58 protein-coding genes and 1 rRNA gene (1 of these 59 running past the window's edge) are annotated in these 57,671 nt (G+C 41.7%); 30 read left to right on the forward strand and 29 right to left on the reverse strand.

All coding sequences use genetic code 11. The annotated features are described in order from the left end of the window. The first annotated feature begins 4 nt into the window (after window positions 1-4). A 5S ribosomal RNA gene (rrf, locus tag FTT70_RS00005) occupies window positions 5-119 on the forward strand. A 161-nt stretch (window positions 120-280) separates the two neighbouring features. Here the strand turns inward: rrf and FTT70_RS00010 are convergent. The 5 genes from FTT70_RS00010 to rplM all read right to left on the reverse strand — a co-directional run bounded on the left by FTT70_RS00010 (window position 281) and on the right by rplM (window position 3,117). After that, window positions 281-931: a hypothetical protein gene (locus tag FTT70_RS00010; protein WP_180168151.1), complete on the reverse strand. Its 651-nt coding sequence runs from the start codon at window positions 929-931 to the stop codon at window positions 281-283. Window positions 932-947: 16 nt separating this feature from the next. After that, complete coding sequence (locus FTT70_RS00015; RefSeq protein ID WP_180168152.1) at window positions 948-1,376, reverse strand: ClpXP protease specificity-enhancing factor; 429 nt, start codon at window positions 1,374-1,376, stop codon at window positions 948-950. Between the two features lie 10 nt (window positions 1,377-1,386). Then, window positions 1,387-2,040: a glutathione S-transferase N-terminal domain-containing protein gene (locus tag FTT70_RS00020; RefSeq protein ID WP_096901581.1), complete on the reverse strand. Its 654-nt coding sequence runs from the start codon at window positions 2,038-2,040 to the stop codon at window positions 1,387-1,389. A 249-nt stretch (window positions 2,041-2,289) separates the two neighbouring features. Beyond that, window positions 2,290-2,676, reverse strand: a complete 387-nt coding sequence (gene rpsI / locus FTT70_RS00025) for a 30S ribosomal protein S9 (protein WP_004972483.1) — start codon at window positions 2,674-2,676, stop codon at window positions 2,290-2,292. Window positions 2,677-2,688: 12 nt separating this feature from the next. Continuing rightward, window positions 2,689-3,117 (reverse strand): 50S ribosomal protein L13, encoded by a 429-nt coding sequence (rplM, locus tag FTT70_RS00030; protein WP_004909012.1) that lies wholly within the window; start codon window positions 3,115-3,117, stop codon window positions 2,689-2,691. 265 nt (window positions 3,118-3,382) lie between these two features. On the opposite strand from rplM, the gene FTT70_RS00035 reads away from it, so the two are divergent. The 4 genes from FTT70_RS00035 to FTT70_RS00050 all read left to right on the forward strand — a co-directional run bounded on the left by FTT70_RS00035 (window position 3,383) and on the right by FTT70_RS00050 (window position 6,504). Next, complete coding sequence (locus FTT70_RS00035; RefSeq protein WP_004972480.1) at window positions 3,383-3,793, forward strand: hypothetical protein; 411 nt, start codon at window positions 3,383-3,385, stop codon at window positions 3,791-3,793. Between the two features lie 62 nt (window positions 3,794-3,855). Continuing rightward, complete coding sequence (gene pdxA / locus FTT70_RS00040) at window positions 3,856-4,824, forward strand: 4-hydroxythreonine-4-phosphate dehydrogenase PdxA (RefSeq protein WP_136144143.1); 969 nt, start codon at window positions 3,856-3,858, stop codon at window positions 4,822-4,824. A 19-nt stretch (window positions 4,825-4,843) separates the two neighbouring features. Beyond that, window positions 4,844-5,656 (forward strand): 16S rRNA (adenine(1518)-N(6)/adenine(1519)-N(6))-dimethyltransferase RsmA, encoded by an 813-nt coding sequence (gene rsmA / locus FTT70_RS00045; protein WP_004972477.1) that lies wholly within the window; start codon window positions 4,844-4,846, stop codon window positions 5,654-5,656. Beyond that, on the forward strand, window positions 5,656-6,504 hold the full coding sequence (locus FTT70_RS00050) for a symmetrical bis(5'-nucleosyl)-tetraphosphatase (protein WP_096901578.1): 849 nt from the start codon (window positions 5,656-5,658) through the stop codon (window positions 6,502-6,504). Before rsmA ends, FTT70_RS00050 begins: the two co-directional genes overlap by 1 nt. 83 nt (window positions 6,505-6,587) lie before the next feature. Here FTT70_RS00050 and FTT70_RS00055 read toward each other — a convergent pair whose 3' ends face one another. From FTT70_RS00055 to hflX, 6 genes are all read right to left on the reverse strand, one after another. After that, a complete protein-coding gene (locus tag FTT70_RS00055) occupies window positions 6,588-7,040 on the reverse strand; it encodes a DUF2147 domain-containing protein (RefSeq protein WP_004972473.1) in 453 nt (150 codons plus the stop codon). Between the two features lie 104 nt (window positions 7,041-7,144). Continuing rightward, entirely contained in the window at window positions 7,145-7,591 is a 447-nt protein-coding gene (locus tag FTT70_RS00060) for a DUF2147 domain-containing protein (RefSeq protein ID WP_004972472.1), read from the reverse strand. Between the two features lie 201 nt (window positions 7,592-7,792). Next, window positions 7,793-8,239, reverse strand: coding sequence for a DUF2147 domain-containing protein (locus FTT70_RS00065; protein ID WP_104853073.1), 447 nt, complete (start codon window positions 8,237-8,239; stop codon window positions 7,793-7,795). Window positions 8,240-8,325: 86 nt separating this feature from the next. Then, window positions 8,326-9,000 (reverse strand): LrgB family protein, encoded by a 675-nt coding sequence (locus tag FTT70_RS00070; protein ID WP_004972468.1) that lies wholly within the window; start codon window positions 8,998-9,000, stop codon window positions 8,326-8,328. 9 nt (window positions 9,001-9,009) lie between these two features. Continuing rightward, complete coding sequence (locus FTT70_RS00075; protein ID WP_004972466.1) at window positions 9,010-9,381, reverse strand: hypothetical protein; 372 nt, start codon at window positions 9,379-9,381, stop codon at window positions 9,010-9,012. A 35-nt stretch (window positions 9,382-9,416) separates the two neighbouring features. After that, on the reverse strand, window positions 9,417-10,757 hold the full coding sequence (gene hflX / locus FTT70_RS00080) for a ribosome rescue GTPase HflX (protein ID WP_180168153.1): 1,341 nt from the start codon (window positions 10,755-10,757) through the stop codon (window positions 9,417-9,419). A 292-nt stretch (window positions 10,758-11,049) separates the two neighbouring features. Here hflX and FTT70_RS00085 point away from each other — a divergent pair, with 292 nt between their 5' ends. Continuing rightward, window positions 11,050-11,868, forward strand: coding sequence for a 1-acyl-sn-glycerol-3-phosphate acyltransferase (locus FTT70_RS00085; protein ID WP_096901584.1), 819 nt, complete (start codon window positions 11,050-11,052; stop codon window positions 11,866-11,868). A 97-nt stretch (window positions 11,869-11,965) separates the two neighbouring features. On the opposite strand, the gene FTT70_RS00090 is transcribed toward FTT70_RS00085, so the two are convergent. After that, a complete protein-coding gene (locus FTT70_RS00090) occupies window positions 11,966-13,576 on the reverse strand; it encodes a phospholipase D family protein (RefSeq protein ID WP_257229333.1) in 1,611 nt (536 codons plus the stop codon). Between the two features lie 176 nt (window positions 13,577-13,752). On the opposite strand from FTT70_RS00090, the gene FTT70_RS00095 reads away from it, so the two are divergent. Further along, window positions 13,753-14,763 carry a metallophosphoesterase gene (locus FTT70_RS00095; RefSeq protein ID WP_004972462.1) on the forward strand — a complete coding sequence of 337 codons (1,011 nt, stop codon included), beginning with the start codon at window positions 13,753-13,755 and terminating at the stop codon, window positions 14,761-14,763. Window positions 14,764-14,829: 66 nt separating this feature from the next. Here FTT70_RS00095 and FTT70_RS00100 read toward each other — a convergent pair whose 3' ends face one another. Next, entirely contained in the window at window positions 14,830-16,143 is a 1,314-nt protein-coding gene (locus FTT70_RS00100) for an MFS transporter (protein WP_096901571.1), read from the reverse strand. A gap of 185 nt (window positions 16,144-16,328) precedes the next feature. Next, window positions 16,329-16,976: a hemolysin III family protein gene (locus tag FTT70_RS00105; RefSeq protein WP_004972459.1), complete on the reverse strand. Its 648-nt coding sequence runs from the start codon at window positions 16,974-16,976 to the stop codon at window positions 16,329-16,331. Between the two features lie 107 nt (window positions 16,977-17,083). On the opposite strand from FTT70_RS00105, the gene FTT70_RS00110 reads away from it, so the two are divergent. Continuing rightward, window positions 17,084-18,304, forward strand: coding sequence for an SAM-dependent methyltransferase (locus FTT70_RS00110; RefSeq protein WP_180168154.1), 1,221 nt, complete (start codon window positions 17,084-17,086; stop codon window positions 18,302-18,304). A 23-nt stretch (window positions 18,305-18,327) separates the two neighbouring features. After that, window positions 18,328-18,750, forward strand: a complete 423-nt coding sequence (locus FTT70_RS00115; protein ID WP_004972455.1) for a GNAT family N-acetyltransferase — start codon at window positions 18,328-18,330, stop codon at window positions 18,748-18,750. 112 nt (window positions 18,751-18,862) lie between these two features. Here FTT70_RS00115 and FTT70_RS00120 read toward each other — a convergent pair whose 3' ends face one another. The 4 genes from FTT70_RS00120 to FTT70_RS00135 all read right to left on the reverse strand — a co-directional run bounded on the left by FTT70_RS00120 (window position 18,863) and on the right by FTT70_RS00135 (window position 23,959). Then, complete coding sequence (locus FTT70_RS00120) at window positions 18,863-19,195, reverse strand: hypothetical protein (protein ID WP_004972453.1); 333 nt, start codon at window positions 19,193-19,195, stop codon at window positions 18,863-18,865. Between the two features lie 171 nt (window positions 19,196-19,366). After that, entirely contained in the window at window positions 19,367-21,502 is a 2,136-nt protein-coding gene (locus tag FTT70_RS00125; RefSeq protein ID WP_178319463.1) for a 3-hydroxyacyl-CoA dehydrogenase NAD-binding domain-containing protein, read from the reverse strand. 11 nt (window positions 21,503-21,513) lie between these two features. Further along, complete coding sequence (locus FTT70_RS00130; RefSeq protein ID WP_096901568.1) at window positions 21,514-22,719, reverse strand: acetyl-CoA C-acetyltransferase; 1,206 nt, start codon at window positions 22,717-22,719, stop codon at window positions 21,514-21,516. 229 nt (window positions 22,720-22,948) lie between these two features. Further along, window positions 22,949-23,959 carry an AraC family transcriptional regulator gene (locus FTT70_RS00135; protein ID WP_004972448.1) on the reverse strand — a complete coding sequence of 337 codons (1,011 nt, stop codon included), beginning with the start codon at window positions 23,957-23,959 and terminating at the stop codon, window positions 22,949-22,951. A 210-nt stretch (window positions 23,960-24,169) separates the two neighbouring features. Between FTT70_RS00135 and FTT70_RS00140 the strand changes: the two genes are divergently transcribed. From FTT70_RS00140 to FTT70_RS00155, 4 genes are all read left to right on the forward strand, one after another. Beyond that, entirely contained in the window at window positions 24,170-25,330 is a 1,161-nt protein-coding gene (locus FTT70_RS00140) for a CaiB/BaiF CoA-transferase family protein (RefSeq protein ID WP_180158996.1), read from the forward strand. A gap of 237 nt (window positions 25,331-25,567) precedes the next feature. Then, complete coding sequence (locus tag FTT70_RS00145; RefSeq protein ID WP_004972445.1) at window positions 25,568-27,211, forward strand: nitrite/sulfite reductase; 1,644 nt, start codon at window positions 25,568-25,570, stop codon at window positions 27,209-27,211. Then, entirely contained in the window at window positions 27,204-27,689 is a 486-nt protein-coding gene (locus tag FTT70_RS00150; protein WP_180006101.1) for a DUF934 domain-containing protein, read from the forward strand. The genes FTT70_RS00145 and FTT70_RS00150 overlap by 8 nt, the downstream gene beginning before the upstream one ends. A gap of 307 nt (window positions 27,690-27,996) precedes the next feature. Next, entirely contained in the window at window positions 27,997-28,983 is a 987-nt protein-coding gene (locus tag FTT70_RS00155) for a diaminopimelate dehydrogenase (protein ID WP_004972441.1), read from the forward strand. Window positions 28,984-29,114: 131 nt separating this feature from the next. On the opposite strand, the gene FTT70_RS00160 is transcribed toward FTT70_RS00155, so the two are convergent. Continuing rightward, window positions 29,115-30,290 (reverse strand): thiolase family protein, encoded by a 1,176-nt coding sequence (locus tag FTT70_RS00160; RefSeq protein WP_180168155.1) that lies wholly within the window; start codon window positions 30,288-30,290, stop codon window positions 29,115-29,117. Window positions 30,291-30,420: 130 nt separating this feature from the next. Next, window positions 30,421-30,939 carry a GspH/FimT family pseudopilin gene (locus tag FTT70_RS00165; RefSeq protein WP_180168156.1) on the reverse strand — a complete coding sequence of 173 codons (519 nt, stop codon included), beginning with the start codon at window positions 30,937-30,939 and terminating at the stop codon, window positions 30,421-30,423. A 375-nt stretch (window positions 30,940-31,314) separates the two neighbouring features. Between FTT70_RS00165 and omp38 the strand changes: the two genes are divergently transcribed. Next, window positions 31,315-32,340 (forward strand): outer membrane protein Omp38, encoded by a 1,026-nt coding sequence (omp38, locus tag FTT70_RS00170; protein ID WP_167845802.1) that lies wholly within the window; start codon window positions 31,315-31,317, stop codon window positions 32,338-32,340. 501 nt (window positions 32,341-32,841) lie between these two features. Here the strand turns inward: omp38 and FTT70_RS00175 are convergent. The 3 genes from FTT70_RS00175 to FTT70_RS00185 all read right to left on the reverse strand — a co-directional run bounded on the left by FTT70_RS00175 (window position 32,842) and on the right by FTT70_RS00185 (window position 36,775). Continuing rightward, the gene (locus tag FTT70_RS00175; protein WP_180168157.1) at window positions 32,842-34,305 is read right to left on the reverse strand and encodes an amino acid permease; all 1,464 of its coding nucleotides are present in this window, start codon (window positions 34,303-34,305) and stop codon (window positions 32,842-32,844) included. After that, entirely contained in the window at window positions 34,302-35,339 is a 1,038-nt protein-coding gene (locus tag FTT70_RS00180) for a methyltransferase (protein WP_104853089.1), read from the reverse strand. Before FTT70_RS00180 ends, FTT70_RS00175 begins: the two co-directional genes overlap by 4 nt. 65 nt (window positions 35,340-35,404) lie before the next feature. Continuing rightward, on the reverse strand, window positions 35,405-36,775 hold the full coding sequence (locus FTT70_RS00185; RefSeq protein ID WP_180168158.1) for a uracil-xanthine permease family protein: 1,371 nt from the start codon (window positions 36,773-36,775) through the stop codon (window positions 35,405-35,407). A gap of 172 nt (window positions 36,776-36,947) precedes the next feature. On the opposite strand from FTT70_RS00185, the gene typA reads away from it, so the two are divergent. Both typA and mscL read left to right on the forward strand, forming a co-directional pair. Next, window positions 36,948-38,786 (forward strand): translational GTPase TypA, encoded by a 1,839-nt coding sequence (gene typA, locus FTT70_RS00190; protein WP_104853091.1) that lies wholly within the window; start codon window positions 36,948-36,950, stop codon window positions 38,784-38,786. A 199-nt stretch (window positions 38,787-38,985) separates the two neighbouring features. Then, window positions 38,986-39,420 carry a large conductance mechanosensitive channel protein MscL gene (gene mscL / locus FTT70_RS00195; RefSeq protein ID WP_004972423.1) on the forward strand — a complete coding sequence of 145 codons (435 nt, stop codon included), beginning with the start codon at window positions 38,986-38,988 and terminating at the stop codon, window positions 39,418-39,420. A gap of 91 nt (window positions 39,421-39,511) precedes the next feature. Here mscL and FTT70_RS00200 read toward each other — a convergent pair whose 3' ends face one another. After that, window positions 39,512-39,790, reverse strand: a complete 279-nt coding sequence (locus FTT70_RS00200; protein ID WP_004972420.1) for a peptidylprolyl isomerase — start codon at window positions 39,788-39,790, stop codon at window positions 39,512-39,514. Then, entirely contained in the window at window positions 39,787-40,647 is an 861-nt protein-coding gene (gene mutM / locus FTT70_RS00205; RefSeq protein ID WP_179995518.1) for a bifunctional DNA-formamidopyrimidine glycosylase/DNA-(apurinic or apyrimidinic site) lyase, read from the reverse strand. The genes FTT70_RS00200 and mutM overlap by 4 nt, the downstream gene beginning before the upstream one ends. Window positions 40,648-40,935: 288 nt before the next feature. Here mutM and FTT70_RS00210 point away from each other — a divergent pair, with 288 nt between their 5' ends. Together FTT70_RS00210 and FTT70_RS00215 are read left to right on the forward strand one after the other, a co-directional pair. Next, entirely contained in the window at window positions 40,936-42,072 is a 1,137-nt protein-coding gene (locus FTT70_RS00210) for an NADH:flavin oxidoreductase/NADH oxidase (RefSeq protein WP_179994319.1), read from the forward strand. Between the two features lie 124 nt (window positions 42,073-42,196). Further along, window positions 42,197-43,129, forward strand: coding sequence for an AEC family transporter (locus FTT70_RS00215; RefSeq protein ID WP_180168159.1), 933 nt, complete (start codon window positions 42,197-42,199; stop codon window positions 43,127-43,129). A gap of 102 nt (window positions 43,130-43,231) precedes the next feature. Here FTT70_RS00215 and FTT70_RS00220 read toward each other — a convergent pair whose 3' ends face one another. Further along, window positions 43,232-44,038 (reverse strand): tetratricopeptide repeat protein, encoded by an 807-nt coding sequence (locus tag FTT70_RS00220; protein ID WP_180168279.1) that lies wholly within the window; start codon window positions 44,036-44,038, stop codon window positions 43,232-43,234. A gap of 190 nt (window positions 44,039-44,228) precedes the next feature. Further along, the gene (locus FTT70_RS00225; protein WP_004972410.1) at window positions 44,229-44,951 is read right to left on the reverse strand and encodes a folate-binding protein YgfZ; all 723 of its coding nucleotides are present in this window, start codon (window positions 44,949-44,951) and stop codon (window positions 44,229-44,231) included. 256 nt (window positions 44,952-45,207) lie between these two features. Here FTT70_RS00225 and acnD point away from each other — a divergent pair, with 256 nt between their 5' ends. The 12 genes from acnD to FTT70_RS00285 all read left to right on the forward strand — a co-directional run bounded on the left by acnD (window position 45,208) and on the right by FTT70_RS00285 (window position 55,868). Continuing rightward, entirely contained in the window at window positions 45,208-47,814 is a 2,607-nt protein-coding gene (gene acnD, locus FTT70_RS00230; protein WP_180168160.1) for a Fe/S-dependent 2-methylisocitrate dehydratase AcnD, read from the forward strand. 250 nt (window positions 47,815-48,064) lie between these two features. Next, window positions 48,065-48,208, forward strand: a complete 144-nt coding sequence (locus FTT70_RS00235; RefSeq protein WP_096901556.1) for a hypothetical protein — start codon at window positions 48,065-48,067, stop codon at window positions 48,206-48,208. A gap of 107 nt (window positions 48,209-48,315) precedes the next feature. Continuing rightward, window positions 48,316-48,888, forward strand: coding sequence for a DUF4126 domain-containing protein (locus FTT70_RS00240; RefSeq protein WP_180168161.1), 573 nt, complete (start codon window positions 48,316-48,318; stop codon window positions 48,886-48,888). Window positions 48,889-49,451: 563 nt separating this feature from the next. Then, a complete protein-coding gene (locus tag FTT70_RS00245) occupies window positions 49,452-49,703 on the forward strand; it encodes a DUF6868 family protein (RefSeq protein ID WP_004972400.1) in 252 nt (83 codons plus the stop codon). A gap of 119 nt (window positions 49,704-49,822) precedes the next feature. Continuing rightward, window positions 49,823-50,536, forward strand: coding sequence for an SIMPL domain-containing protein (locus tag FTT70_RS00250; protein WP_179993673.1), 714 nt, complete (start codon window positions 49,823-49,825; stop codon window positions 50,534-50,536). 179 nt (window positions 50,537-50,715) lie between these two features. After that, window positions 50,716-51,381 carry an RluA family pseudouridine synthase gene (locus FTT70_RS00255; protein WP_179989200.1) on the forward strand — a complete coding sequence of 222 codons (666 nt, stop codon included), beginning with the start codon at window positions 50,716-50,718 and terminating at the stop codon, window positions 51,379-51,381. A gap of 280 nt (window positions 51,382-51,661) precedes the next feature. After that, window positions 51,662-52,612, forward strand: a complete 951-nt coding sequence (locus FTT70_RS00260; protein ID WP_180168162.1) for a DUF5660 family protein — start codon at window positions 51,662-51,664, stop codon at window positions 52,610-52,612. 166 nt (window positions 52,613-52,778) lie between these two features. Then, entirely contained in the window at window positions 52,779-53,156 is a 378-nt protein-coding gene (locus tag FTT70_RS00265) for a ribonuclease E inhibitor RraB (RefSeq protein ID WP_167845808.1), read from the forward strand. A gap of 115 nt (window positions 53,157-53,271) precedes the next feature. Further along, the gene (locus FTT70_RS00270) at window positions 53,272-53,637 is read left to right on the forward strand and encodes a DUF488 domain-containing protein (protein WP_167845809.1); all 366 of its coding nucleotides are present in this window, start codon (window positions 53,272-53,274) and stop codon (window positions 53,635-53,637) included. 93 nt (window positions 53,638-53,730) lie between these two features. Then, window positions 53,731-54,072 carry a zinc ribbon domain-containing protein YjdM gene (locus tag FTT70_RS00275; RefSeq protein ID WP_004972388.1) on the forward strand — a complete coding sequence of 114 codons (342 nt, stop codon included), beginning with the start codon at window positions 53,731-53,733 and terminating at the stop codon, window positions 54,070-54,072. A 240-nt stretch (window positions 54,073-54,312) separates the two neighbouring features. Continuing rightward, complete coding sequence (locus FTT70_RS00280; RefSeq protein ID WP_004972386.1) at window positions 54,313-54,654, forward strand: YegP family protein; 342 nt, start codon at window positions 54,313-54,315, stop codon at window positions 54,652-54,654. A 146-nt stretch (window positions 54,655-54,800) separates the two neighbouring features. Then, a complete protein-coding gene (locus tag FTT70_RS00285; protein ID WP_180079612.1) occupies window positions 54,801-55,868 on the forward strand; it encodes a DUF1176 domain-containing protein in 1,068 nt (355 codons plus the stop codon). Between the two features lie 331 nt (window positions 55,869-56,199). On the opposite strand, the gene FTT70_RS00290 is transcribed toward FTT70_RS00285, so the two are convergent. Continuing rightward, window positions 56,200-57,135: a tRNA-dihydrouridine synthase gene (locus tag FTT70_RS00290; RefSeq protein ID WP_026438289.1), complete on the reverse strand. Its 936-nt coding sequence runs from the start codon at window positions 57,133-57,135 to the stop codon at window positions 56,200-56,202. Window positions 57,136-57,451: 316 nt separating this feature from the next. Further along, window positions 57,452-57,671: the 3' portion of an inner membrane protein YpjD gene (locus tag FTT70_RS00295; protein ID WP_180168163.1), read on the reverse strand. 590 nt of this gene lie beyond the right edge of the window; the window shows 220 of its 810 coding nt (coding positions 591-810); its start codon lies beyond the right edge, outside the window; it ends in the stop codon at window positions 57,452-57,454.

Here is a 57,671-nt window from a genome sequence, read left to right on the forward strand (position 1 = left end):
TTGTGCTGGCGACCATAGCAAGAGTGAACCACCTGATCCCTTCCCGAACTCAGAAGTGAAACCTCTTCGCGCTGATGGTAGTGTGGGGTTACCCATGTGAGAGTAAGTCATCGCCAGCTCATTATTCTAAACACCCTCAACTAGCGTTGGGGGTGTTTTTTATGCGGGAAAGAAAATAAAGTTAGAAAAATAAAATTATAAAAAGAAAGGAAACATAAAAGTGAAGGCAAAATAAAACCATCTGAGGATGGTTTTATTAGGGCTTAGAGAGAAGATTGATTTAAGCGAATAATTGAGTAACGGAACACCATAGAATTGCTAAAATCGCAATCGCAACGATAGGTTCTAGTACTTTAGACCAAGTGGGTACAATTGCTTCTACAGGCTCAATATTTTGATGATCATCGTGGGTATGTTGTTGTACCATTTGATTAAACTCCTTCATTGATGTCTCTAATGATAGCTCTTCTTGAGGAATTGGTTTAGAACCTTTTAACTCTATTAGATCGTTTGTTGACCAAACCCAATCATCCGCTTGACCAGATAAATGTTCAATTTGACCTAGCAATAATTCACCTAGACCTTTATTGCCAAAATTACCGGTTTGATCCAATTGCTTGAGCTCTGTGAGTTGTAAGGCTAAGACTTCACTAATATTCTGTTCAAGCTCAGTTTTGGAGAGAGGTGACTGATTGTGTGGAGATGTGGTGAGTCGACGTGCAATTTCCTGAATATATAATTCATCTTGATGATCAATTTCTTGATAAAGTTTTTGGTTGTCTTCTCGCCACAGACTGACCAGTTTGCCTAAGCTCAGCGCATTGATTTCTTGAATATATTGGTCGCGATCAACAGCATTATATTGTTTCAAAAGCGAGGGCTTTTGAAGTTTAATCTGCGCTGCAAAATATTGTACTAAATCAAAAGCCATTCACTACTCCATTGTTTTAATCTAATAATCTAAGGCTTGGTTTTTTCTTAGTTTGTTCGGTTTTTTCTTCAGTCTTTGATTCTAAAGCATCTTGATCATTTTGGATATGTGCATACTCACTTGGATCAAAGAATAAGCCTTGTCCATTCTCTCTTGCATAGATACCTACGACGGCATTCATAGGTACATATAAGTCGCGTGATACGCCACCAAAGCGTGCAGAGAAGGTGATTGCATCATTGCTCATGTGTAAGGCATGCACTGCATGTGGAATGATATTTAGGACAATCTGACCATCCTGAATAAATTGTTCAGGAACAAGCGTATTCGGCTGTGTAGCATCGACCAATAAATGTGGTGTGAGTTGGTTATCACAAATCCATTCATAAATTGCGCGGGCTAAATAAGGACGGGTTGGACTTAAATTGATTTCAGATTCAGACATAATATGCTCTTTAAGTATGAATTAAAAATTCTTGATAGCGATTTTTTTCTTGCAAAGTCATTGCTTGAGTGAAGGCAGGGCGTGAAAAAATCCGCTGACAATACAGGAAAATTGGACGACAGTGTTGTTGAGGTAATTCTATGCCCATGGCTTTTAGCCGTATAAATAAGGATGCCAGCATGCAATCTAAAATACTGAAATTTTCTGACATGAAATAAGGATAATGCTGAAATAATGGTGTCAGTGAAATGAGTGTATCACGTAATTTTTTTTGTGCAGCGCGCTGTGTTGTGTAATCTAAGCTATCAGGATGACGTAGCATCTGATCGGCAAGTTTGAACCAGTCTTGTTCAAAGCGCCAAATATATTGTCTTTGTTCTGCACGTGGCATAGGTGCATCTGCATAGAGTTTATTTTGTCGATAACGATCATCCAGATATTCGGAAATAATCGCAGTATTAAAGAGTTTTAAATCGTTTTCTAGCAGCATTGGAAGTTGATTATACGGATTCAGGCTTGCAAGATCTTCATCTTCATAATCGACCAAAATCAGTTGATATTTGATTTGTTTTTCGGCCAGAACGTAACGAATCCAATGTGAGCGAAAGTCGTCCGCATGACTGTAGAGGGTAATGCCTTGTAAGGGTGCGTTCTCGACTGACATAATCCGAAATAAAACCAAATGAATAGAATAGGATACTAAACTTAGCCACTAAAATCACCCAGCAAAGCTGATAAAAGTGTATGAGATATTTGTTGATTGGTTTTCAATTTTTGGACTGTATTGAATTTTGATTTTTGGTGTATGTGAATCCGAATTGTTTATCTGGCTTAAAATGCTCAGCTCGTTGATTTGCATAAAAAAAGCCTTGGAAAATTCAAGGCTTTTTTTGTATCCGATTCGGTAAACGAATTAACGTTTAGAGAATTGTGGACGTTTACGAGCTTTACGTAAACCAAGTTTCTTACGTTCAACTTCACGAGCATCACGAGTAACGAAACCAGCTTGACGAAGAGCAGGTTTTAAAGTGTCGTCAGATGCGATCAATGCACGAGTAATACCGTGACGGATTGCACCAGCTTGACCACCAATACCACCACCAGCAACAGTGATGTAAAGGTCATATTTTTCAGTAGCTTCAAGAAGCTCTAATGGTTGACGTACGATCATACGAGCAGTTTCACGACCGAAATATTGCTCAAGAGTACGGTTGTTAATTACGAGTTTACCTGTACCAGCTGATAAGAAAACACGTGCAGTTGCGGTCTTACGGCGACCTGTACCATAGTTAGTAGCCATGTGCTGTATCCCTTAGATGTCCAAAACTTGTGGCTGTTGAGCTGTGTGAGGATGCTCAGCACCAGCGTACACTTTCATTTTCTTGATCATAGCATAACCAAGAGGACCTTTTGGCAACATGCCTTTTACAGCGCGTTGGAAGATTTCTTCTGGTTTGTGAGCAACTAATTTCTCGAAATTAGTTTCACGGATACCACCAGGGAAACCAGTGTGGCGATAGTATTTCTTGTCAAGTGATTTGTTACCAGTCACTTGAACTTGCTCAGCATTGATGACAACGATGTAGTCGCCAGTGTCAACGTGAGGAGTATAAGAAGTTTTGTGCTTACCGCGTAAACGACGAGCGATTTCTGTCGCAAGGCGACCTAGAGTTTTGCCAGAAGCATCAACAACGTACCAGTCGTGCTGAACTTCAGCTGGCTTAGCGCTGAGAGTTTTCATTAAACCACTACCTATTATAGTTGGTTTGGACTATGGAAGCTGTCCAAACAAAAAGGAGTCCGAATTCTACCTGAGAATGGGTAGAACTACAATGGAAAAGTCACATTTTAAGCGCTATATTTTATCAAGTTTGGTTATAAAAGCAAAATCACCTCTAGCGACCATTTCACGACAGTAAAAATCAGGTATTGATCTTCTTTATCTAGTGCTGTTTTAGCTTTTTCTGTATGGTCGCAGCTAATAATAATGATGAGGACGGATCACTATGTCTGATGATTTAGAACGCGTCGCTACAACGACAAAAGCATTAACGACAGAAGCATTAAAGCCGAAACCAAATAAACTGCTAAAATTTATAGCAGGTTTTTTCATCACATTAATTGCTCTGTATGAACTGGCATTTTTGTTGGTAGGTGCAGCTTATGGTACTGATGTATTTGCTTTTATCTTAATCTATTCTGTATTTATGCACATCACCTTGCTCCCTTTTATGCTATATGGCATCGGTGGCTTCATCATGTTGAGTCTATCTGATCAAAACTATCGAGCAGTCACTCAACAAGCGCCCAAAATACTATTTATAGGTTTGTTGTTATGTATGGTCGTGATTGGCATTTCGGAATGGGCGCATCAGATGGGCATCTTAGATAGCCGATTTAGATTAGATTGGAGATAAAACAATTTTGCTCAGGATGGCGCTATAATTCAGCTACACCTAGCTATAGTGGATGAAGCTGCATGCGCCCTTTATATGTCACCAGTGGTGAACCTGCAGGTATTGGACCTGATATTTGTCTAAGTCTGGCAGCTCGACAAGATGAGCGTCCAATTGTGGTATTGGCAGATCATCAATTATTACAACAACGCACCGAAATTCTAAAGCAACAAGTCGAATTGATTGAATATTCAGGTCAGCAACAGCCTGCAGCGCTTGGGCAGTTATATGTTGAGCATGTGCCTTTGGCTGTAGATGTTGAGTTGGGGCATTTAAATGCACAAAATGCAGCTTACGTTTTGGAGCAATTACGTCGCTCAGCTTCTTATGCAATGACAGGTAAGAGTGTGGGCGTGGCGACAGCACCCGTGCAAAAATCTATTATTAATGAAGCTGGTATTTCTTTTAGTGGGCACACTGAATATTATCAGGAGTTTGCAGGTGTTGCGCGTGTGGTGATGATGTTAGCCACCAAAACCTTACGCGTTGCCTTGGCGACCACGCATTTACCTTTACGTGCCGTGGCAGATGCCATTACCAAAACACGTTTAGAACAAGTAATTGATATTTTGCTGCACGATCTAAAAAGCAAGTTTAAAATTGAACATCCTAAAGTATTGGTCTGTGGTTTGAACCCACATGCGGGCGAAGATGGTTATTTAGGCATGGAAGAAATTGAGGTGATTAATCCTGTGCTGCAAAATTACCGTAATCGCGGTGAAAATCTCAGTTTAAGTTTACCTGCAGATACTTTATTTACCCCAGAAAATTTAAAAGATACCGATGCAGTTTTAGCGATGTATCACGATCAGGGTTTACCTGTGTTAAAATCTCAGGGCTTTGGTGAAGCAATCAATATTACTTTAGGCTTACCGTTTATTCGCACTTCAGTCGATCACGGCACAGCGCTCTCCCTCGCAGGTACGGGACTTGCGAAAAGTTCTAGCTTGCATGTTGCTGTCGATTTAGCGCTGGATTTAGCACGTTCATAATTTCAGCTTGGAAATCTTTATGTATCAAATTAATGCCCTAAACCCAAAAGATGAAGGGCATCAGGCTCGTAAACGCTTTGGTCAAAACTTTTTGCATGATCAACGCGTGATTGCCAAAATTGTCCGCTCAGTGAACCCACGTCCAGGCGATAATATTGTCGAGATTGGACCGGGTTTAGCGGCATTGACCTCACCTTTAATTGGTGAGTGTGATGCTTTGACTGTAGTGGAATTAGACCGTGATTTGGCCGCAGGCTTACCAGGACGTGTGCCACATCCTGAGCGTTTAACTATTGTAGAAAGTGACGCGCTGAAATATGACTTTACCGAGTTATTTCAGGAAGGGCGCCCGCTACGTGTGGTTGGAAACTTGCCGTATAACATTTCGACGCCGCTTTTGTTTCATCTCTTAGAGTTTGGTGACAAAGTTAAAGACATGCACTTTATGCTGCAAAAAGAAGTGGTAGATCGTATCACGGCTGAACCGAATACCAAAGAATATGGGCGTTTATCGGTGATGATGCAGTATTACTGTAAGCCAACGTTCTTGTTTGAAGTACCGCCTGGCGCATTTAATCCACCGCCTAAAGTGACTTCTGCAGTATTCCGTTTAGAGCCTTATGTGACTAAACCGATTATTGCCAAAGATGAAAAAGCATTGGCACGTTTGGTGGCGCATGTATTTACCCAACGTCGTAAAACATTGCGCAATAGCTTAAAAGGCATGTTGGCTGAAGATGCGTTTGAACGTGCAGGGGTAGACCCAATGGCACGTCCTGAAACTTTAAGTTTGAGTGCATTTGTCGCATTGGCAGATCAGATGGTGAATTAATGGCAGCAATTCGATACAACTATGTCATTGGTGATGTGCAGGGCTGCTTTGAAGCCTTAAAACTGTTATTAAAAGAAATACAGTTCGATCCCGATCAAGATTTTATTTGGTTTGCAGGCGATTTAGTCGCGCGGGGTGAAAACTCGGTAGGTGCTTTGCGTTTTATTAAAAAACTGGTAGATCGTGGCGTTGCAGCAACGGTGTTAGGCAATCACGATTTAACCTTGTTGGCAGGCGCACGTGGCTTAAAGAAAATCAAAGCACAAGACAACACTCGTGATGTGATTGATGCAATTGACAGTGATGATTTGATTGATTGGTTGCGTAAACAACCATTGTGTCTTTTTCCTAATGAAAACACCATTTTAACTCATGCAGGTATTCCACATATTTGGAATGCGGAACAAACCGCAGCTTTGGCAAAAGAAGTTGAGGCGGTGATTGGGCATGAGGACTTTGAGGTAGTGGATGCATTCTTAAAGGAAATGTATGGGGCAGAACCTGCAGTTTGGTCGGATGATTTAGAGGGGCATGCGCGTTTACGTTGTATTACCAACTATTTGACCCGTATGCGTTTAGCCAATGCACAGGGTGGTTTGGAATTCAGCTTTAAAGATGCCTTAGATGATCCGATGCCAGAAGGTTTTAAACCGTGGTTTGAATATCCATCTTTAGCTGCGCAAACACATCAAATCGTATTTGGTCATTGGGCAGCATTGCAGGGACAAACGGTAGCCGACAATATTCAAAATGTGGATGGCGGTTGTGTGTGGGGCAATCAGCTTGTGGCTTATCGTTTGGAAGATCAGCAATTGTTTGCAGTGGATAATCCGCTGGCAGAATGGTAATAACATTCATCTTTAAAATTTAAAAATGTGATGATGAAATGAAAATAGCCACCTATTGAGGTGGCTATTTTTTATCTTGAATTTTATTGAATTCGAATCCAAGTTTGACTGCGACCTAGTGTAGATACACCCATATAAGCACGTAAAGTTAAACGTTTACCTGTTGAGTTGAGGCGAATTTTTGCATCGTAAATACGACCTGCCAATGGATCAATTACGCGTCCTTTTTCGTAATTGTTGCTGTTTTTGACTTGTTGTAAGCCTTTTAAAATATCCATCCCTAAAATAGGTTGGTCGGTATAAGGCGCAGGGCATTTATTACAAAGTTCACGTGGGGTATAACCCGGACGCGGGGTTACTTTCACAATTTTACCCGTATAGGTTTGATTGGCTTCTTTACGAATTTCGATGACAGCTTTGGGTGAGCCTGTTTTATCATCAATTTGTTGCCAAGTTCCTGCTAAATCTTGTGCCATCGCCAAAGTGCTTAGACTGCCGAAGATGACGGCTATTCCTAAAGCCAATTTCTGAATCATTTTATTTCCCTTACTCGGTCTTTGCGGCTAGTCTAATCTGTGAATTAACGGACACAAAGTCCCGAGTATCCAGAAAAAATGACCGATGAGACACAATTACTCGCTTATTGTTGGCGAATCCACGTTTGTGTCCGACCAATGGCTGAAATTCCGACGTAACCACGTAAAGTGAGACGTTTATTATTAGATGCTAAACGACCTTTCAGGCTATACATTTTGCCTGTAAGTGGATCTAAAATACGCCCATCGGCATAGTTGTTATTTTCCACATGCTTTAAGCCACTAATAATTTCCAAACCGACCAAAGGTTTGTTGGTATAAGGTGCAGGGCAATTCACACACATAGTTTTTGGGGTATAGCCCGGTCTTGGTGTGACTTTGATAATTTTACCAGTAAAGCTGCCATTTTCAGCTTGGGTAATTTCAATCAGGGCTTTGGGTGAACCTGTTTTGTCATCAATACTTTGCCAGATACCTGTTAGGTCTGCAGCAAATGCTGAACCACTGAAGATTAAGCTTGCAAATACACCCATCAATACATTTTTCTTCATATCAGTTCCTTTGATTGTCGAAAGTTATTACAGAGGTTAATTCAAGATATAAAGCGAGTTGTGGTAAGAGTCAAGAGATTTGAGGAAATTTTTAATCTTAAACTTGCAGGGAAAATGCTGGAAAAGATGTGAAAAATGCCACGAACGTGTGGCATTTTAAGTGAAAAGTGAATTAATTAAGTTGATGGAATAACTTATAAATTAATCACTTTTAATCCAAGTTTGGCTGCGACCTAAAGCCGATACACCGACATAACCGCGCATGGTCAAACGCTTACCATTATTGCTCAATTTGGCTTTGGTGCTGTAAATATTGCCGCTTAAAGGGTCAATAATTTTCCCGCCTGTGAAATTGGAATTACCTGTATATTTTAAGCCAGTGAGTACATCCATACCTAAAATCGGTTGGTTGGTATAAGGCGCAGGGCAGTTGACACAGGTTTCTCTTGGTGTGTAACCTGGGCGTGGCGTCACTTTAACGATTTTAGCGGTATAGCTACCATTGCTTTCCTGACGAATTTCTAAAATGGCTTTAGATGAACCCGTTTTATCGTCAATGTTTTTCCAAGTTCCTGTAATATCTTGAGCCAGCGCAAAACTACCTAAGGCTGAGCAGATTAAGGCAACGGTGAGTTTCATCTTGACCATGTTCAATGTTCCTTCATTTCGCAAACTGGATATTTCATAATAAAAAGAAAGTGAAATGGTCACAATCTTTAAAAGTGATTGCTCAGTCACATTCTTTGTAAATACAGTATAAATGTTGGCAGCCAAACTGCGGTAAAGACTGCATTGACTGCCATGCCAAAGGCAGCATAACGTCCTGCAACACTGCCACGTTGCCATGCTTGAGCAGTACCAATGGCATGTGCAGCTAAGCCAAGTGCCAAACCTGAAGCACGTTCATCATTGATATGCCTTAAAATAAGTGGTGAAAAAGCAGCACCCACGACACCTGATAAAATTACAATTAATACTGCCAATTGAATCGGTGCTTCTAATAAGGTTGCGATATTAATCGCAATCGGCGTGGTCACTGCACGGGTGGCAAATGCCATAATATCGGCACTGGACATATGTAGCGCATAAGCAAGCCCCATCGGCAGCGCCACAGCACTAAGACTGGCAAAGAACAAAATACCTAAAATCGCTTTGAGGGGTAAATCGTCATAACGCATGGCTGCTAGAGGAATGGCGAGTGCAACTGTCACATAGCCCAATAATTGATTAAACAAAGGGTTGGTTTGTGCGACGTAAGTTTCGTATGGAATCCCGAAAAAATACAACAGTAGCAACACAAAACACATGCCAAAGACAATCACAGGGATTTGCGGGACTTTTTGGTTGCAAGGTTTTGCCAGTAAATATGCAACGAGAGTGATTAAAAAACCATATAGAATTGACAGCATTTTAATCTCCTAAAGCCAGCGTTTTGCCATTTTGGCATACAGCCAAAGCGGGATCAGCGTACTGATAAACAACACAATTAAGAAGATTGGAATTTGTTTGCCCATGTGCGTGAGCATAATTAATGAACCCGCGCTGATGGGTAAAAAGGCAAAGGCACTTTCTTTCATGATTTTGTTGTTGGTATCGACCAGACGAGCAGGAATTTTACTGAGTTTGCGCCATGTAAATAATACCGCCAGCAGGCTGAGCAAACCGACTAAATTGCCTAATTCTGGGTGATTAAATTGGGTCATGATCCATACAGAGGCTTCACGAAACACAATAATCAAAAGGAGTGTGCCGATCCATGCTGGCCAATCGATATGTTTTATCCTGCTCATTTTTGATCTTTCATTAAAATTTTACTTATCACGTTTTAACCGATCTGATCGTCAATTTCAAATGCTTCAAGCGGACGTTTAAATTGTTCTGCCTGTGCACCTAAAATTTCGTCTATCGGTAAATGTGCCTGTTTAATCAGTTGTTCCAGTTTATGTGGTGCCATGCTGACTTGTAGATGTAATTGACCTTCATCATCGTACTGTTCTGCCTGAATGACATTGAGCGCATACAGTTGATTGCGCAGTTTGCCATAAGCAGGTTGTAATTTAAGATCAAACTTTTGAATTTGCCCCATCAAACATTCATGTACGGCTTGTTTTAAAAAGTCTAAACCTTGCCCTGAATGTGCCGATACATAGACACGGTCAGGTTGATGCGGTTTTTCATAGATAATTTTGGCTGTTTCGCCTGAGACATCAATTTTATTGTAAACCCGCAAAATAGGTACATCTGCGCCAATTTCTTTTAGCACACCTTCGACTGCTTCAATTTGTTCCAACACATCGGGGTTGCTTGAATCAATCACATGCAGCAATAAACTGGCTTCTAAGGTTTCTTCCAAAGTTGCTTTAAAAGATTCCACCAAAGAGTGAGATAGGTTTCTTACAAAGCCAACGGTGTCGGCCAATACCAGACGTCCGATGCCATCCCATTCTAAACGCCGTAAAGTAGGGTCAAGCGTAGCAAACAGTTGGTCAGCAGCATAGACATCACTTTGCGCCAAAATATTAAATAAGGTCGATTTGCCTGCGTTGGTATAACCGACCAATGAAACGGTAGGAATGGCGGCTTTTTGCCGAGCCACACGACCTTGTGCACGGGTTTGACGGACTTTATCGAGTTTGGTTTTTAGTTGTCCCATGCGAATACGCAATAAGCGTCGGTCAGTTTCAAGCAAGGTTTCCCCAGGACCACGTAAGCCGATACCGCCTTTTTGACTGTCTAAGTTGCTGCGACTACGCACCAAACGTGAAGATAAATGTTGTAATTGTGCCAATTCGACCTGTAATTTACCTTCGTAAGTGCGGGCGCGTTGAGCAAAAATATCTAAAATGAGTTCGGTACGGTCAACCACACGGCATTGCATCACTTTTTCTAAATTACGTGCCTGTGCAGGACTGAGTGCATGATCAAAAATGACCAAATTGGCGTCGTGTTCTTTGACCAATGCGGCAATTTCTTCGGCTTTGCCTGAGCCAATAAAGAGTTTGGCATCGGGTTTACTACGTTGAGTGTGGACGTGTTGTAAAACTTCTGCACCCGCAGATTCAGCCAAGAGCTGAAATTCTTCGGCATCTAGGTCTTCTAAAATTTGGACAGCGACACTGACCAGTACAACACGCTCGCCATCTTGAGGTGGCACAAAATTTTCCACTCAGCGCAATCTCCATGCTAAAGCTATATTCTAGTAGAAAAAATGTTTGTGCAGGGAAATAGATGATTGGATTTTTCCTGCGCCCTGATTTGATGCTATATCAACGTATGTAAACTCAATTATAAGGATGACCCCAATATAGAATTTATCTATTTAGATTTTGCCAAAAGTCGCATGTTTGCATGCAGGTTTCGGTTTTTATTATCAATGCAAGTTCAGATTGAACAGTATAGAATGAGCAAAATATAGACCTTTATACGTTGTTTTGCGTTTAACAATTAGTGATGACCCTATGAACCCAGCTGTTGAAACTCACACATCTCCAATTCATGGTTTTGCAAAGCTTGCTTTGTATAGCAAAAAAGTTCTGGCAACGGCTGGCGCGATTGGTGAAGGGTTTTATTTGGTCTATCGTCATCAATTGTATAAAGACACCAACAACCCGAACAATACGCGCTATGTGCAATATTTTTGCCGTCAATTGTGCAAAGTTTTTAATATTGAAGTGCAAATTCATGGTGAAATTCCGCATGACCCTGCGTTATGGGTCAGTAATCATATTTCGTGGTTAGATGTAGCGGTATTGGGTTCTAGTGCGCGGGTATTTTTTCTGGCCAAAGCTGAAATTGAAAAATGGCCGTTATTGGGTAAGTTAGCCAAAGGTGGGGGGACGCTATTTATTAAGCGTGGCTCTGGCGATTCAGTCAAAATTCGTGAACAAATCACGCAATTTTTAAAACAAGATATTCCTGTATTATTTTTTCCTGAAGCGACCACGTCAGATGGAAGCAAAATTAAAAAAGTGCATGGTCGTATTTTAGGGGCAGCAATTGAAGCCAAACGACCTGTGCAAATTTGTCTGATTTGTTATGTGAATCAGCAAGGTGAGTTAGATACTGTTGCGCCGTTTATTAATGACATGACCTTTGTTGATCATGTGAAAGATGTTTTGGAAATGCCGAAAGTGACAGCGCATTTAATGGCGTTACCTGCAATTGTGGTAGAAGGGCACGATATTGAATCTTTAACTGCTGTGGTACAGGAACGCATGACAGAAGGTTTGGCTGAGTTGCATCGTCAGGTATTAAAACCACAAGTGCTGACATCATAAAACATGCTTAGGCGCATCTTCATGTTAAAGATAGCCTAAGCACATCACATTTTTTTAAGAATAATGGTCATCATCCAACAGCTTCAATATTATGTTGCTACATAAAGCCTTCAATTGGCAGCCATGAGGTAATTTTCATTGTCGCACGTTGATACCATTTCATCCCTGGTTCTTTTTTCAGAATTTGAGTTTCGCCTTGTGGATTTTTCATGTGCCATTGAATGTTTTGCTGTGCATCCAAAACCAGTTTATAAGCATATTTGGACAAATTGACATCCATGGTGTGGTGAACTGCGCGAGCCAATGGCGGACTGTTTAAAATCACCCCAATTTCAGTATTTAAATATGCCGAGCGTGGGTCAAAATTAAACGAACCAATAAATACCTGTTTTTCATCCAATGCCATGAGTTTGGCATGTAAACTAGAACGGCTTAAACCTTTCATACTGACTTTGGCTTTTTTGGAAATTTCGTGCGTATGTGTGTTTAGGTTTTCCATTTCAGGTCGCGCCAAAAACTCATACAGCTGCACGTTATTTGCCAATAAATCTTCTCGATATTTGGCGTAAAAAGCATGCACCACAGGAACATCGTTGGCTTTAAAGGAGTTGGTCAGTACGCGTACCTGAACGCCATCATCCGCCAAGTCTTTTAGTTTTTCTGCCCCCGATTGTTCGGGGACAAAATACGCAGAAATAATATCGACACTACTGCTTGGCTTCTCTAAATGCGTCAGCAATTGAAAGTTGAGATGTTCTTCTTTTGAGGCGCGGTCTTTAATTTTACTCGGCGCATCTTTGACCACTTCAGCACTGACCCAATCGAACTTAATACTATGCGTCATCCACTGTTCAATCGCTTTAGAACGAGTCACCAAATCTAAATAATTTTGTACGGTGGCTTCTTGATCGTGCTGTTCTAATTGCTGTTTTAAGCTTTCATAACGCAAGGTGTAATGTTGTGGATTGACCAATTGCTTGACTGAATAAGCATAGTCATCATTCCAGTATTCATCAAAAGAGTGAATAATTTCATCCGAAGCCGAGCCGACTAACATCACATCGACATCAGAAAATTGATAATTGTCGCTGACGTTATAGTATTGATTGCTCATATTGCGCCCACCAATCAGAGAAATTTGGTTATCGGCAATAAAGCTTTTGTTGTGCATACGACGGTTAATACGCTTCAAATCCAAAATCATGTCCATGGCACGATAATGTCGAAAGCGATATGGATTATACAGTTTGATGTCGATGTTGACGTGTTGATCGAGCGCGAGATAAATGCCTTCCATTTTTTTGGCATTGTTATCATCGACCAATAAGCGGACTTTCACCCCACGATCTGCCGCACGAATAATGGCGTGTAGTGCAAGCGCGCCAATTTTATCGTTATCCCAAATATAATATTGTAAATCTAAAGATTTTTCTGCTTTATTAATCAGATAGATACGTGCTGCTAGGGCTTCGAGCGGATCATACAGGACATGATAACCCGTAAGCTGCGGATATTTTTCGCGTAGCGGCAGTACAATTTTGGCCAAACTGGTTTGATCGGTTGGGGTTTCAAACGCCATCCGGATCGGATGTTCAATCTGTTTGGGCAGCGTGCTACAGCCTGAGAGTGTCAAAACGAAGGCGCAACTCAGCCACAAGACGTTGTGCCGAATATTTTGAAATGGAGCGGATGAGCTGCGGTTTGCCAAATTAAATTCCTTTTTAGCACGAGGAGCAAATAAGTTAAAAATAGGGTTTGAGTATAATTGTCAGCTATGAAAAGATAAATATGACAATACAGATATATGACGTGTGTGGGTTAAATGCGACATCTGGGTTTAGCGCAGCATTGAATAGCAGAAGTATGAAGTAATAGAGAATAAATATGTGGGATAACGATTCAGTCGTGTTGTATTTCTATATGGGTATGGCAATTTTGGCGCTGTGGGCAGTTTCGCAAGCATGGCGCAGTCAGGCCAATACAGAAACCATTCACCCGTTTAAGGCCTTTGTGCATTTGTTGGCATTTTATTTGTCTTACCTGTTGCCGCCTTTGGTTTTTTTTAGTGTTTATGCGGGTATTCAGGGCTATTACTCCATCCACGAAGCGATTTTTGTATTTTTAGTCAGTGCTGTGTTGAGCTATGCGCGTTTTATTGAACCGCATTTGATTCAAGTCAAAACTACCAAATATCAAATTCATGCAGATCGCCGTTTATTAAAGCCTGTCAAAATTGCTTTAATTGCAGATTTACATATTGGCTTGTTTTCTGGGCATGAGCGTCAATTGAAGCAAATTGTGAAAAAACTCAATTTGCAAAACCCCGATATTGTCGTTGTAGCAGGCGACTGGACTTATGAGCCTGAAAATAAATTGGTCGAAGAATTGGCGGTATTAAAAGAAATTTGTGCGCCTGTATATTCGGTAAATGGTAATCATGATGAGCAGTATCCTGGCCCGCCCATTCAAGAGCTGTTAAAAACGGCTTTAGAACAAAATAACGTGATTGATATTGAAGGTAGAATTGTCGAGTTTGATGAGTTTCGTTTGCTCGGTATTGGCGATTTATGGGCAGGTAAAACCGACATGCGCTATATGCCCGATTTACCTCAAGATAAGCCGTGGGTGTTGTTATCACATAACCCTGATACAGTGGATATGGTACCAAAACTGCCGACACGTCCGTTGATGTTGGCAGGGCATACCCATGGTGGGCAGGTTGAACTGCCGTGGCTGACCGATTATGTGATGAAAAAAGTATCCATTTTAGGGCATAAAAAAGGTTTATATCGCCATGATCATGCCGATGTATTTGTGACTGTGGGGACTGGAATGGTGGGTGTTCCTTTTCGTTTTGGTGTGCCACCCACGATTGATATTATCGAGTTATTGTAAGCGCCCGCACCTTACCTACATCAAAAAAACCAGCCGAGGCTGGTTTTTTTGATGCAATTTTTACGCTTAAATTTGATTGTTTACATCATCATGTTTGGTTTCTCGAATCATTAAGAATGCGATTAAAGACAAGATGGATGCTGCACTTAAATAATAACCAACTGCAGCCAAGCCATAAGTGGTGGCAAGTTTGGTGGCAATCAGTGGGGCAAACGATGCGCCAAAAATACCCGCCAAGTTAAAGGTGAGTGCCGAGCCTGTATAGCGTACAGAAGTAGGAAAAATTTCAGACAACACTGTACCAATTGGTCCGTAAGTGAGTCCCATAATCGCCAAGCCAATACACAGGAAAATAAATACAATCCATGTGCTGCCTGAAGCAAGCATATCGGCAAAGAATAAGCCAAAAATTGCAGAGACGATGCACACCGCAATAGAGGTAGTTTTACGTCCAAATTTTTCGGCTAAAACGGCTGAGAGGGGAATAAATGCGGCAAAACACAATGTGGCTAGTAGTTGAAGTTTTAAGAATTCTTCACGTGAATAACCCAGTTGTTTAGTGCCCCATTGTAAGGCAAATACTGTAGTCAGATAAAACACCACAAAGGTACAAATTGCAGCGATTGTTCCGAGCACTAACATTTTAGCGTGTTTTTTAAAGACCTGAATAAATGGCACATTGACTTCTTTTTGTTTATTCAACACTTTTTGGAAGGCAGGCGTTTCATGCAGTTTTAAGCGAATCCATAAACCGACAATCACCAATAAGGCACTCGAAATAAACGGGATGCGCCAGCCCCATGTCATAAAGTCTTGCTCAGACATCAGCGCACCTAAAATAAGGAATGAACCTGTGGCAAGAATAAAACCAATCGGAGCGCCCAATTGTGGGAACATGCCATACCAAGCACGTTTACCTTCAGGGGCATTTTCTGTGGCTAACAGTACTGCTCCCGACCATTCACCGCCCAAGCCTAAACCTTGCCCTAAGCGACACAACGCCAACAGTAATGGCGCGATAATCCCAATTTGTGCATACGTCGGCAGTAAACCAATACAGACTGTAGAAATTCCCATGGTCAATAATGCCGCGACCAAAGTGGCTTTGCGTCCAATCCGATCTCCTAAATGTCCAAATAAAGCTGCGCCAATTGGACGGGCGATAAAGGCAATTGCAAAGGTGGCGAGAGATTGAATGGTTGCCGTCATTGGGTCAGTACTGGTCGGAAAGAACAGATACGGGAAAATAATGACTGCCGCAGTGGCGTAGATATAAAAGTCAAAAAACTCGATGGTGGTACCGACCAAGCTTGCAGTCAGTACTCGAAATTTAGAATTTTGAGTCGGCTGTTCAGCGGCAGCAGTAGATGAAGATGCCATACAGGACCTTATGTAAAGTGAATTTTAAATGAAAGTGCAATTTGGCACAGACCGCACTGGCAGAAAAATAGTAGATACTTCTTGTAGTTATACTTTTTTGAACAAGAAGTCGGTTACAAAACTGCATCCATGAACACCATTCAAATCTGATCGTTTTATCTGTAAGACATGAGCGATATTCAGCGTTAAATCACATACAGATAAATTGCCAGAAAGTGTGCGCCTGCACCAATTAAGACAAATACATGCCAAATTGCGTGGGTATATCTTACGCGTTTTAAGGCATAAAACAATGCACCCACGGTGTAGGCAATGCCGCCAATTAGCAAAAAGGTCAGGGCTTGGCTGCTTAAATAGGCTTGCATATCGTCCATGACCAGAACGGCTAACCAACCCATCACCAAGTAGGCAATTAAAGAAATTTTATGAAAACGGTTGATAAATACCAGTTTAAATAGGGTGCCAATCAGGGCAATAATCCACAGGGCAATTAACAAATATTGTGCTTTTTGAGTAGGAATCGCGATGGATAAAAATGGGGTATAAGTCCCTGCAATTAAATAATAAATTGCGGTGTGATCTAACTTTTTATAAAAATAACGACGGTCTGCTGCGGTTGCCATGTGATACAGCATTGAAGCAGAAAAAAGCAGTACCATGCTTATTGCATAGGCCCACAAACCTAGCCATTGTCCCGTACTTAAATACGCACCTTTAATGATTAAAAGAATACCTGCAATAAATGCCAAAGCCGCACCAACACCATGGCTCAGATAGTTAATCCGTTCTTCTTGCAGGTCATAATCAGGCACTAAAGGGGCATTTAATTTCATGGCGAATCTGCTTTAATTTCTTTAATTATACAACTGTATCGTAATTCAATTTTGCTTTTAGGGTAATAACAATTAAACTTGAATTGTAATTTTTTCAGGTTTTTATTATGTCGACTTTGGCTTCTCCCTCTGTGCAGGAACAACAATTCTTAGAGGCTTTTCAGCAAGCCATTGATACACAAAAGCTTGATCGTGTGGTGCTGAGTCAATATAAAGGCGAACTGGAACAATTAGAAAAAATCACCTTACGGGTGATTCAGCTAAATCAAGACACCGTTTTAACTTGTTTGTATCGCCATAAAACGCAGGATATCACCAAAAACTATCCTTTGGCAGAAGCACAGATACAATTGAGTCACTTATTGGCAGATTGTAAACAGGCCAATTTATTTACGACAGATCAGGAAATTCAGCTAAAAAAGAACAAAAAGAAAGCCATGCTCAGCATTAGTAAAACAGCACCGACTATAGCGAAACCGAAAGAACCACAAGGACATGACCGAGAAAAGCAGCGTTATGTCGATCAATCCAGCCCATTTTTACAACACTTGGGGATTAGCGATGCCAAAGCGCAAATTATTCCGAGCATGGCGCGTAAATGGAAACAGATTAATAAATTTATTGAAATTTTTTCGGGTGCCTTGGCGCAAATCAAAATTTCGGAAAATACCTTGCGCGTGGTGGATTTTGGTTCAGGCAAAGGCTATTTAACTTTTGCGCTCTATGACTATTTGCAAAAGCAGCAATTTATTCCCTTTGTGACTGAGGTGGAACTAAACCCGAAAATGGTTGAGTTTTGTCAGTCGGTGGCGAGTGCTTCAGACTTTCAGCAGCTAGATTTTTTTCAGGGCGATGTGCGCACCTATCAGCCAGAACATTTAGATGTAATGATTGCTTTGCATGCCTGTGATGTCGCCACCGATTTTGCAATTCATACTGGTATTCGCCTGAATGCACAAATGATTATGTGCGCGCCGTGTTGCCATAAAGAGTTGCGTCCACAATTACAAAGCCCAAGCGTGTTGCAACCGATGCTGCAATTTGGCATTCATGCAGGGCAACAGGCGGAAATGTTAACCGATACCATCCGCGCTTTATTGCTCAAAGCCTATGGTTATGACACCAAAGTTTTTGAGTTTGTCGCTTTAGAACACACCAGTAAAAACAAAATGATTTTGGCAACCAAACGTCAAAATTGGAGTGAACCTGATCAAGCAGTTTTGGCACAAATTCGTGATTTAAAAACCATGTACGGTATTCAAAAACATTCTTTGGAGTTGTTGTTGAACGATCAGTGGGATCAACAGGGCATTGGTTCTAAGTGCTAAGCAAGATGGAACAGGATATAAAGATGCAAGATTATGAAATTCAATCGGGCACTTGGACACAATTTGCTGCAGAGGCCAAATCTATTCGTGAGCAAGTCTTTATTCAGGAACAGCGAATTGCGCCTGAAGATGAGTGGGATGCACAAGATGCAGTTGCCTTGCATTTTGTGGTCTATGCAACTGGACAGGCGATTGCAACAGCACGTTTACTGGAAAATCACAGTATTGGACGGGTTGCAGTGTTGAAATCACAGCGCGGTTTAGGTGTGGGACGTGTTTTAATGCAGCATATTATTCAGGTGGCAAAGCAGCAGCAACGTCCGTGGGTCAAGTTGTCTGCGCAGGAACACGCGATTCCGTTTTATCAAAGTTTGAGTTTTCAGGTTGAGGGTGAGTCGTATTTAGATTGTGGTATTCCGCATGTAGATATGCGATTGATATTTTAAACGAATTGTCGATAGTCCTGATTTTAATCGTGCAAAATAAAAATCGCCATGATGGAATGTGATCATGGCGATTTCTTTTTATAAACTGTATGAACAGAGCCGCTAGCGCATATTAATGTCCATGTGCGGGTGCTGGCTCATGGTTTTCAGGCATATTGGCATGTTCTGTTTCAGTCATACCGTGTGCATCTGCAGTTTCAGCAGCCAAAGCTTCGCGTGCTTCACGATCTGCTTGTGCTTTTGCCAATGCTTCTTGTGACATAGCTGGCGCATTTTTAAAGGCGTGTTGCTGAGTATTCTGCTTTTGTTGCTGGCTAGGCATGTAGTCAGGTTCATTCGTGACCGCTAACCAGAAAATAAACATGAAAATTCCACCCAAAATACAGAAAATAAAGAGTGCTTTCCAACCCCAAGGTGATTTTTCAGGAGTAAGGCGTTCGGTCATGTGCATCTACCCAATTTGAATCTAAATCTTAAAATTATGTAACTTTATAACATAAAATGCATGAAAAACGGATTAAATTCTATTTATGCAGGGATATTCATTGTAATTTTGAGCAAATAAAAAGAGGGATGATATATCCCTCCCAGATTGCTTTAAATTTAAAGTTTAGCTTTAAATGCTTTTAGCACCTGCAGCAACACGATCTTGCAAGATTTTAGGTGGGGTAAAACGCTCGCCATATTCAGCAGTAAGTTGCTGTGCTCGTGCCAAAGCCTGTGTTAAACCATATTGATTCAAAAATTGTAAAGCACCACCTGTCCATGCAGGGAAGCCAATGCCAAAAATTGAACCAACATTGGCATCAATGACAGATTCTAAAACACCTTCTTCCAAGCAACGTAAGCTGTCCAGTGCTTGTACAAATAAGAAACGGTTAATCATCTCTTGTTCAGCGATTTCGGTATTTTGATACCAATGACTTAATCCCGACCAAAGCTGTTTTTTACCCTGTTCAGGGTAGTCATAAAAGCCTGCACCTGCAGCTTTGCCTTTACGTGAGAATTGATGAATCATGGTTTGAATGACTTCATCTGCACTCGACAGTGGTCGGTCTTTTCCTTCGGCTTGCAGCGCCTTACGTGCTTCCTGTGCCACGTGTTCAGATAAGGTTAAAGATACTTCATCCTGAATAGCAAGTGGGCCAACAGGCATACCTGCTTTTAAAGCTGCCATTTCAATTTTGGCAGGATGTACGCCTTCTGCCAGTAAGCGCAAGCCTTCCTGCACAAAAGTGCCAAACACCCGACTGGTAAAAAAGCCACGTCTGTCATTGACTACAATCGGTGTTTTACCAATGTGTTGCACAAAGTCATATGCTTTTGCCAAAGTATCGGCAGAGGTGTTTTTTCCTTTAATGATTTCTACCAACGGCATTTTATCGACAGGACTAAAGAAATGCAGTCCAATAAAGCGCTGTTGATCTTGCGCAGCTTGGGCAAGCCCGCTTATTGGCAAAGTTGAGGTATTGGATGCCATCACACCTTGTTCTGCCAGAAAAACTTCGGCTTCTTGTGTGACTTGCGCCTTGAGTTGAGGATTTTCAAATACCGCCTCAATAATCAAATCACAGCCTTGTAAATCGGCAGCCTGTGCCGTTGGATGAATATTGGCTAAGACTTGTGCTGCTCGCTCTGCACTTATACGACCTTGCGATACTTGTTTATCCAATAGTTTTTGACTGTAAGCTTTGCCTTTTTCAGCTTGTTCGATGGATACATCTTTAAGAACAACCGCAATGCCTTTGCTTGCTGTGGCATAAGCAATGCCTGCGCCCATCATGCCTGCACCTAAAATGCCGACTTTTTGAGTTTGATGCGGTGCAATGCCTTGCGGACGGCCACTGCCCGATTTAATCGCATTCAGCCCATGCCAAAAGGTGCCAATCATATTTTTAGAAATTTGACCTGTTGCGAGCTGGGTAAAATAGCGAGATTCAATGCGTAAGGCTGTATCGACATCAACCTGCGCACCTTCTACTGCTGCACTCAAAATTGCTTCAGGCGCAGGGTAACAGCCTTTGGTTTTGTCGCGTAGCATGGCAGGAGCAATGGAAAGCATTTGCGCGACAGCAGGTGTAGATGGTGTTCCCCCAGGGATTTTATAGCCTTTGACATCAAATACTTGTTGTGATTGAGGATGTGCAAGAATCCAGTCTTGGGCTTTGCTGAGTAATTCTGTTTCATTTTCAGCAAGATCATGGATTAAACCTAAACTTTGTGCTTTTTCCACACTCAGCTGTTTGCCTTCCATCAACAGCGGCAGGGCAGTTTGTAAACCCAATAAACGTACCATCCGCACAATACCACCGCCACCAGGCAATAAACCTAAAGTCACTTCGGGTAAACCAAACTTGGTTTTTGCATCACGAATTGCAATACGATGATGACAGCACAGAGCAAGTTCCCATCCGCCGCCGAGTGCCGTGCCATTTAAGGCAGCTACCACAGGAATACCACGGGTTTCAATATAACGCAGCTGTGCTTTTAGGTTTTCAATCATCTGAAAAAATGAGCTGGCATGCTCAGGCTGTACTTGAATCAACTCATCTAAGTCACCGCCTGCAAAAAAGGTTTTTTTCGCAGAGGCGAAAATGATTCCCGCCACTTGTTCGTCTGCTTTTAACTTTTGTACCACTTGCGCTAATGCATCTCTAAAGTCAGCATTCATGGTGTTGGCAGATTGATTTGGTGAGTCAAAGGTTAGAATGACAATGTTATCGGCATTTTTATAATAGTGAATGGCGCTCATTTTTATACTCCTTATACTCGCTCAATAATGGTGGCAATTCCCATCCCACCGCCTACACATAATGTAGCCATGCCGCGTTTTTTATCTTGTCGTTCTAGCTCGTCCAGTAAGGTGCCTAAAATCATGGCACCTGTAGCGCCAAGTGGATGACCCAAGGCAATAGCACCACCATTCACATTGACTTTGGCGGGATCAACCTGAAGTTCTGTAATAAAACGCAGAACCACGGCTGCAAAGGCTTCATTGACTTCAAACAGATCAATATCTTCAATGTTCAGTCCTGCTTTGGCTAAGGCTTTGCGTGCTGCAGGCGCGGGTCCTGTGAGCATAATGGCAGGGTCTGTGCCAACCAGTGCGGTAGCAAGCACTTTGGCGCGTGGTTTTAAGTTGTGTTGTTGTACCGCTTGTTCCGATGCAATCAAGACCAATGCCGCGCCATCAACAATACCTGATGAATTGCCTGCATGATGCACATGATTGACTTGTCCTGCTTCAGGATATTTTTGCAGGGCAATCGCATCAAAACCCATTTGTCCCATATTGGCAAAACTCGGCTTGAGCTGTGCCAAGCTTTCAGCCGTGGTCTGTGGTTTGATAAATTCATCTTGTGCCAAAATCACCACACCTGCCTGATCTTTGACAGGTACAATCGAGCGCTCGAAATGTCCCTGTGCTTGTGCTGCTGCGGCTTTGTGCTGTGATGCTGCTGCAAATTGATCGACTTCTGTACGGCTATAGCCATCGAGTGTGGCAATTAAGTCAGCGCCAATACCTTGTGGAATAAAGTCACAAGCCATATTGGTTTCAGGGTCGAATGCCCAAGCACCACCATCGGAACCCATTGCCACGCGTGACATAGATTCCACACCACCTGCAACGATTAAATCTTCCCAACCCGAACGAACTTTTTGCGCTGCGAGGTTCACGGCTTCTAAACCTGAGGCACAAAAGCGGTTGATTTGTACCCCAGCAACATCATTGTCCCAACCTGCGGCAATCGCTGCGGTTTTGGCAATATCTGCACCCTGATCGCCAATTGGTGTGACACAACCCAAAACAATATCGTCTACTTGTGAGGTGTCTAGGTTGTGTCGTTGTTGCAATTCATTCAATAAGGTTGTGAGTAGGCGAATGGGTTTAACTTCGTGTAATGCGCCATCTTTTTTTCCTTTGCCGCGCGGAGTGCGAATAGCATCAATGATGTAGGCCTCGCTCATAATCAATCCCTTGTCGATAGTTTTCTTTATGATTGCTTTTGAGTGTAATCTGAAAATTTTGAAGTGCAATGACGAGAACGGTACAGGTCAGTGAGGTTTTTTGCTAATTGGGATGACGCAGTAATTTGGCAGAAAGATTGAAACTATAATAGAGCGATAAAAAAAGCCCTTGCGGTGTGCAAGGGCAATCGATTGGAATTACGAGTTATTGTGAATTGTCGATTCTAAATTAATGATAACCGTGCAACTGACGGTATAAACCAGGTGTGACGCCAGTCCACTTTTTGAAAGCACGGTGGAAAGTACTGGTTTCGCTAAAGCCAACTTGTTGTGCCACATCTTCAAGGGTAAGTTCAGGATTCAGCAATAGGTGAATCGCGGCATCACGGCGTAATGCATCTTTTACCCCTTGATAGCTTTTACCTTCTGCAGCCAAACGACGACGCAAGGTTTGTGGCGATAGGTACAGCATGGATGCAACATCGTTCAAGGTTGGCATTTCTTCGCCAATTTGGCTCTTTAACACGTCACGAATACGCGAAGTTAAAGAATTGGTGTTTTTGAATTTCACCAACAATTGCGCAGGCGCGGTTTTTAAGAATTCGTCTAAGGTTTCTTGGGTTTGACGAATTGGTAAATCCAAGTAGTCGGCAGCAAAGGTAATTTCGGTGCGTGGCATGTCAAATTGCATGACAGGCGCAAAGAACAGCGCATCGTATTCATCTGCATGTGCAGGACGTGGATAGCCAAAATGTACGCGCTCCAAAGGCAGGCGACGTTCAATCAGCCAAGATGCCAAGCCGTGCCAAATCATCAACATACTTTCAGTAATAAAGTGATCAGGATCCATAGCTTGTGGAATAGATGGTACCAAACGTGCTTCGTGTTTATCACGTTCTAAGGTAACCGACCAATCATCACCAAACAGTTTGTAGAATTGCGAAGAGAGTTCTAAGGCATCGCCCAGTGTTTTGGCGTGAATTACCAATTGGCACATGATCGCGAATGTACCCAAACGACGTGGCTGAGAATCAAAACCCACGTGTTCGTCTTGGGTCACCATCCACAACATTTTAATAAAGCGGGTATATTGTTCAGGTGAAATACGTGCTTTCGGTTGGCGCAGAAGTTCTGCCTCAATACCGACATGAGATAATAAGGTTTCGACATCCATGCCGAGTCGCTTAACACCCGTGAGCGCTGCATTTACAAAATGGATACTAATGGTATCTCTGCTCATGTTAAATCCTTCAGTCTCTTTTGTATTCACGTAAGCTTGACCTAAATGACGCTAAAAAATTGAAATTGGCAATTTACAATACCAATTTTACTTATTTTACATAATAAATTGCCGAAATGATCAAGGTAAATGGCTGAACATGACATTGTGTTACAGTTTTGCTGTTTATAAGATGAACGGAAAATCAGTAAAAATCGAGTAATCACAACAATGACACATGCACTGAGCGGTTTAAAAGTTTTAGATTTTTCCACCTTATTGCCCGGCCCTTTTGCCAGTTTGTATTTGGCGGATATGGGTGCAGAGGTGATTCATATTGAATCGGCAACCCGTCCTGACTTAATTCGTTTATTTCCGCCCTATGCCAATGGACAAGCGACTTCGCACAGTTATTTGAATCGGAATAAACAGTCAATTACTTTGGATTTAAAATCCCCCGAAAGTATTCAGCTTATTCACGATAAAATTGCCGAATTCGATATTGTATTGGAACAGTTTAGACCAGGCGTGATGCAGCGTTTAGGGCTGGACTATGCCAGCTTGGCAAAAATTAATCCGCGACTGATCTATTGTTCCATCACAGGTTATGGACAAACAGGCGATTATCAACAAAGGGCAGGACATGACATCAACTATTTAGCCTTGTCTGGCATTGCGGGGCATAGTGGACGGCAAGCGGGTGGGCCGCCACCGCTCGGGATTCAAGTGGCCGATGTAGCAGGTGGATCATTGCATGCTTTGGTGGCGATTTTAAGTGCAGTGATAGAACGTCAGCGCAGTGGTTTAGGGCAGTATATTGATATTTCGATGACCGATTGCGCTGCGACTTTAAACAATATGGCCGCTTCAGCAGTTTTGGCGGCACAGGTTCCTCAATATGCTGAGCAATCTTACTTAAATGGTGGCACCTATTATGACTATTATGAAACAGCAGATGGCCGTTATCTTTCAGTCGGTAGTTTAGAGCCGCAGTTTATGCAGGGTTTGGCACAGATTTTAAACTTACCGATACTTTTGGAAAAAGGGGCATCTTTAGATCCGCAAGAGCGCTTGCAAGTCAAACACGCTATTCAAGATAAAATTAAAACACAAAGTTTTGTCACATGGCAGCAGGTATTCGCGCAATATGATGTCTGCGTTGAACCTGTATTCACTTTAGATGAAGCCTTACATTCACCTTTGGCACAGCAACGCGGTTGGACAGTAGAAGTTCCTATTCAGCAGAATGCCGAAAAAACTGAAACTCAGTTGGCGTGTCCAATTAAATTTTCACGTTCTCAAATGCGTTACGATTATATCGGGCAGGCTTTGGGTGCAGGGCAGTGGTCGTCTCAGATTAAAAATCAGGATGAAGATGAAGCCAAGTCGTAATTTCAGGTAATCAATAATAGATCGAATAGATGCTATAGCAGAAAAAGTGCTAAAGCATGCACTATTTTGTGATAGCTCTATAAAAAGCCTGTAAATTTTGGCAAAGGCTTACAGGGTGTGATGTTGCAATGGCTTATCAATAAAATCGCTAATAAATATGTAAAAAACACATTTTGTTGATAGATTGAATCTCGCTATGCTGTCAGCCGTGATAATAGAAATGACTAGCTGTACGCCATGTATTTATATACTGATTTCGATCAGCAACTGATTAATGAACGTGTTGCACAGTTCCGCGACCAAACGGAACGTTATTTAGCAGGCAAATTGACTGAGGATGAATATCGTCCATTGCGTCTGCAAAATGGTTTGTATGTACAACGCTATGCGCCAATGTTGCGTATTGCGGTGCCTTACGGTCTGATGAACTCTAAGCAATTGCGTAAAGTTGCGCAGCTTGCCAAAGACTATGACCGTGGCTATGCGCACGTATCAACACGTCAAAATATTCAGTTTAACTGGCCTGCACTGGAAAATGTGCCTGACATGTTGGCAGAGCTTGCAACCGTACAAATGCACGCAATTCAGACTTCGGGTAACTGTATTCGTAATACCACTACAGATCAATATGCAGGTGTCGTGGCGGGCGAAATTGCTGACCCACGTCCAACCTGTGAATTAATTCGTCAGTGGTCAACTTTCCACCCTGAATTTGCCTTCTTGCCACGTAAATTCAAAATTGCGGTGTCTGCACTGGAAGAAATTGACCGTGCTGCGACTGCATTTCATGACATTGGTGTCTATATTGTCAAAAATGAAGCAGGCGAAATTGGCTATAAAATTAAAGTCGGTGGTGGCTTAGGTCGTACTCCAATTATCGGTAGCTTTATTCGTGAGTTCTTGCCACGTGAAGACTTGATTGCTTATTTAGAAGCTATTTTACGTGTTTATAACTTGCATGGTCGTCGCGACAATAAATATAAAGCACGTATCAAAATTTTGGTAAAAGCTTTAACCCCTGCAGTATTTGCAGAAAAAGTTGAAGCTGAATTTGCACATACGGTGAAAACCTTAAAAATTGATGCAGAAACTTTGCAAAAAATGGATGAAAACTTCACGCCATTTGCCTATCAAAACTATGCCGATGAAGATTTTAGCGAGCTGTTTGCACAGTATCCAAAATTCAAGCAATGGTTCAACATCAACACCAATGCGCACAAAGTACAAGGCTATCGTATTGTCACCATTTCATTGAAACGTGCAGGTGTTGCACCGGGTGACATGACGACAGAAGAAATGAATCTGATTGCAGATTTAGCCGATCAATATACCTTTGGTGAGTTGCGTACCACGCATGAGCAAAATATTGCTTTGGTAGATGTGCCACAAAAAGACCTGTTTGCATTGTGGCAAGTGCTCGATGCCAATAACTTGGCGCGCGCGCATATTGGCTTTATTACCGATATTATTTGCTGTCCGGGTGGTGATTTCTGTTCACTTGCCAATGCCAAATCTATTCCAATTTCAGAAGCCATTTCACGCCGTTTTGATGATTTGGATACCATTTATAATCTTGGCAAACTGGATTTGAATATTTCAGGTTGTATGAACGCTTGTGGTCATCACCACGTTGGTAATATCGGGATTTTAGGTGTCGATAAAAAAGGCGCTGAATTCTACCAAATCACTTTAGGTGGGCATGCAGACCATGATGCGTCAATCGGTGATATTTTAGGGCCATCTTTTGCTGCTGAAGTGATTCCTGATGTGGTGGAAGAAATTTTAAATACCTACTTAGATTTGCGTAGTGAAGGTGAAGACTTCATCGACACTTATCGCCGTGTCGGCATTCAACCATTTAAGGAGCGCGCTTATGCTTAATACTGCACTACCTGTGCTCGCGAAAGATGGCACGATTGCAGACAATACTTATCAAGTGATTGCTGAAGATGCAGCATTACCGCAAGGTGATGTGGTGCTCAGCGTTGAACAGCTTGATCAGTTGGCACAAATTTCAGGTAAAAAAGCCCTATATTTAACGGTAGATGCTTCGCCTGAAAATCATGAATTTCCATTGGCAGAACTGGATGCGATTTTTATTGAATTTGCAGGTTTTAACGATGGCCGTGGTTATTCTTTTGCGGCATTGTTACGCCGTCAAGGCTTTCAGGGTGAACTTCGCGCAGTCGGTGATGTCTTTAAAGACGTCTTAAATTATATGAAGCGTGCAGGTTTCGATACTTTCGTGATTAAAGAAGGTAAAGATGTGCAAGAAGCTGCAGCAGGTTTGGCGGACTTTACCCATCCTTATCAAGCTTCTACCGCAGTGCCAAAACCAAATTATCAAACAGGTGCGTAATATATTGATGATGGATTTCATCGAAATGTAGATAGATTTTATCGAAATATCACGGTTCACACATTTACAAACAGCCTGCCATGTGCAGGCTTTTTGTTTGCCTTAAAATGATCAAACGGCTTGTTTTATCGCACTTCTTAATGATTTAATTTACCGTAAAGTGCTGTAGTATAAGCACGCTGATGTAGCATCGCAGTCTTATGTAGGCGTTATTTTTACATTATCAAAAATCAATCAAGACGATAATTTGATGTGATTATCCTCTGATTTATTTTTCAATTTTTTCATGATGAAGTGATTTGTCTTTATGCAAAATTCTATCCGTATTGGTATTGCTGGTTATGGCAACTTAGGTCGTGGTGTTGAAACGGCGATTCATAAAAACCCAGATTTACAATTGGTGGGTATTTTTACCCGTCGTGCGCCTGAAAGCGTTTCACCATGTTTTGCTGAAACAGCAGTGTTTCACATGGATTCATTGTCAGATTTTCAAGACAAAATTGATGTGCTGATTTTATGTGGTGGTTCAAAAGACGACTTGCCACAACAAGGTCCAGTACTGGCGAGCCAATTTAATATTGTCGATAGTTTCGATACGCATGCACGTATTCCTGAATATTATGCATCTGTAGATGCACCTGCGACAGCGAACAAGAAAACTGCACTCATCTCAATTGGTTGGGATCCAGGCATGTTCTCGATTAATCGTTTATTTGGTGAAGCGTTGTTACCTGATGGTGAAACCTATACTTTTTGGGGTAAAGGTTTAAGTCAGGGTCACTCAGATGCCATTCGTCGTGTTGATGGTGTAAAAGCAGGTGTGCAATATACCATTCCATCGAATGATGCCATTGAACAAGTGCGTAGCGGTGCGCGTCCTGTATTAAGCACCAAAGATAAACATACTCGTGAATGTTATGTCGTACTTGCAGAAGGTGCCGATGCTGCTGCGGTAGAGCAAGCGATTGTGACCATGCCAGATTATTTCGCTGACTACAACACAACCGTAAATTTCATTGATGAAGCGACTTTAGCCAAAGATCACCAACGCATGCCACATGGTGGTTTTGTCATTCGCAGTGGTAATACCAGCGATGAACAAAAACAAGTGCTTGAATTCTCATTGAAGTTAGACAGCAATCCTGAGTTTACCGCGAGTATTTTGGTGGCTTATGCACGTGCTTGCTATCGTTTAAACCAAATGCAGCAATATGGTGCAAAAACTGCTTATGATGTTGCGCCAGGTTTATTGTCAATGAAATCGCCTGAACAGTTGCGTGCAGAATTGCTCTAAACTTTTTAAAGCTATAAGCAAAAAGACGAATCAATGATTCGTCTTTTTACTTTTTGAATAAAGAAGGGTTAGGGAATGACTTTATTCAATCTACCTCAATCCCTCTTTACGAAATAGGGGTTGCAAGGCACTTAAAGTAATTCAATCGCGACCGCAGTTGCTTCACCACCACCAATACAGAGAGCAGCCACACCACGCTTGCCACCTGTACGTTTAAGCGCATGAATCAAAGTTAGGATAATACGTGAACCTGTAGAACCCACAGGATGCCCAAGCGCACATGCACCACCGTTGATATTCACTTTTTCAGGATCAAGCTTGAACTCATTCATTGGGCATATGGTGACCATGGCAAAAGCTTCATTAATTTCCCATAAATCTACATCTGCAACTTGCCAACCCGCTTTATCCAATACTTTTTGAATCGCAGCAACAGGGGCGATGGTGAACTCAGATGGGTGTTGTGAATTGGTGGCATAAGCCACAATTTTTGCTAATGGTTGTAAACCTTTATTTGCTGCATTTTCTGCAGACGTTAGGACTAAGGCTGAAGCACCATCTGAAATTGAGCTGGCATTGGCTGCGGTAATCGTGCCATCTTTGGCAAAAGCTGGACGAAGTGTTGGAATTTTTTCAATATTGGCATTAAAAGGTTGTTCATCTTTATCTACAATGACATCGCCTTTACGAGTTGTAACTGTCACAGGGACGATTTCATCAGCGAAATAGCCTTCATTGACTGCAGTTTGTGCACGTTTGAGTGAGCGAATCGCAAAGTCATCCATTTGTTGGCGTGTGTAACCTTTGCTATTGGCCATATCTTGTGCGAATGAGCCCATCAAACGACCTGTTTCAGCATCTTCAAGGCCGTCTAAGAACATGTGGTCTTTCACATCACCATGTCCCATACGGTACCCAGCACGTGCTTTGGTCAGTACATAAGGTGCATTACTCATTGACTCCATACCACCAGCGACAATGATTGAGGCAGAACCTGCTTTGATTGCATCGGCTGCTTGCATGACAGCTTTCATACCAGAACCACAGAGTTTGTTGATGGTGACCGCACCTGTAGAATCTGGTAAGCCTGCTTGACGCATCGCCTGACGAGCAGGGCCTTGCTTTAAGCCTGCAGGCAGGACGCAGCCCATAATGACTTCGTCGATTTCTGTTGCTTGTACCCCCGCACGTTGAATGGCCGCTTGGATACTCGCCGCACCTAATTCTGGTGCAGTCACATTGGCTAAACTGCCTTGAAAGCCACCCATTGCAGTGCGTGCACCATTTACAATAACGATATCCGTCATTTTATTCTCCCAGTTTTTTATATGTGCTTTTGTCTAGATTTAATTCCAAGCAGGAATAGATCACTTCAGCAGTATAGGCAAAAAAAGATGAGCATAAAGTGACAATATAAAGATCATTTAGACTGCTCAGTTAACATCCATTGATGTCTTCAGCTCGAGTTTGCCCCATTTTACTAAGCACCAGTCGTTTGCTCGCGACGTGAGTAGAGCAGTAAAAGAAACTACCATTCGAGCCGACCGGCAAACCTTGTTGTGCATTAAAAGTTACACTGGGTATGTTTAAAGTGCCACGCCAATCCAAGGTACCGTATTTAAGTGCAGTTTTTTCTGTATAAAGAATGTATTCATTGTTGTCTATCTGACGATTTTTATTTCGATCAATAAAAATCATAAAACCCGTATTCCAGTTTTGCTTACTGCATTGGCTAAAGTCATGTGTTGGACAGATCACAACATTACTATGATGGGTGAAGGCATGGGAGCGTGCTATTTTCAGGCTGGACTGTAATGAATACTGAATTCGCTTGAGTTCTTGTTGTGCCATCAGTTGATGAAAATGGGGTAGGGCAATCATGACTAAAATCGCACTAATTGCTAAGGTGACGATCAATTCAAACAGCGTGAAGCCGTTTTTTCTTATATTCGACATAAGTCTATACCTGTTATTGTTATGTTTTTTTATGATTAATTTGAGTAATTTGTTGTTTTATAGTGCTTTATCTGCTGTATAATAAATATTAAACAACTTTCGATAAAGCTGTTAAAATAAAGCGCAAGAAAGATAAGCTATTCACAATAAAAAATTGAGTAGAAAGTTACCGAATTACAACGGAAATTGTAAGTAATTTTGTCAATAATTTACTTGATTAAAATTATCAAGCACTTGGAAAAGTAATAAAGTGTTTGTATGATTCAAAGTGACTAGCTTAAAAATAATACTGGGGTATAAGAAAGCCTATCTCAGGGTAGTCGAAAATTTAGGCTTGAGCTTGAACAACAATTGTTATCTCTGGAGGATAAATCCATGAAAATGAGTCGTATTGCATTAGCAATGCTCGTAGCTGCTCCTTTAGCTGCTGCAAACGCGGGCGTAACTGTTACCCCATTAATGCTTGGTTACACTTTCCAAGACACTCAACACAACAATGACAAGCTAACAGATGGTCCAGAATTACAGGACGATTTATTTGTTGGTGCAGCACTTGGTGTTGAACTTACTCCTTGGTTAGGTTTCGAAGCTGAATATAGCCAAGTTAAAGGTGATGTAGAAGGTCTTGGTGCGGGTGCTGAGTATAAAGCTCAAAATATTGCTGGTAACTTCTATGCAACTTCTGACTTGATCACTAAAAACTACGACAGCAAAATCAAGCCATACGTACTTTTAGGTGCTGGTCATTATAAATACTCGCCAGAAGGCTCTATTGCTGGTGAAGATATTGAAGGTACTTTAGGTAATGCAGGTGTTGGTGCGTTCTTCCGTTTGAACGATGCTTTATCTCTTCGTACAGAAGCGCGTGGTACTTACCACTTTGACGAAAAATTCTGGAACTACACAGCTTTAGCTGGTCTTAACGTAGTTCTTGGCGGTCACTTGAAGCCAGCTGCTCCTGTAGTAGAAGTTGCTCCAGTTGAAACCGTTGCTCCAGTTCAACCTGCTCCACAAGAGTTGACTGAAGACTTGAACATGGAACTTCGTGTGTTCTTTGATACGAACAAATCAAACATCAAAGATCAGTACAAGCCAGAAATCGCTAAAGTTGCAGAGAAGTTAGTTGAATATCCAAACGCTACTGCTCGCATCGAAGGTCACACTGACAACACTGGTCCACGTGCATTGAACGAACGTTTATCTTTAGCGCGTGCGAACTCTGTTAAATCTTCACTTGTAAATGAATACAATGTAGATCCAGCTCGTTTGTCTACTCAAGGTTTCGCTTGGGATCAACCGATTGCTGACAACAACACTAAAGAAGGTCGTGCTATGAACCGTCGTGTATTCGCGACGATCACTGGCAGCCGTACAGTGACTGTTGAACAACAAGCTCAATAATTTGAGTTAAGTTGAAAAAACGACTCTTCGGAGTCGTTTTTTTATACTTCTTTTTTTATGAGGTGTTTGGATTAAAGAGTGCCTGAAATAATTTACATTCAATACGTTTAAAAAATATTGTAAAAGTATGATTTTTAGAATAAAGAGTAAATAAGGTAGAGGCTGATGGTGCTTAATATTTCGGTCTGTTGACTCGTAAACTTAGTCGAATTTTTATACCAAGTTTATCGTCAATTCATTAAAAAACTCCAAAGCGTCGTCGCAGATCAAAATTTTAAAATAAGATATATGTACTCGATGTCTATCAGTCGATCAAGTCGTTGTTTAGCGATTATAAAATCAACATTGAGCAGTCTGTGGCGTGATCTCTCGCCGTAATAATGATAACAAAATATGTTGTAAATCGAATTTGGTTTAAATTTACCCTAAAAAAACAGCCAAATGTTGGCTGTTTTTAGAATCTTGGCTTCTCAAACGAAGTGCAATAGAAGAAGATTTACTTTAGTCATGATCAGGATGTAGTGGTTTCACATCCATCTCCTGATATGCAATCAGTTTGGTTTTGTGTTTCCATTTATAGCCTAACCAAATGACCAAGAACAAAAGAATACCAATATAAGTCGATAAAACAGCGAGCCATTCACCATCAAGTACAGCTTGGTAGTTTTGCCCTAATACAACAATCGCACATAAAATAAAGGCAAACCATGGCGCAAAAGGGAAGAATTTGGCGCGGTAATCTAAGTCTTCAAGTTTGTAGCCTTGTGCCAGATAGCCTTTACGGAAGCGGTAATGTGATACAGCAATCCCGAGCCAAACGATAAAGCCACACATGCCTGACATATTCAGTAGCCAGTTAAATACTTGTTCTTCGCCGATAAATGTCGTTAAGAAACACAGTGCAGCGATTGCTGTCGTGGCATACAGTGCATTCATTGGGACGCCACGTGCATCTAAGCGAGCAAAAGCTTTTGGCGCACTGCCTTTGCGTGCCATATCAAATAACATACGGGTCGATGAATACATGCCCGAGTTCCCTGCAGAAAGAATCGCAGTTAAAATCACCGCATTCATGACACTTGCAGCAAAGGCAAAGCCTGCTTGCTCATATAATAAAGTAAACGGAGAGAGCGCAATGTTATCGGTGGCGGCTGCTTGAAGTAAACGTGGGTCATCATAGGCGATTAACGTGCCAATAATGAAAATACACACGATATAAAACAACAAAATACGCCAGAAGATTTGTTTGATTGCAATAGGAATGGTTTTCTTAGGATTTTTAGATTCACCCGCTGCAACGCCAACCATTTCAGTACCTTGAAATGAGAATCCTGCAATCATCGCCACACCAATTAAGGCAGATAGTCCACCTACAAATGGCGCTTCGCCTTTGCTCCAATTGGCAAATGTCGAAACATCAGGGTTGAGCATGATTTTGACAATCATGAAAATACCAATGATGATGAAGGCGACAATCGCAAGGACTTTGACCAGTGAGAAGAAAAACTCTGATTCACCAAAACCTTTGACGGTTAATGCGTTAATTGCGAAAACCACCGCTAAAAATAATGCACTCCAGTAAAAGCCAGGAATATCAGGAAACCAAAATTTCATGATGAATTGCACCGCAACCAATTCAAATGCCACGGTAATAGCCCAGTTGTACCAATAGTTCCAACCTAGTGCAAAACCGAAACCACCTTCGACATATTTACTGCCATAGGTAAAGAACGCGCCTGAAGTTGGATTATGCGTTGCAAGTTCGCCTAGACTGGTCATCAAAAAATAAATCATGACGCCAATTAGGGCATACGCAAGCAAGGCGCCACCAGGACCTGCATTGGCAATGGTCGCACCTGAAGCAAGGAATAAACCTGTACCAATTGAGCCACCAATGGCGATCATGTTTAAATGACGCGCACCGAGCTTACGCTGCAGTTTTCTACTGTTGTGTGAGTCGCTCATCCTACTTCCTTTGTATTTTTCTGCGTGCTGGCAAACAGCACTTTAAAGCCTTGTTGATCTGCCTTGATTGTGCATTGACCGAAACTTTGTTCAATTAAGAGTGGATAATTCAAAAAGCGATTGGCCACAATCCAAAGTTCACCACCCGATTTCAGATGACGACGTGAGGTTTTACACAGATTTTCACTGGCATCGTAATGTGTTTGAATGCCTTGGTGGAACGGGGGATTACTCACGATGGCATGCAAAAATAGCGGTGCATCTTCAATGCCTGTCACGGCTTTAATTTCAAGTTGTTGTGGATTGAGCTGATTTTTTTCAAACGTCATTTGCGTTGACGCTAAAGCAAAGGCATCGACATCTAAAGCAAAAATACGATTTTCAGGGTTAAGTTTGGCTAAGTAAGCACTGATCACACCCGCGCCACAGCCAAAATCTGCAATTTTTCCAGCAGTAACCTGATTCAAATAAGGCAATAATACAGCCGTGCCAACATCCAAGTGTTTTTGGCTAAATACACCCGGCAAGGCACTAATTTGTAAATCACCTTTAGGTGTAGCAACTGTATAGTTTTTCGCCCAATCTGCTAAGGTTTTAGTTTGAACCTTGCAGTCTAAAATCAGCTGCCATAGTTGGCAGTGGCGGGCGCTATCTAGTTTGAGTGTTTTGCCATAAGGTTGTAATTGCTTTGCAGCCCGTTCAATTCCTGCTTTCTTTTCACCGACTAAAAATACGCTGCTGCCTTGTGGGAGTTGTGCGGCAATGGTGTGAATCAGGTAATTGAGCAGTTCCTTAGATTTCGGTACAAAAATAACAGCCTGATCAAATTCACCGACAGGCAATTCTGCACCAAAATGCACTTGCGCCTGTTGATTTTGAAAGTATTGATAGTCGTTAAAATTCCATGTCCAAACAGAAGCTTGGATTGAGTCACCCAATTCTGCGAGGAGTTGATCGGTCGGGGCATTGATCAGTAGAACGCGACCAGACAAATAGTCATATTGTCTGAGTAAAACTTCGCTTTGGGGGTTCATGGTTCTCTCTCCAATAGAAAAACACTGTCTAAGTTCAGCTCAGACAGTGTTTTTTGGACATGCAATTACTTTTTAGTTTCAGGAAGCACAATATTTAAAATGAGTGCTGCAATACCGCCTGTTGCAACACCTGAACTGAAAATATTACGGAATAATTCAGGTAAGTGTTCCAGAATTTGTGGCACTTGTGCAACACCTAAACCTAAGCCCAATGAAATTGCAATAATCAGCAAGGCACGACGATCTAAAGCGACACCTGAAAGAATATTGATTCCCGAAGCGGCAACAGCACCAAACATCACCATCACAGCACCACCCAACACGGCTTGAGGCACAGCCTGAATCACACCCGCGACTGCAGGAAGTAAACCTAAAATGATGAGTAGAGCAGCAATCCAGATACCGACATAACGGCTAGCAACACCTGTAAGTTGAATCACGCCATTGTTTTGGGCAAATACCGAACTTGGGAAGGTGTTGAAAATACCTGCCAAGAATGAGTTAACGCCATTTACCAATACACCGCCTTTAATGCGTTGCATCCACTGTGGGCCATCGACAGGTTGATTGGAGAGTTTAGAGGTCGCGGTAATATCACCAATGGCTTCCAGTGAAGTCACCAAATAAATAAATGCTAAAGGAATGAATAAGCTCCAAGAGAAATCCAGTCCAAAATGCATCGGTGTCGGAACTTGTACCAAAGGGGCATCTTTCAGACCTGAAAAGTCGAGATGACCCATCATGCCTGCCATTGCATAACCAATCACCAAGGCAATTAAAATGGCAGAGCTTTTAATCCACGTGATATTGATGCGGTTCAAAATAATAATAATCGCCAAGACCGTACACGACATAATCAGGTTGTCGGTATTTGCAAAGGTATTATTGCTCATGGCTTGATAGCCACCACCCATACTGATTAAACCTTCTTTAATTAAGGTTAAGCCAATCAGAAGTACCACAATGCCTGTGACCAGTGGGGTAATCAGCTTTTTGACCCACGGTAAAATTTGTGAGACGCCCATTTCAATAAACGAACCAGCAATGACTACGCCAAAAATTGCCGCCATAACGGATTCAACAGGTGTGCCTGCGGCGACCATAGCAGCGCCAATACCAATAATTGGGCCAATAAAGTTAAAACTGGTGCCTTGCACAATGAGCAAACCTGCACCAAAAGGGCCGACTTTTTTACATTGTAAAAAGGTTGCAATACCTGAAATGACCAAAGACATTGACAAGATCATGTTGGTATCTTGTTTGGAAACGCCTAAAGCCAAGCAAATTAAGAGGCCTGGTGTGACAATCGGAACAATAATTGCCAGTAAATGCTGAAAAGCTGCTAAAAAAGCGATGAATGGTTTTGGACGGTCATTCAGACCATAGACCAAATCGAGCTGGTCTTTTGGGTGGGGAGAGTGGTTTAAATCAGACATGAGTCATAAAAAATTGCAAAAGTGGCGCTATTCTAATCGAGTTACACAGCTTTACAAAACCCAAAGCACGCCACTCATCAAAAAAAATTGTGTGTGTCAATAAAGTGTCACTATAAAACTTTAGTATTTTTCTGTATAATTTGCCCTCAAATTTATAGCGTATTGAATTTAAATGTCTGATATTAAAACTCTCCGCAACATCGCAATTATTGCGCACGTTGACCACGGAAAAACAACTCTTGTGGATAAACTTTTACAACAATCGGGCGCACTCGGTGAACGAGCGGGCGAGATTGAGCGTGTCATGGATTCAGGCGCTATTGAAAGTGAACGTGGTATTACCATTCTTGCAAAAAACACTGCAATCAAGTGGTTAGACAAACGTACTGATACTGAATACCGCATTAACATTGTGGACACCCCGGGACACGCCGACTTCGGTGGCGAAGTTGAACGTGTAATGTCGATGGTGGATTGCGTACTTCTTTTGGTTGACTCACAAGAAGGCCCAATGCCACAAACACGTTTCGTAACGCAAAAAGCGTTCGCACGTGGTTTGAAGCCAATCGTGATCATCAACAAAGTAGACAAGCCAAACGCGCGTCCAGACTGGGTTATTGATCAAGTATTTGACTTGTTTGATAACTTGGGTGCAACCGATGACCAATTAGACTTCCCAATCGTATATGCATCAGGCTTACGTGGTGTTGCTGGTCCTGCGCCAGACGAATTAGCGGAAGATATGACGCCGTTATTCCAAACAATTGTAGATATCGTCGAGCCACCAGCAGTTGATGTTGATGGTCCATTCCAAATGCAAGTCTCTTCACTTGACTATAATAGTTTCGTGGGTGTGATTGGTGTGGGTCGTATTCAACGTGGTTCTGTGAAATTGAATACACCTGTAACCGTGATTGACCAAGAAGGCAAAACACGTAACGGTCGTATCTTAAAAATCATGGGTTACCACGGTTTAGAGCGTATCGACATCGAATCTGCATCTGCAGGTGACATCGTTTGTGTAACAGGCATGGACGAATTACATATTTCTGACACGATTTGTGATCCGAAAAATGTAGAAGCTTTACCGCCGCTTTCTGTAGACGAACCAACCGTATCGATGACTTTCCAAGTCAACAACTCACCTTTTGCAGGTAAAGAAGGTAAGTTTGTGACTTCACGTAACATCCGTGAACGTCTTGACCGTGAATTGATTCATAACGTTGCACTTCGTGTAGAAGATACTGACAGTCCAGACCGTTTCAAAGTATCTGGTCGTGGTGAACTTCACCTTTCAGTATTGATTGAAAACATGCGCCGTGAAGGCTTCGAGATGGGTGTGTCTCGTCCGCAAGTGATCTTAAAAGAGATTGATGGCGAAATGCAAGAACCATACGAAAACGTGACTTTTGACGTAGAAGAACAGCACCAAGGCGCTGTGATGGAACAAATGGGTAACCGTAAAGGTGAGATGACCAATATGGAAGTAGACGGTAAAGGCCGTATCCGTATTGAAGCAACTGTGCCTTCACGTGGTTTAATTGGTTTCCGCTCTGAATTCATGACCATGACTTCTGGTACGGGTATCATGACGTCAAGCTTCTCACACTATGGCCCAATGAAAGCAGGTCAAGTTGCGAAACGTCAAAACGGTGTGTTGATCTCTATGGTTCAAGGTACGTGCTTGGGTTATGCATTGTTCAGCTTGCAAGACCGTGGTCGTTTATTCGCCAAGCCTCAGTTAGAAGTTTACGAAGGTATGATCATTGGTATTAACTCTCGTTCAGATGATATGGTGGTTAACCCAACCAAAGCGAAACAGTTAACAAACGTACGTGCTTCTGGTACTGATGATGCGTTGACACTGGTACCTGCAATTGAATTCACGCTTGAACAAGCGCTTGAATTTATTGAAGATGATGAGCTGGTTGAAGTAACGCCAAAGTCAATTCGTATCCGTAAGCGTTACTTGACTGAAAACGAACGTAAACGTAACCGTTCTGGTAAATAAGTTTTAAAAATGATGTTGTCCTCATGCGGGGCAGCAAAATTTAAAAATGCCATCAATTTATTGATGGCATTTTTTGTTTAAAATTAGCAAACCAATATATAAAAGCAGATGATTTCCGAGTAAATTACGTGGAAATGAAGCTATAAAATTAATGTATACTTCGTCACATAAATTAAAGTCAAAAAAACTGGAGATTTAAATGAGTATTATTCAAGAGTTCCGCGAATTTGCGGTAAAAGGTAACATGATCGACTTGGCTGTCGGTGTGATTATTGGTGGGGCATTTGGTAAAATTGTTGACTCATTAGTGAAAGATATCATCATGCCATTGATTACTGTGATCACTGGCGGTGGTGTGGATTTCACACAAAAGTTCTTTGTTTTGGGCGATAACCCAAACAATTTACAGTCTTTAGATGAGTTAACCAAAGCAGGTGTAAATGTCCTGACCTATGGTAACTTCCTTACGATTTTAATTAACTTCATTATTTTGGCATGGGTGGTGTTCTTAATGGTGAAAATGATTAATCGTATGCGCCGTAAACAAGAAGAAGCAGCGCCAGAACCAGCAGCAACGCCAGAAGATATCGCGTTGCTACGTGAAATTCGTGATGAATTGAAAAAACGTCAATAATTTTTAATACGCAATCAAAACAAACGGCGCTTTATGCGCCGTTTGTTTGCACCCTATTCTCTAGGATGGAGAGGCACTGAAGGCATAAAAATTACATCCGAAACTTTACTTCTACCAAATGAAAACCAAACTGACTTTTTACAGGTCCGTGTAGTACGCGTTCTGCTGCGGTAAACACTAATTTATCAATGACGGGTACCAATTGTCCTTTTTTGACCTCACCCAATTCCCCACCTTTTTTTCCTGAAGGGCAGGTCGAAAATTGTTTGGCAATTTTGGCAAAATCAGCACCCGATTGAATCCGCTTTTTCAGTTGCTCACAGGTTTCTTTATCTTTCACTAAGATATGACGCACAATTGCGGTTCTCATATTGATTTACCTCGTTTGCTTGTTGCAGCTTTGGTCGCGGTAGGTACTTTTTTCAAAGGCTGACATTCAGGACAAAATACCGAGGCACGTTGGCCCAGTTTTAAATTTTCTAGTGTGGTTTCACAGTTCACACACATTTCACCTGCACGTCCATACGCCAACAAGGTTTGTTGGAAATAGCCATTTTCGCCCATCGCATTGCTGTAATCACGTAAGGTCGAACCGCCTAAATCAATTGCTTGTTTTAAAATGCGTTTGATTTCGAGCACTAGTTTTTCAATCTGTTTCAAACTGAGTGATGATGCAGGTTGTGCAGGGTGAATACCTAAATTAAACAGACTTTCCGTGGCATAAATATTGCCCACACCCACCACGACATGGTTATCCATAATTGCAACTTTGATGCCAACATTTTTGTTTTTGAGCTTCTGTGCAAGATAGTCGGGGTTAAAGGCATCACTCAACGGCTCAGGGCCAAGTGGATCTATCAGTTTGCGTTGAGAGCTTTCATTTAGCCATAAAATACAGCCAAAGCGACGTGGGTCGTGGTAGCGCAATTGTATATCTTCAAACTGAATAATCAAATGGTCGTGTTTGCGTAAATCTTCCTGCGCATCGCAAAGACGAAAACTGCCCGACATGCCTAAATGCCACAACATGCTGTCCTGTTCAAATTGCGCCAGAATGTATTTGGATCTGCGGGTCAATTGCAGTAATTTTTGTCCTGTGAGTTTATGTAGGTTTTCTGGAATGGGCCAGCGTAAATTGGCTTGACGTACTTCTACATTCAGGACTTTTTGATCAAGTAGCGGCAATAGACTAGTTTTGGTAGTTTCAACTTCTGGTAATTCTGGCATGGTACAAATTCAATCCGCTTTTAGAAATTAAGCAGGCAAGGATATACAGTAATGCGCTTAATATTGGGCATTATCCATAGAATACAAGCCATAGTGTGCTGTCGCAAAATTATTCTGTGTAAAACAAAAGCAGGCTTTGCAAAAACCATACAACACGTTATAAATAAATCATTTTTAAATATCTATTATAGAAAAACCATCTAAAACAGATGGCAGATTCTGAGTGATTACTTCTTTTTTATTTAATGATTCGCTTTTGGTGAATCGCACTGTATGAGGGCTTGCAGCGTGACATTACTTTTTCAGCCGATTCAATTTGGATCACTGCAACTTGCCAACAAAATTATTATCGCTCCGATGTGTCAATATTCTGCCAATGAACAAGGTGAGTTGAGCTATTGGCATGAGCAGCAATGGGCAAATTATGCCTTGTCGGGTGCAGGGATGTGCATTGTAGAAGCCACCGCAGTACAGGCTGAAGGGCGTATCAGCTATGCAGATTTAGGCTTATGGAATGACATGCAGCGTGCGCAGCTTAAAGCCTTATTGCATAAAGTTAAAAGTTTATCGCCTATGCCATTTGCTGTGCAGTTGGCACATGCGGGACGTAAAGCCTCAACCGATAAACCTTGGCAGGGCAAAGGTCAGTTTAGCCCAAGTGATGCACATGGTTGGCAGACTGTATCGGCCAGTGAGTTACCATTTCAACCGCACGAACATCCTCCGCATGCTTTAACGCAAGATGAAATTCAACAGGTGATTGCAGACTTTGCCAGTGCCGCAGTACGAGCGGTGGATGCAGGTTTTGATTTAATCGAAATTCATGCTGCACATGGTTATTTGCTGCATCAATTTATGTCACCACTGTCTAATCACCGCCAAGATGAATATGGCGGCAGTTTGGAAAATCGGATTCGCCTTACATTGGAAGTATTTCAAGCGATTCAAAATGCTGTTCCACAAGGCTATCCAATTGGGGTGCGAATTTCTGCAACAGACTGGATGGATGATGCAGAGGGTTGGAATGTGGAATCTTCAGTAGGTTTGGCAAAAGCACTGGAGCATTTAGGTGCGGCTTATATTCACGTGTCGAGCGGTGGTTTGCATGTCGATCAAAAAATTGATTTACATGCGGGTTATCAAACACCATTTGCACATGCCATTAAGCAAGCTGTAAAAATTCCTGTAATTGCGGTGGGTTTGATTACCGAAGCGATGCAGGCAGAAGGTATTTTGCAATATGAACAGGCCGATGCGATTGCGATCGCACGTGCGATTTTATATGACCCTCGTTGGCCATGGCATGCTGCGGCAGAATTGGGTGAAAAAATTGAGATTGCCCCGCAATATTTGCGCTGTCAGCCGCATGGGTTTCGTACTTTATTTGCGCCGTTTAAATCCACAGATACGGAAGTGGAATCCTAATATTTTATCTGCTTAAAATAAGTGAAACTTAAACTATTTTGCCGTGCTTTATAGGGAGATTCGGTGTAAGGTAAATCAGTAAAAACCATGTCGATCATGGGCAACACTGAAAAAGGATGTCAGGGTGTTACTGAGTATTTTATTTCCCATTTGTACCGTAGTACTGTTGGGATATTTTGCCGTCAGAAGCCAATTTATTGAGACCAGTGCGATTCAGTTTCTAGGTCAATTTGTCATGAAAGTGGCGTTGCCTGCATTTCTATTGCAGGCATTGGCCAGTAAAAGTTTGTCAGAAATCTGGCATCCCGCTTATTTTTTAGGTTACGGTGGCGGTTCTATTCTGCTGTTTATCTGTGCCTTTTTACTGTATCGGCATTATTTTAATTCAAACTTAACCCATGCCAGTGTCTTGGCAATGGGTGCATCAATGTCAAATACAGGGTTTATTGGCACTGCTATTTTGACTTTGTTGATTGGCAGTCAATCGGCAATTTATTTGTCTTTAACTTTAATTGTCGAAAATTTAATTATTGTGGCATTGATGCTGATTTTGGCAGAACGAGGGCTACAATCTTCAGCGAAATCAGGTTGGCAGGTGTATGCCGAAACTGTGCAGCGCTTACTGAAAAATCCAGTAATTTTATCTATTTTATTGGGTATGCTGTGCGTATTGTTGAATTTCAAACTGCCGCAAGCTATTGCACAAGTGCTGGAAATGTTGGGCAAAACTGCTTCACCTTTGGCTTTATTTGTGATTGGTGGAAGTTTGGTCGGCATGCAAATCAAGTCGGTGAATTTGCAAAGTATTGTTTTGGTTGCATTCAAAGTATTGCTGATGCCACTCACGATTTTTGGAATTTTATGGGCATTAGATGTGAACCGAGAAATGCTATTTGTCGGGACTTTGCTTGCGGCTTTACCAATGCCAATTGCCTTTGGTATTTTCGGGCAGCACTATGGTTTACATGAAAAAGCCTTAGCCCCCTTGGTGTTGAGTACAGTTTTTGGTTTTGTGATGGTGGCGATTTTATTGACACAATCGGGTAAGTATTTATAGCATCGGTATCGAAGTGCTCAAATCATAAAAAAAGTCTGTACCATGCTGATACAGACTTTTTTAAAAATTTCTCTGATTAATAGCTTTTATAAAGAAACTATCTTAACTTTTCTTAGCGGTTGCCTTGTTGGAAGCTTTGGCTTGATCTGCCATCATTTTTTCAACCACAGCCAATGATTCTTTGGCTTGCGCTACATTTTCCTGTGCCAGTGAGGCAAAAATCTTTTTCGCTTCAGGCAAATTTTGCGGCACGATATTGCCATTCACAAACATATTGCCCACTGCCATGAGTGCAGGAATATAACCCTTTTGCGCCAAGTTTTGAATGCTTTGCAGCCCTTGCTTAATTGGTGCTTCATCTTTGTTTTTAAAGCCTGTGCTAATGTCATATAAGGCTTTGGCATGTATGGCTTGATAATGATCTTTGGCAATTAAAGGTTGTAATAGTTTTAAACCTTTTTGGTCAGATGCTGCCGTATTTTCCGAGAAATATAAAACGGCTAAATCGACTGTGGCATCATTAAAACCCTGATTGGATGCCGTCTGTAAATATTGTTTGGCTTTAGCAGCATCCTGTTTTAAACCCAGTGCGCCAGTAAGATAGTTTTTGCCTAAAACATAACTCGCAACAGGGTAGCCTTTTTGGGCAGATTGCTCATACAACTGAATGGCTTTCTTTTCATTTTTTGCTGTGCCTTGTCCAGTTTGTGTCAAATAGCCTAAGTTATACATGGCTTGCGCATTGCCTGTTTTGGCAAGCTTTTCTAATTCCTGATAGGCATCTTTAACCTTGTTGGCTTGAATTAATTGTTCAATTTTGGCAAAAGCAGGATCGGTTGGAATGTTACTATTTGCCATACTGATGCTGCTAGATAGGGCGATTGCACCCGCAATGAGTAGTTTTTTCATCATTTGAGTTGTACCTTGTTCTCTTTTACACATCATTCCGTTGATGTGCGTTTTGTTTTTACAGTGGTGCATTCATCATAAGTTGAAAAGTGTGAATGTAAATATAAAAAATGTGTACGAATGCTTTTTTTTTCATTGTCATTTGAAGGGAATCTTGCGACTCCCTTAACCTGAGCGGGTGGAATCTATTTTATTGCGGACGTGCAACATCGCCATTCAAATGTTCAGGCAAAGCCAATACTTGTACAGCTAACTCTTCCAAAGCACTTGGTTTGGCAACCACCAACGCTTTAAAACCTTCTGCAGTCGCTATGCTATTCACCACTTCCACATCATTATTCAGTTTGGCGGCAGGTGCAGGTGCTTCGCCTGAACCCTGAATTAAATGCAACCAATGTTTTGGTTTGGCTTTAAACCATAAACGTGCCACGACTTCCTGACCTAAATAACAGCCTTTGTCATAATGCACGCCATCTCGTTGATGCAAACGCAATTCCTGCGGTTGAAACACTTCTGCTGTTGAGGCTTGAATCCATGCCTGACCTGTTTCAATCGCTTGTAGTTGCCATGCGTTTAAATCAGTCACTTCAGCTGAAAATTCAGTTTGATTGCCCTGAATGGTTGGGTAAACCGTACCGATGGTTTCAAGCTGCATTTTTGAAAATGCACCAAACTTTTTAATGTGTTTGGCTAAATCTTCGGCTTGGTCGGCTGTGCTGATGATTTCAAAACATTCGGACGAGATTTTTTTAAGCCAGAAGCCAAACTGAACGCGTCCTTTTAAACTGCAAATTGCGGTATAACAGGTTGTATTTTCAGCTAATGTTTCGACATTGACTGTTACCTGACCTTGCAGGAATTTTTGTGCATCGACACCGTTTAAACTTAAAGCACTGAAAGCTAAATCGCGCATGAATAACCTTTCACATTGAAATCTAAGACTAAAGAATGAGGTCAATTTTGCGCTATTTTTCAAAAAAAAGCATTTTTAGGGCAAGAATTTTACTCAAAATGTAATTAAATGTTTCAAAAACCCCTGTTTTTATATTTAAGTGTATGAAATATATAGGATTTGGGAAATGGGTTTTTGGCAGCGTACAATGCTTTCGACGGGTGGAAACAATCATCCCATAAGATGTTGAGAACAATAGAGTAAGGGCGAATACCAGATGAATAACAACTACCGCAAACCACTGCAAGGCACTCAGCTCGATTTTTATGACGTGCGACAAGCCGTTGAAGATATCCAGCCAGGCGCTTATGCCAAACTTCCTTATACCTCAAAAGTACTTGCAGAACAGTTAGTGCGCCGTTGTGATCCTGCAATTTTAGAACAATCTTTAAAACAATTGATTGAGCGTAAACAAGAGCATGATTTTCCGTGGTATCCAGCGCGTGTGGTATGTCACGACATCTTGGGGCAAACTGCGCTCGTTGACTTAGCAGGTTTACGTGATGCAATTGCCGATCAAGGTGGCGATCCTTCTAAAGTGAATCCTGTCGTACCTACCCAGTTAATTGTCGATCACTCTTTAGCTGTGGAATATGGCGGTTTTGACCCAGATGCTTTCCGTAAAAACCGTGAAGTGGAAGATCGTCGTAATGAAGACCGTTTCCACTTTATTGAATGGACGAAAACTGCATTTGAAAATGTTGATGTGATTCCTGCAGGCAACGGCATCATGCACCAGATTAATCTGGAAAAAATGTCACCAGTCATTCAAAACCGTGAAGGCATTGCATTCCCAGATACTTGTGTGGGTACAGACTCACACACACCACATACCGATGCTTTGGGTGTCATTTCTGTAGGTGTAGGCGGTCTTGAAGCTGAAAACGTGATGTTGGGTCGTGCTTCTTGGATGCGTCTGCCAGACATTATTGGTGTGGAGTTGGTCGGTCAGCGTCAGGCTGGTATTACGGCAACGGACATTGTATTGGCTTTAACCGAGTTTTTGCGTAAAGAACGTGTGGTCGGTGCATATTTAGAATTCTTTGGTGAAGGTGCAGATAGCATGTCGGTCGGGGATCGTGCCACGATTTCCAACATGACACCTGAATATGGTGCAACTGCCGCTATGTTCTACATCGATCAAAACACCATCGACTATTTAACCTTAACAGGTCGTGAAGCAGATCAGGTCAAACTGGTTGAAACTTATGCTAAAGAAATTGGTCTTTGGGCATCTGAAATGACACAGGCAGAGTATCCACGTGTATTACGTTTTGACCTTTCAACAGTAACTCGTAACATTGCAGGCCCATCGAATCCGCATGCGCGTGTTTCAACTGCAGACTTAAAAGAAAAAGGCATTGCAGGTGTGGTTGAAAACCGTACTGATGGTTTAATGCCAGATGGTGCCATCATCATTGCTGCGATTACCTCTTGTACTAATACCTCAAACCCGCGTAATACTGTAGCAGCAGGTTTGTTGGCACGTAAAGCCAATGAGTTAGGTTTAGTGCGTAAGCCTTGGGTGAAATCATCATTTGCACCAGGTTCTAAAGCGGCTGCATTGTATTTGGAAGAAGCAGGCGTACTGAAAGATTTAGAAAAACTTGGTTTTGGTATTGTCGCTTATGCATGTACTACTTGTAACGGTATGTCTGGTGCATTAGACCCAGCGATTCAACAAGAAATTATTGACCGTGACTTGTATGCGACTGCGGTGCTGTCGGGTAACCGTAACTTTGATGGTCGTATCCATCCGTATGCGAAACAAGCTTTCTTGGCATCTCCACCATTGGTTGTGGCTTACGCGATTGCAGGAACGATTCGATTTGACATCGAAAAGGATGCTTTGGGTACAGATCAAAATGGCAACCCGATTTATCTGAAAGATATTTGGCCGTCAGATGAAGAAATTGATGCTTTGGTGAAAGAATCAGTTAAACCTGAACAATTCCGCCAAGTGTATATTCCAATGTTCGATTTGGGCGAGTCGGAAAAATCTGAAAGTCCACTTTACGACTGGCGTCCACAAAGTACTTATATCCGCCGTCCGCCATATTGGGAAGGTGCATTGGCGGCTCCACGTACATTAGCCAATATGCGTCCGTTGGCAATTTTGGGCGATAACATCACCACAGATCATTTATCTCCATCGAATGCGATTGTTTTAGATTCGGCAGCAGGGGAGTATTTGGCAAAAATGGGCTTGCCAGAAGAAGATTTCAACTCTTATGCAACGCACCGCGGTGATCACCTGACTGCACAACGTGCAACTTTGGCGAATCCGAAATTGTTTAATGAAATGGTGGTACGTTCAGACGGCACAATTAAGCAAGGTTCTAAAGCGCGTGTTGAGCCAGAAGGTGAAGTAATGCGTATGTGGGAAGCGATTGAAACTTATATGAACCGTAAGCAGCCGTTAATTATTATTGCGGGTGCAGATTATGGTCAGGGTTCAAGCCGTGACTGGGCTGCAAAAGGCGTGCGTCTTGCGGGTGTGGAAGCGATTGTGGCTGAAGGTTTTGAGCGTATTCACCGTACCAACTTGGTGGGTATGGGCGTATTGCCACTTGAGTTTAAAGTGGGTGTTAACCGTAAAACTTTAGGTTTGGATGGTACGGAACTTTATAGCGTGATTGGTAATATTGCGCCACGTTCGACTTTGACTTTGGTGATTGAGCGTTCAACGGATGATGGTAAAAACCAAACAATTGAAGTGCCAGTAACTTGTCGTTTAGATACCGAAGAAGAAGTGTCTGTGTATGAAGCGGGTGGTGTATTGCAACGCTTTGCGCAGGACTTCTTGGAAGGGAATGTGGCTTGATGCTTTGATCTAAAATGATCTAGTTAATTATTTTTACAAAAAGACCTTATCCAAATGATAGGGTCTTTTTTTTATTGAGATGGGGATTGTCCTAGATTGCATAGGCAAACTCCTTGTAAACCTGACTTAATTTTCTGCCTAAATCATGCTTAGCCCAATTGCCCTCATCACCCGTCAAAATGGACAATAGACAATCATCACAGAATAGATATACTGGATTGACCATTTCTAAACCACACGGAGAACAAAGATGGTAACTGCAGGTGATAAACCAGGAACAGGCTTCTATTTTTGTGTCCAATGCGGGCATCGCGTTTACTTAGAAATTGGTACAGACCGTCTACCACCGTGTACCAAATGCCATGGCACCGAATATAACAACAAGGTTGCCTAAGCTACACGACTTAAAACAGCTGATCCTGTTTTTAATCTAAAGCCCTATCACCCGATGGGGCTTTTTGCTATTTTACCTAAAGAAAACCCAAGGCAATGAGGTACAACATGGAAACAATACTCGGTTTATGTGTCGGCATTGGGCTAAGTGCTGCCAGTGGTTTTCGGGTTTTCGTACCTTTATTGGTTATGAGTGTTGCCGCTCTCATGGGTTGGTTTGAACCCTTAAAAGGTTTTGAATGGTTGGCGATGCCTGCTGTTTGTCTGGCTTTGACCGTGGCAACAATCAGTGAAATTGCTGCGTATTATGTACCGTGGGTTGATAACTTACTCGATACCGTTGCAACGCCTGCCGCCATGATTGCAGGTACACTCACCACAATGGCTGTAAGCAGTGGTGAAATGTCGCAATTTGCCAGTTGGGCTTCAGCTATTATTGTCGGTGGCGGTACAGCGGGTGTAGTGCAAATGAGCACAGTTGCGGTACGTGGTGTATCAACCGCAACCACAGGCGGTGTTGCCAATCCTGTAATTTCAACAGGGGAGTGGATTGGGGCTGCCGTACTTTCAGTGTTGTCCTTCATTGTGCCTGTATTGGTGGTTTTTGTGGTGCTGCTGACCTTAATTTGGGCGATTCGCTGGATTCGAGGCAACAAGAAAGTTGTTGAATCCTCCACATAGATTTTTTGGTCAGTTTAAAAGTATTTAAAAATAAGCATGGTAATAAATTTAATATTTAAGCTTTATTTGATGGTTTAAGTGCATAAAAAGCGCCTATTTGGTAAATTTTTTAAAATATGGCTTAAAAGATGATAAAAATTTTAAAAACTAATCAAAATAAAATCATTTCGGGGAAACAATCCCATCCTCAAATCACTACTATATATCTCAAGGGTGTGATGGGGATCGAAAAGAGTAGATTGCTACCAGTTGCGTACAACGTGCGTGTAGTACTTACCCAAAAGGTCTCGATTCGGCTTAGGACGCTATAAACCAGAAGTTTATAGGCTATAAGATCATGGCTTATCCAGCATGATAGTTGAAGTAAACCACAGTTGTTTTCCCTAACACCCTAAAGAATATTGTTAAAAATATAAAAAACAAAACAAGATCTAGAAGTAAAATTATGAAAAAATAAAAGCTTAAATGAATTTTAAACCATCTTTCTGCTACAAAACTCCCATCAAATTTTTCATTCAAATCTGTTAATTTGCAATAATCATCTACATCTAATTAGGTGTGATATGAGTGTTGATTACGATTTTTGGTGTCGCTTATTACTGACCTGCGCACTCATTAACTATGCCATTTTAATGCTGTGGTTTGTGGTGGTGATTTTCGCGCATGACTGGCTGCGACAGTTACATGGTAGATGGTTCAAATTGTCAGATGCAAGTTTTGATGCCATTCATTATGGCGGCATGGCAGTCTATAAAATTGGGGTATTGCTATTGAATATTGCGCCACTCATTGCGCTGTATATGATGCGACCTTAATTTAAAACTCTATAAACAAGCATCGAAAAGCATAGAAACAACCGCTTTAGACAGTACATTAAAAACACACGGTCATTGAAATAGAGGCGAAAAGCCCGCAATTTGAGGAGTTGGCAAACATGAATCAATTTAAACCTGCATTGATTTTAGGCGGTCTAATTTGTTTGGGAATGGTGCTCGCAGGTTGGATATTGGGCAATAGCGCACTCAAAATTAAACAATATGAGCGTGTGGTTTCAGTCAAAGGTTTGTCTGAGCGTGAAGTCAAAGCCAATGTAGCCGTGTGGCCCATTCGTTTTAGCGCAGCCAGTCAAGATTTGGCTGCTTTATATGACACCATGCAAAGCCAGACTGCACAAATTCAAAACTTTTTGAAAAATGAAGGTTTTGCTGCGGAAGAAATTACCATTGCTGCACCCGTGATTACCGATAAATACGCCCAGCAATATGGTGGAGATGGTAATGTTGCCTTGCGTTATACTGCGCATCAAACCATTACGGTGTATACCAAAAGTATAGATAAAGTCCGAAGTGCGCAAAGTCGTCTGGTTGATTTAGGCAAGAATGGTATTGCCTTTGGCGGTGAGGATTACGGGCAACGCACCGAATATTTATATACGCAACTAAATGACATCAAACCTGCCATGATTGAGCAAGCCACACAAAATGCCCGCAGTGTTGCAGAAAAATTTGCTGCAGATTCTGACAGTCGTTTAGGCAAAATTAAATCGGCCAATCAGGGCGTATTTAGTATTGAAGACCGTGACAGCAACACGCCATATTTGAAAAAAGTACGTGTGGTGTCTACGGTGGAATACTATTTAGCAGACTAAGTTTGGCAGACTAAGTTTCGCAGACTAAGTTTGACAGATTAAGCTTGGCAGATTAAGCTTGGCAGACTCAGCCAATTTAAAATCTAAATCTTTACACTAAAAAGTACATCGCCCGACTGAATTGACAGTTTGGGCTGTGCTTGATATTTTGCCCGCACCGCTTTGCATGCTGTATGTTCATGGCTTTAAACGACAACTTTATTTATGCACCTCCACAAGAACCCTTAGTGATTGTCTATGAAGATGACGATTTATTGGTGATTGATAAGCCCGCAGGTTTATTGTCGGTGCCTGGGCGTTTGCCCGAACATCAGGACAGCGCATATTTAAGAGTACTCGCAGATTATCCTCAGGCAAAAATTGCCCATCGTTTAGATATGGCGACCTCAGGTATTCTCATGTTTGCCAAGCATCGTGATGCAGAAGTCGCATTGAGTAAAATGTTTCAGGCGCGAACAGTAGAAAAAAACTACATTGCTTTAATTCAAGGCAAACTTGAAGGTGAGGGCAGTGTCGATGTGCCTTTAATTACCGATTGGGAAAACCGTCCACGCCAAATTGTGCATTTCGATTTAGGCAAGCCTGCGCAAACGCTGTATCAGGCTTTGGAATATTGTGCGGTTGAAGATATTACCCGTGTATTGCTCACCCCGATTACAGGGCGCTCACATCAGTTACGAGTACACATGCAATATATTGGACATCCCATTACAGGCGATAAGTTATATCATCCTGAACCGAAAAAAAGCACTTTAGGTCGGATGGCGCTGCATGCCAGTTATTTGGCTTTCACGCAACCTTTAAGCCAAGTTCCTGTTGCAATTCGAGCACAGCTTCCTTTTTAGAGATTTTGGGATTCAATTTTTCTAACAGGCGCATATTTTTCAATTTTTTTGTGAAAATACTCAAAAATTGGGATAGTCTTCGTGCCGCTAACTCGCTAACGTATCTTTAGAGCTATCGTTATTCATTTGCCTTGGCATAAATGAAGGAAGTGAATAACTCGCTGTTTTAAAATTTTGTGTTTTTGAGTGTGGTGGGCTGTCAAAGCGGGTTAGAAAGCGTCTTTAAAACTGAAGATGACTTTTTAAAATATGGCAGACCAATGCGGGTGGGAGAAGTTATATGCTGTATATATTGGGTGCAATCATTATTGTTTTGGTGGTGATTATTTTTTGGCAATCTCAGCGCCGCCGTGAGTTGTCTGCCAGCATTCAATCTTTACAAAGCAATTTAGACCGCACTCGCTCCAATTTGGCGTCCGATGAGTTAGAAAGTAATGAATTAGAGCATCAGCTCACCATGCTACGCATCGAAATAGGCAGTTTAAAAGGTCGTTTAGAAACCTTGCAGCACTATCAACATATTTTAGACGTTGAGCAATATGTATTAGAACGTCGTCAACAAGTAGAAATGTTTGTAGAAATGATTAAATCCGAAGCGGAAAATACGCGGGAGCAGTGCAAGCAACAAGTTGAAAAAGTCCGAAATTTTTTAGCCGAGCATGAGCAAAAAACCAAAGCCAAAACGCTTAAAACAGCACAAGATCAATTGGGTGCTTTTTATAACTTGGTTGAAGAACGTCAGCAACTCGAACAGATTATGACCGCGCTGTATCATAAAATTGAACATCATACGCCTGCTTTTCAGTTGCCTGCACAGCAGCTATTGGATGATCTGATTGAAGGTTATGGCTATAGTGATGCAGCACAACACCTGCAGCAAGTACGACACAAGATTCAAGATGCGGTTAAAAATCAAGAAGTTGCGCATTGTGCTTTTGTCGATGAGCAACGCCGTCTAGCGGCAGTGACTTTGCTGGCTCAAGCATTTAATAGTAAAGCAGATTTATATTTGGCGCAGCTGACTGAACATAATCTGGCTGAATCGCTTCAAGCTTTGCAGGATGATTTTACTTTGCTGAATCATTATGCGGCTGCATTTGGACACGCAAAAGTTCTAGACTCTTATTTGACACTCCGACAAGAAGAATTAAAGTTTGCCGCTTTGCTGTTGGCATTTAAACAGGAAAGCTCTTGTCAGATGCCACAAATTAAACTGGCTGCAAATGCTTAGAGCAATTGCAGTGTCATGTAAAAGCAATCTTCTGGGTAATTCAGACTAAAGTCAGTGTAAAACGAGATGAAAATTGAGTCCTTCGGGCAAATTTGTGCTATGTTGAATTCACTATTTTGTCACTTGCCAGATATATATTGGCTAAAAAGATAACAAGGATATTCGCATGACACGTGACTATGAACAATTCCCTGATGATGATAATGGCAATGTACTTTGGCAAATGCATGAAGATGGGGATGACCTGACAGAGCCACATGAGATTGAGTACTCCATCGCTTTTACCACACAAGAACAAGCTGAAAAATGTGCTTTGTATTTGTTGGCCGAAGAACAAAAAATTTCATTATTCCAAGATGAAGAATCTGACGCAGTTGAATGGATCATCACCATTTATGTTTACATGGAACCAGAGTATTCAGACATTGTCGATTTAGAGCAATGGTTTAGCAAAATTGCTGCAGAACATGGCGGTGAATACGATGGCTGGGGCTGTATGGCTTACGTCTACGATGATGAAGACGAAGACGATTACGAAGATTAAATCGGGTATCTTAAAAGCATGTGTTGATCACATGCTTTTTTATTTGTGATACATAATCTGCTGCCTAAAACTTTGGCGCTGATGACGTCGTCATAAAAGATGCAGAGGTGCAAATATGGATATTGCAATGAAACGCGCTTATCTTGAAGCGACTCAGGCAGATGGGACACGAGTGTTGGTTGATCGTTTATGGCCGCGAGGTGTGAGCAAAGAACGTGCTCGTATTGACTTATGGCCCAAAGAAATTACGCCTTCGACTGAATTGCGCAAATGGTATCATCAAAACCCTGAACAACATTGGGATGAGTTTCAGCAGCGTTATATAGCTGAATTAGCAGAGCAAGAAGAGGCTTTACAGGCGTTGTGTGAACTGGCACAGCAGCAAAAAATCACTCTGGTCACAGCAGCTAAAGATGAGCAGCACAATCATGTAGTGGTATTAAAACGCGTGATGCTGCAACGCTTAGCACAGTCCAATTAAAGAGTTTTATTTGATTATCCTTGTGCTTTATAAGGATTTTAAGTTTATGAAAATTCAGTAAAAAATGCTATAATATAGTTTTTGAGGTTTTTTATGTCTTTGCCAAATTGCCCAAAATGCCAATCAGAATACACTTACCAAGATGGCGACCTACTGATTTGTCCTGAATGCTCACATGAGTGGAAAGAAGGGGAACAGCTAGAAGAAACTGCTGCTGTGATTAAAGATGCAAACGGCAACGTGTTGGCAGATGGCGACACGGTGACTGTGATTAAAGACCTGAAGATTAAAGGTTCTTCGGCTGCTGTAAAAGTGGGAACGAAAGTGAAAAATATTCGCTTAATTCCAGATGCAGCAGATGGTCATGACATTGATTGTAAGATTGATGGCATGGGGGCTATGAAATTAAAATCTGAATATGTGAAAAAAGCTTAAGTTTAAGCAGATTTCAACAGCGCAGGCGACTTGAGTTGCCTGCGCTTTTTTATGGAGTTTATAAAAGTATTTTAGTATTCAAATTGAGCAACAATAACTTTAAGAGTGTACAAAATTAATACTGTTTTCTTGTGCCTAAGTCCTTTATATTTTAAGTGAAAAGAATAATTTTTAGGCAGTTTAAAGCCTAGCATCATTCAACAACACACTTCACCACTCATAAGAAAACTGGGGGCAAGTATGTCAGGATGGTTTGAGATTTCACAAGCAAGCAATGGTCAGTACCGCTTTGTACTTAAAGCTGGGAATGGCGAAATTATCTTAACCAGTGAACAGTATAAGGCGAAAGCATCGGCAAAAAATGGCATCGCTTCGGTACAAAAGAACAGTCAGGATGATGGGCGTTATGATCGACTGACATCTAAGAATGATAAGCCGTATTTTAATTTAAAAGCTGCCAACCATCAGATTATTGGTACGAGTCAGCTCTATACTTCTGAACAATCGCGTGACAAAGGAATTGAGTCAGTGAAAACCAATGGCGCAAGCACCACGGTCAAGGATTTAACACAGGAATCGTAATTTTTTACATTAAATCTTGATGTTCAATTGCATTAGGAAAGCATGCTGCGGCGTGCTTTTTTATTGAGCTAAATAGGCAAGGCGTTAAATTTCGCTTTGATTGAGCCGTTGAATTATAGATGACCATTTCAGGAGTTGCGAAGATTATGAATTTCAGATGCAATCTAAAAATATTGCTGGCGATCAGTGGTTTATTCGGTAGTGTTGGTATTTTTGCAGCACCGATCACTGCTGAAAAAACGATTGCTTCAAGCCAGTCGACTGCTTTGCAAGGACTGTATTTTCAGCATCAAGATTGGGAGTTGGCCTGTGATAATACAGGAACCTGCCGTGCCGCAGGCTACCAAAGCGATGATGATTTTGAACAACCGATCAGTATGTTATTGACCCGTCAAGCAGGTGCAAAGAGTGCTGTACAAGGGCAATTGCAAATTCAAGAAGATATTGCTCAAGCCACTTTATTTTTAAATGAACGCGCTTTGCAGCAATTAAACTTTCATGAAAGTATCGCCAATTTATCTGCTGCCAGTGTGCAAAAGCTGTTGGCACAGGCGCGTCAGCATGTCGTGATCGAGTTGAAACATGGTCAACAACGCTGGAAATTGTCTGATGCAGGCATGAGTGCAGTGTTGCTAAAAATGGATGAATTTCAAAAACGTGTGGGTACAGACTCCGCAATATTGGCAAAAGGCAATCAAGCATCCACGCAGGTCTTAAAAGCGCAAGCGATGCCTAAAATTAACATTCTCATGCAGCCTCAACACCGAACCGCCAAAGCACAGGTGCTTACCGCGGCCAGTGCAGAAAAGTTATATCCAATTTTACAAAAAACCGTAGATCGTGAAGATTGTTATATGCTGTTTGAACCTGAACAAGCAGAACAGCAGATTCATACTTATCTCTTAAATCAAGATAGCGTGTTGGTTGAGGCAAGCTGTTGGCGAGGGGCTTATAATTGGGGTGTGGCTTATTGGGTTATGGATAAAAAACTGCAAAAGATACAGCAATTTGTAACTGATTCTGCTTCAGAATTTAGCAATGGACAGATTTTTGCCTATCAAAAAGGGCGTGGAATTGGCGATTGTTTCAGTCAAATTGAGTGGGCGTGGAATGGTCAGCAGTTTGTCAAAAGCTATCAATTCGATGCAAGACAATGCAAAGGTTTTGCAGGCAGTGCATGGGAAATGCCAAGCTTTGTCAGCAAGGTTGAATAGCCGATATTCACTAGGGGCTTTTGACATTTCATAAATGGCTTGCGCTGTAGGCTAAAACTGAGCAGATCAGGCATGAAACGCAAGTAATAGCGAGACTATTGCTAAGTTTCATAACACAATCTGAGAAAGTTTTAGCCACAGCCTTTCAGGGCGAGCATATTTTTTGCTGCTATTGCGTTATGTGCCAGTCATTTAGAATGACTAAATTTCCTGTCCCATGCCTTATATCAGCTAAAAAATATGCATCGCCGCAAACATAGACGAATTGTCAGCAGACCCTAATAAAAGCTGAAATTTTTTAGATGAAGCTTGAGTTTGATGGATTCAATGTTTAAGTCGTGTGCGCGACTAATTTTTCAATGATTTCATCCAGCTTTTTCAGACGCTTGATTTCATCCCACAAAGCTTTGGCTTCGGGATAATGTTTCGACATCATGCCGAGCCATTGTTTATAACGTCCCAGCATCCCAATTTCTGTTTTGGCAGGGCCGTGAATAAAGCGAATTTGTAGTTGCAGCAAATCTTGCCAACTCAGCAAAGGCAGGTCTGAATTTTGACGAATACATTGGGTCAAGTCTGGGGTGGTGACCGCACCACGACCAATCATCAAATCTTCACAGCCCGATTCTAACTGGCATTGTTTGGCATCGGCATTGTTCCAAATTTCACCATTGGCGATGACGTTAATCTTCAAGGCTTCACGAATAGGACGTAGCTGATCCCAAAATGCGGGAGGCGTATAGCCATCGGCTTTGGTACGTGCATGTACTGTAACCCATGCTGCGCCTGCATCTTCAATGGCGTGCGCATTTTCTAGCATGAAGTTCCGATCCATATAGCCTAGACGCATTTTGGCGGAAACTGGAATATGAGCAGGAACGGCATCGCGAACCGCTTTAACCAGTTCATATACTACTTCGGGTTCATCGAGTAAAACTGAACCGCCACGATGCCGATTGACTGTTTTGGCAGGGCAGCCAAAGTTCATATCAATTGCAGGTGCACCCATAGCCGCAACTTTGGCTGCATTGGCGGCTAACATTTCAGGATTATTCCCCAAAAACTGAACATGCACAGGCGTACCTGCCGCAGTTTTGCCATTGGTGAGTAGTTCTGGGCAATAGGTGTGGTAGATATGGTCTGGCAAAATGCTGTCTGTGACCCGAATAAACTCTGTTACACACCAGTCAAAACTGCCTACAGACGTGATTACATCACGCATGATGGGGTCGGTTAAGCCTTCCATGGGTGCAAGAATCAGTTTCACAAGATGCTGCCAGTTCAAACAAAAGTGGAGTTATACGTTTTTTTCTGTGGGTTGTCTAGGAAAAGGGTTTTGAATTGAAGTGGTTGTAGCTAAGGTTCTGGTATTTAAGCTGTTTTATTTGACACAGTGATCTGTATCTCAAGTTTTATCTAGTCCATGCAGTTGATGTGTATCCTAGACTAGATCTTTTAATTGAGTTCTTACATCGTTAGAAATCATTTAAATGATTGGCTTAATTTAAACAGCCCATTCCCCCTCGACTATGCTATTAAATAATTGATCATCCTACACTTTGAATGAGCAAAATAAAAACACCTTACTTACTCAAAATCATTTCCAACACAAATTTAGAACCAATAAAACCGAGCGCCAATAAAAAGAAGCCAATAATGGTAAAACGAATTGCTTTTTGTCCACGCCAACCAAACTTATAACGCCCAAGTAACAACGCCCCATAGACAAACCAAGAAATAATACTAAAGGCAGTTTTATGCGCTAAATGCTGTGCAAAGAAATGTTCTACCGTAAAGAAACCA

Origin of the sequence: Acinetobacter sp. YH01003, from assembly GCF_013420525.1 — a bacterium.
Lineage (GTDB): Bacteria > Pseudomonadota > Gammaproteobacteria > Pseudomonadales > Moraxellaceae > Acinetobacter > Acinetobacter towneri.

Bases quoted from the DNA above. Each gene is read 5' to 3' on its own strand.
- FTT70_RS00155 (WP_004972441.1), top strand. From the start codon at position 27,997: ATGCAAAATTCTATCCGTATTGGTATTGCTGGTTATGGCAACTTAGGT.
- FTT70_RS00010 (WP_180168151.1), bottom strand. From the start codon at position 931: ATGGCTTTTGATTTAGTACAATATTTTGCAGCGCAGATTAAACTTCAA.
- FTT70_RS00105 (WP_004972459.1), bottom strand. From the start codon at position 16,976: ATGAAATTAAATGCCCCTTTAGTGCCTGATTATGACCTGCAAGAAGAA.
- FTT70_RS00245 (WP_004972400.1), top strand. From the start codon at position 49,452: ATGAGTGTTGATTACGATTTTTGGTGTCGCTTATTACTGACCTGCGCA.
- FTT70_RS00070 (WP_004972468.1), bottom strand. From the start codon at position 9,000: ATGCTGTCAATTCTATATGGTTTTTTAATCACTCTCGTTGCATATTTA.
- typA (WP_104853091.1), top strand. From the start codon at position 36,948: ATGTCTGATATTAAAACTCTCCGCAACATCGCAATTATTGCGCACGTT.
- FTT70_RS00100 (WP_096901571.1), bottom strand. From the start codon at position 16,143: ATGGCATCTTCATCTACTGCTGCCGCTGAACAGCCGACTCAAAATTCT.
- mutM (WP_179995518.1), bottom strand. From the start codon at position 40,647: ATGCCAGAATTACCAGAAGTTGAAACTACCAAAACTAGTCTATTGCCG.
- FTT70_RS00165 (WP_180168156.1), bottom strand. From the start codon at position 30,939: ATGTCGAATATAAGAAAAAACGGCTTCACGCTGTTTGAATTGATCGTC.
- FTT70_RS00020 (WP_096901581.1), bottom strand. From the start codon at position 2,040: ATGTCAGTCGAGAACGCACCCTTACAAGGCATTACCCTCTACAGTCAT.
- FTT70_RS00135 (WP_004972448.1), bottom strand. From the start codon at position 23,959: ATGAGCAGAGATACCATTAGTATCCATTTTGTAAATGCAGCGCTCACG.
- FTT70_RS00260 (WP_180168162.1), top strand. From the start codon at position 51,662: ATGCTGTATATATTGGGTGCAATCATTATTGTTTTGGTGGTGATTATT.
- FTT70_RS00280 (WP_004972386.1), top strand. From the start codon at position 54,313: ATGTCAGGATGGTTTGAGATTTCACAAGCAAGCAATGGTCAGTACCGC.
- acnD (WP_180168160.1), top strand. From the start codon at position 45,208: ATGAATAACAACTACCGCAAACCACTGCAAGGCACTCAGCTCGATTTT.
- FTT70_RS00285 (WP_180079612.1), top strand. From the start codon at position 54,801: ATGAATTTCAGATGCAATCTAAAAATATTGCTGGCGATCAGTGGTTTA.
- FTT70_RS00095 (WP_004972462.1), top strand. From the start codon at position 13,753: ATGTGGGATAACGATTCAGTCGTGTTGTATTTCTATATGGGTATGGCA.
- FTT70_RS00075 (WP_004972466.1), bottom strand. From the start codon at position 9,381: ATGAGCAGGATAAAACATATCGATTGGCCAGCATGGATCGGCACACTC.
- FTT70_RS00120 (WP_004972453.1), bottom strand. From the start codon at position 19,195: ATGACCGAACGCCTTACTCCTGAAAAATCACCTTGGGGTTGGAAAGCA.
- FTT70_RS00140 (WP_180158996.1), top strand. From the start codon at position 24,170: ATGACACATGCACTGAGCGGTTTAAAAGTTTTAGATTTTTCCACCTTA.
- FTT70_RS00055 (WP_004972473.1), bottom strand. From the start codon at position 7,040: ATGATTCAGAAATTGGCTTTAGGAATAGCCGTCATCTTCGGCAGTCTA.
- FTT70_RS00015 (WP_180168152.1), bottom strand. From the start codon at position 1,376: ATGTCTGAATCTGAAATCAATTTAAGTCCAACCCGTCCTTATTTAGCC.
- FTT70_RS00235 (WP_096901556.1), top strand. From the start codon at position 48,065: ATGGTAACTGCAGGTGATAAACCAGGAACAGGCTTCTATTTTTGTGTC.
- rsmA (WP_004972477.1), top strand. From the start codon at position 4,844: ATGTATCAAATTAATGCCCTAAACCCAAAAGATGAAGGGCATCAGGCT.
- FTT70_RS00060 (WP_004972472.1), bottom strand. From the start codon at position 7,591: ATGAAGAAAAATGTATTGATGGGTGTATTTGCAAGCTTAATCTTCAGT.
- FTT70_RS00050 (WP_096901578.1), top strand. From the start codon at position 5,656: ATGGCAGCAATTCGATACAACTATGTCATTGGTGATGTGCAGGGCTGC.
- rpsI (WP_004972483.1), bottom strand. From the start codon at position 2,676: ATGGCTACTAACTATGGTACAGGTCGCCGTAAGACCGCAACTGCACGT.
- FTT70_RS00130 (WP_096901568.1), bottom strand. From the start codon at position 22,719: ATGAGCGAGGCCTACATCATTGATGCTATTCGCACTCCGCGCGGCAAA.
- FTT70_RS00185 (WP_180168158.1), bottom strand. From the start codon at position 36,775: ATGTCTGATTTAAACCACTCTCCCCACCCAAAAGACCAGCTCGATTTG.
- FTT70_RS00220 (WP_180168279.1), bottom strand. From the start codon at position 44,038: ATGAAAAAACTACTCATTGCGGGTGCAATCGCCCTATCTAGCAGCATC.
- FTT70_RS00145 (WP_004972445.1), top strand. From the start codon at position 25,568: ATGTATTTATATACTGATTTCGATCAGCAACTGATTAATGAACGTGTT.
- FTT70_RS00180 (WP_104853089.1), bottom strand. From the start codon at position 35,339: ATGAACCCCCAAAGCGAAGTTTTACTCAGACAATATGACTATTTGTCT.
- FTT70_RS00065 (WP_104853073.1), bottom strand. From the start codon at position 8,239: ATGGTCAAGATGAAACTCACCGTTGCCTTAATCTGCTCAGCCTTAGGT.
- FTT70_RS00275 (WP_004972388.1), top strand. From the start codon at position 53,731: ATGTCTTTGCCAAATTGCCCAAAATGCCAATCAGAATACACTTACCAA.
- FTT70_RS00175 (WP_180168157.1), bottom strand. From the start codon at position 34,305: ATGAGCGACTCACACAACAGTAGAAAACTGCAGCGTAAGCTCGGTGCG.
- FTT70_RS00150 (WP_180006101.1), top strand. From the start codon at position 27,204: ATGCTTAATACTGCACTACCTGTGCTCGCGAAAGATGGCACGATTGCA.
- FTT70_RS00160 (WP_180168155.1), bottom strand. From the start codon at position 30,290: ATGACGGATATCGTTATTGTAAATGGTGCACGCACTGCAATGGGTGGC.
- FTT70_RS00250 (WP_179993673.1), top strand. From the start codon at position 49,823: ATGAATCAATTTAAACCTGCATTGATTTTAGGCGGTCTAATTTGTTTG.
- FTT70_RS00110 (WP_180168154.1), top strand. From the start codon at position 17,084: ATGTCGACTTTGGCTTCTCCCTCTGTGCAGGAACAACAATTCTTAGAG.
- FTT70_RS00270 (WP_167845809.1), top strand. From the start codon at position 53,272: ATGGATATTGCAATGAAACGCGCTTATCTTGAAGCGACTCAGGCAGAT.
- FTT70_RS00035 (WP_004972480.1), top strand. From the start codon at position 3,383: ATGTCTGATGATTTAGAACGCGTCGCTACAACGACAAAAGCATTAACG.
- FTT70_RS00125 (WP_178319463.1), bottom strand. From the start codon at position 21,502: ATGAGCGCCATTCACTATTATAAAAATGCCGATAACATTGTCATTCTA.
- FTT70_RS00240 (WP_180168161.1), top strand. From the start codon at position 48,316: ATGGAAACAATACTCGGTTTATGTGTCGGCATTGGGCTAAGTGCTGCC.
- FTT70_RS00200 (WP_004972420.1), bottom strand. From the start codon at position 39,790: ATGAGAACCGCAATTGTGCGTCATATCTTAGTGAAAGATAAAGAAACC.
- FTT70_RS00255 (WP_179989200.1), top strand. From the start codon at position 50,716: ATGGCTTTAAACGACAACTTTATTTATGCACCTCCACAAGAACCCTTA.
- omp38 (WP_167845802.1), top strand. From the start codon at position 31,315: ATGAAAATGAGTCGTATTGCATTAGCAATGCTCGTAGCTGCTCCTTTA.
- mscL (WP_004972423.1), top strand. From the start codon at position 38,986: ATGAGTATTATTCAAGAGTTCCGCGAATTTGCGGTAAAAGGTAACATG.
- FTT70_RS00225 (WP_004972410.1), bottom strand. From the start codon at position 44,951: ATGCGCGATTTAGCTTTCAGTGCTTTAAGTTTAAACGGTGTCGATGCA.
- FTT70_RS00085 (WP_096901584.1), top strand. From the start codon at position 11,050: ATGAACCCAGCTGTTGAAACTCACACATCTCCAATTCATGGTTTTGCA.
- FTT70_RS00265 (WP_167845808.1), top strand. From the start codon at position 52,779: ATGACACGTGACTATGAACAATTCCCTGATGATGATAATGGCAATGTA.
- rplM (WP_004909012.1), bottom strand. From the start codon at position 3,117: ATGAAAACTCTCAGCGCTAAGCCAGCTGAAGTTCAGCACGACTGGTAC.
- FTT70_RS00115 (WP_004972455.1), top strand. From the start codon at position 18,328: ATGCAAGATTATGAAATTCAATCGGGCACTTGGACACAATTTGCTGCA.
- pdxA (WP_136144143.1), top strand. From the start codon at position 3,856: ATGCGCCCTTTATATGTCACCAGTGGTGAACCTGCAGGTATTGGACCT.